Origin of the sequence: Alistipes putredinis DSM 17216 (assembly GCF_000154465.1) — a bacterium.
Taxonomy (GTDB): Bacteria; Bacteroidota; Bacteroidia; order Bacteroidales; family Rikenellaceae; genus Alistipes; species Alistipes putredinis.
In genome coordinates this window covers 583,384-641,054 of record NZ_DS499577.1, presented here as the reverse complement: position 1 = coordinate 641,054, position 57,671 = coordinate 583,384, and the positions used below count along the sequence as shown (strand labels likewise).

General features: G+C 57.7%; 46 protein-coding genes (2 of these 46 only partly in view). 28 read left to right on the top strand and 18 right to left on the bottom strand.

Annotated elements, in window-relative coordinates:
• The 8 genes from ALIPUT_RS03035 to pth form a co-directional block, all read left to right on the top strand.
• Nucleotides 1-1,087, top strand: partial view of a hypothetical protein gene (locus ALIPUT_RS03035; protein ID WP_004328202.1) — the final stretch only. Its footprint begins 1,289 nt before the window's first position; the window shows 1,087 of its 2,376 coding nt (coding positions 1,290-2,376); its start codon lies beyond the left edge, outside the window; its stop codon occupies nt 1,085-1,087.
• 187 nt (nt 1,088-1,274) lie between these two features.
• Complete coding sequence (locus ALIPUT_RS03030; protein ID WP_040293390.1) at nt 1,275-2,156, top strand: Clp protease ClpP; 882 nt, start codon at nt 1,275-1,277, stop codon at nt 2,154-2,156.
• Between the two features lie 118 nt (nt 2,157-2,274).
• Entirely contained in the window at nt 2,275-3,264 is a 990-nt protein-coding gene (locus ALIPUT_RS03025) for a hypothetical protein (RefSeq protein ID WP_004328199.1), read from the top strand.
• A 2-nt stretch (nt 3,265-3,266) separates the two neighbouring features.
• Nucleotides 3,267-3,770 carry a hypothetical protein gene (locus ALIPUT_RS03020; protein ID WP_004328198.1) on the top strand — a complete coding sequence of 168 codons (504 nt, stop codon included), beginning with the start codon at nt 3,267-3,269 and terminating at the stop codon, nt 3,768-3,770.
• 57 nt (nt 3,771-3,827) lie between these two features.
• The gene (locus tag ALIPUT_RS03015; protein ID WP_004328197.1) at nt 3,828-5,057 is read left to right on the top strand and encodes a phage portal protein; all 1,230 of its coding nucleotides are present in this window, start codon (nt 3,828-3,830) and stop codon (nt 5,055-5,057) included.
• A gap of 2 nt (nt 5,058-5,059) precedes the next feature.
• Entirely contained in the window at nt 5,060-5,533 is a 474-nt protein-coding gene (locus ALIPUT_RS03010; RefSeq protein ID WP_004328196.1) for a DUF6712 family protein, read from the top strand.
• A 207-nt stretch (nt 5,534-5,740) separates the two neighbouring features.
• A complete protein-coding gene (locus tag ALIPUT_RS03005; protein ID WP_004328195.1) occupies nt 5,741-6,316 on the top strand; it encodes a 50S ribosomal protein L25/general stress protein Ctc in 576 nt (191 codons plus the stop codon).
• An 18-nt stretch (nt 6,317-6,334) separates the two neighbouring features.
• Nucleotides 6,335-6,898 (top strand): aminoacyl-tRNA hydrolase, encoded by a 564-nt coding sequence (gene pth, locus ALIPUT_RS03000; protein ID WP_004328194.1) that lies wholly within the window; start codon nt 6,335-6,337, stop codon nt 6,896-6,898.
• 203 nt (nt 6,899-7,101) lie between these two features.
• On the opposite strand, the gene ALIPUT_RS02995 is transcribed toward pth, so the two are convergent.
• Together ALIPUT_RS02995 and ALIPUT_RS02990 are read right to left on the bottom strand one after the other, a co-directional pair.
• The gene (locus ALIPUT_RS02995) at nt 7,102-7,635 is read right to left on the bottom strand and encodes a nitroreductase family protein (protein WP_004328192.1); all 534 of its coding nucleotides are present in this window, start codon (nt 7,633-7,635) and stop codon (nt 7,102-7,104) included.
• Nucleotides 7,636-7,659: 24 nt separating this feature from the next.
• Nucleotides 7,660-8,658, bottom strand: coding sequence for an IS110 family RNA-guided transposase (locus tag ALIPUT_RS02990; protein ID WP_004328062.1), 999 nt, complete (start codon nt 8,656-8,658; stop codon nt 7,660-7,662).
• Between the two features lie 538 nt (nt 8,659-9,196).
• On the opposite strand from ALIPUT_RS02990, the gene ALIPUT_RS02985 reads away from it, so the two are divergent.
• The 3 genes from ALIPUT_RS02985 (at nt 9,197) to folE (ending at nt 11,371) form a co-directional block, all read left to right on the top strand.
• Entirely contained in the window at nt 9,197-10,039 is an 843-nt protein-coding gene (locus ALIPUT_RS02985) for an HAD family hydrolase (RefSeq protein ID WP_040293388.1), read from the top strand.
• 123 nt (nt 10,040-10,162) lie between these two features.
• Nucleotides 10,163-10,744, top strand: coding sequence for an RdgB/HAM1 family non-canonical purine NTP pyrophosphatase (gene rdgB / locus ALIPUT_RS02980; RefSeq protein ID WP_040293387.1), 582 nt, complete (start codon nt 10,163-10,165; stop codon nt 10,742-10,744).
• Nucleotides 10,745-10,762: 18 nt separating this feature from the next.
• On the top strand, nt 10,763-11,371 hold the full coding sequence (folE, locus tag ALIPUT_RS02975; protein WP_004328189.1) for a GTP cyclohydrolase I FolE: 609 nt from the start codon (nt 10,763-10,765) through the stop codon (nt 11,369-11,371).
• Between the two features lie 289 nt (nt 11,372-11,660).
• On the opposite strand, the gene ALIPUT_RS02970 is transcribed toward folE, so the two are convergent.
• On the bottom strand, nt 11,661-12,257 hold the full coding sequence (locus tag ALIPUT_RS02970; protein ID WP_004328188.1) for a ribonuclease HII: 597 nt from the start codon (nt 12,255-12,257) through the stop codon (nt 11,661-11,663).
• A 479-nt stretch (nt 12,258-12,736) separates the two neighbouring features.
• Between ALIPUT_RS02970 and ALIPUT_RS02965 the strand changes: the two genes are divergently transcribed.
• The 11 genes from ALIPUT_RS02965 to ALIPUT_RS02915 all read left to right on the top strand — a co-directional run bounded on the left by ALIPUT_RS02965 (nt 12,737) and on the right by ALIPUT_RS02915 (nt 25,781).
• The gene (locus ALIPUT_RS02965; RefSeq protein ID WP_004328185.1) at nt 12,737-13,711 is read left to right on the top strand and encodes a hypothetical protein; all 975 of its coding nucleotides are present in this window, start codon (nt 12,737-12,739) and stop codon (nt 13,709-13,711) included.
• Between the two features lie 163 nt (nt 13,712-13,874).
• The gene (locus ALIPUT_RS02960) at nt 13,875-14,801 is read left to right on the top strand and encodes an AraC family transcriptional regulator (RefSeq protein ID WP_004328184.1); all 927 of its coding nucleotides are present in this window, start codon (nt 13,875-13,877) and stop codon (nt 14,799-14,801) included.
• 253 nt (nt 14,802-15,054) lie between these two features.
• Complete coding sequence (locus ALIPUT_RS02955) at nt 15,055-16,209, top strand: glycosyltransferase family 2 protein (RefSeq protein ID WP_004328182.1); 1,155 nt, start codon at nt 15,055-15,057, stop codon at nt 16,207-16,209.
• On the top strand, nt 16,200-16,763 hold the full coding sequence (locus ALIPUT_RS02950) for an RNA polymerase sigma factor (RefSeq protein ID WP_004328181.1): 564 nt from the start codon (nt 16,200-16,202) through the stop codon (nt 16,761-16,763). The genes ALIPUT_RS02955 and ALIPUT_RS02950 overlap by 10 nt, the downstream gene beginning before the upstream one ends.
• Before the next feature lie 78 nt (nt 16,764-16,841).
• A complete protein-coding gene (gene rsmG / locus ALIPUT_RS02945) occupies nt 16,842-17,462 on the top strand; it encodes a 16S rRNA (guanine(527)-N(7))-methyltransferase RsmG (protein WP_040293386.1) in 621 nt (206 codons plus the stop codon).
• A gap of 273 nt (nt 17,463-17,735) precedes the next feature.
• Nucleotides 17,736-18,758: a UDP-glucose 4-epimerase GalE gene (gene galE / locus ALIPUT_RS02940; protein ID WP_004328179.1), complete on the top strand. Its 1,023-nt coding sequence runs from the start codon at nt 17,736-17,738 to the stop codon at nt 18,756-18,758.
• 231 nt (nt 18,759-18,989) lie between these two features.
• The gene (lipA, locus tag ALIPUT_RS02935) at nt 18,990-19,895 is read left to right on the top strand and encodes a lipoyl synthase (RefSeq protein WP_004328178.1); all 906 of its coding nucleotides are present in this window, start codon (nt 18,990-18,992) and stop codon (nt 19,893-19,895) included.
• 114 nt (nt 19,896-20,009) lie between these two features.
• Nucleotides 20,010-20,681 (top strand): lipoyl(octanoyl) transferase LipB, encoded by a 672-nt coding sequence (gene lipB / locus ALIPUT_RS02930; RefSeq protein WP_004328177.1) that lies wholly within the window; start codon nt 20,010-20,012, stop codon nt 20,679-20,681.
• An 8-nt stretch (nt 20,682-20,689) separates the two neighbouring features.
• Nucleotides 20,690-22,459: a single-stranded-DNA-specific exonuclease RecJ gene (gene recJ, locus ALIPUT_RS02925; RefSeq protein ID WP_004328176.1), complete on the top strand. Its 1,770-nt coding sequence runs from the start codon at nt 20,690-20,692 to the stop codon at nt 22,457-22,459.
• Between the two features lie 217 nt (nt 22,460-22,676).
• Nucleotides 22,677-24,719, top strand: coding sequence for a methionine--tRNA ligase (metG, locus tag ALIPUT_RS02920; RefSeq protein ID WP_004328175.1), 2,043 nt, complete (start codon nt 22,677-22,679; stop codon nt 24,717-24,719).
• A 48-nt stretch (nt 24,720-24,767) separates the two neighbouring features.
• A complete protein-coding gene (locus ALIPUT_RS02915; protein WP_004328174.1) occupies nt 24,768-25,781 on the top strand; it encodes a branched-chain amino acid aminotransferase in 1,014 nt (337 codons plus the stop codon).
• A 259-nt stretch (nt 25,782-26,040) separates the two neighbouring features.
• Here the strand turns inward: ALIPUT_RS02915 and mnmG are convergent, their stop codons facing one another.
• The 5 genes from mnmG to pheS form a co-directional block, all read right to left on the bottom strand.
• Nucleotides 26,041-27,933, bottom strand: a complete 1,893-nt coding sequence (gene mnmG, locus ALIPUT_RS02910; protein ID WP_004328173.1) for a tRNA uridine-5-carboxymethylaminomethyl(34) synthesis enzyme MnmG — start codon at nt 27,931-27,933, stop codon at nt 26,041-26,043.
• 1,096 nt (nt 27,934-29,029) lie between these two features.
• Entirely contained in the window at nt 29,030-29,476 is a 447-nt protein-coding gene (ybeY, locus tag ALIPUT_RS02900; RefSeq protein WP_004328169.1) for an rRNA maturation RNase YbeY, read from the bottom strand.
• A 6-nt stretch (nt 29,477-29,482) separates the two neighbouring features.
• A complete protein-coding gene (locus tag ALIPUT_RS02895) occupies nt 29,483-30,676 on the bottom strand; it encodes a murein hydrolase activator EnvC family protein (protein WP_004328168.1) in 1,194 nt (397 codons plus the stop codon).
• 2 nt (nt 30,677-30,678) lie between these two features.
• Nucleotides 30,679-32,442, bottom strand: a complete 1,764-nt coding sequence (locus tag ALIPUT_RS02890; protein WP_004328167.1) for a tetratricopeptide repeat protein — start codon at nt 32,440-32,442, stop codon at nt 30,679-30,681.
• A 198-nt stretch (nt 32,443-32,640) separates the two neighbouring features.
• Nucleotides 32,641-33,666: a phenylalanine--tRNA ligase subunit alpha gene (pheS, locus tag ALIPUT_RS02885; RefSeq protein WP_004328166.1), complete on the bottom strand. Its 1,026-nt coding sequence runs from the start codon at nt 33,664-33,666 to the stop codon at nt 32,641-32,643.
• A 73-nt stretch (nt 33,667-33,739) separates the two neighbouring features.
• Between pheS and ALIPUT_RS02880 the strand changes: the two genes are divergently transcribed.
• A complete protein-coding gene (locus ALIPUT_RS02880) occupies nt 33,740-36,037 on the top strand; it encodes a patatin-like phospholipase family protein (protein ID WP_004328165.1) in 2,298 nt (765 codons plus the stop codon).
• A 201-nt stretch (nt 36,038-36,238) separates the two neighbouring features.
• Here the strand turns inward: ALIPUT_RS02880 and ALIPUT_RS02875 are convergent, their stop codons facing one another.
• The 8 genes from ALIPUT_RS02875 to ALIPUT_RS02840 form a co-directional block, all read right to left on the bottom strand.
• A complete protein-coding gene (locus ALIPUT_RS02875) occupies nt 36,239-36,844 on the bottom strand; it encodes a hypothetical protein (protein WP_004328164.1) in 606 nt (201 codons plus the stop codon).
• 323 nt (nt 36,845-37,167) lie between these two features.
• Nucleotides 37,168-37,389, bottom strand: coding sequence for a hypothetical protein (locus ALIPUT_RS02870; RefSeq protein WP_004328163.1), 222 nt, complete (start codon nt 37,387-37,389; stop codon nt 37,168-37,170).
• A 207-nt stretch (nt 37,390-37,596) separates the two neighbouring features.
• Nucleotides 37,597-38,964 carry a sigma-54-dependent transcriptional regulator gene (locus ALIPUT_RS02865; protein WP_004328162.1) on the bottom strand — a complete coding sequence of 456 codons (1,368 nt, stop codon included), beginning with the start codon at nt 38,962-38,964 and terminating at the stop codon, nt 37,597-37,599.
• Between the two features lie 177 nt (nt 38,965-39,141).
• Nucleotides 39,142-41,613, bottom strand: coding sequence for an ATP-binding protein (locus ALIPUT_RS02860; RefSeq protein ID WP_004328160.1), 2,472 nt, complete (start codon nt 41,611-41,613; stop codon nt 39,142-39,144).
• Between the two features lie 104 nt (nt 41,614-41,717).
• Nucleotides 41,718-42,392, bottom strand: a complete 675-nt coding sequence (locus ALIPUT_RS02855) for a DNA alkylation repair protein (protein ID WP_040293383.1) — start codon at nt 42,390-42,392, stop codon at nt 41,718-41,720.
• A gap of 245 nt (nt 42,393-42,637) precedes the next feature.
• Nucleotides 42,638-44,851, bottom strand: coding sequence for a S46 family peptidase (locus tag ALIPUT_RS02850; RefSeq protein ID WP_004328156.1), 2,214 nt, complete (start codon nt 44,849-44,851; stop codon nt 42,638-42,640).
• Between the two features lie 279 nt (nt 44,852-45,130).
• Nucleotides 45,131-46,069 carry a quinolinate synthase NadA gene (nadA, locus tag ALIPUT_RS02845; protein ID WP_004328155.1) on the bottom strand — a complete coding sequence of 313 codons (939 nt, stop codon included), beginning with the start codon at nt 46,067-46,069 and terminating at the stop codon, nt 45,131-45,133.
• Nucleotides 46,070-46,469: 400 nt separating this feature from the next.
• Nucleotides 46,470-47,522, bottom strand: a complete 1,053-nt coding sequence (locus ALIPUT_RS02840; RefSeq protein ID WP_004328153.1) for an Mrp/NBP35 family ATP-binding protein — start codon at nt 47,520-47,522, stop codon at nt 46,470-46,472.
• A gap of 302 nt (nt 47,523-47,824) precedes the next feature.
• On the opposite strand from ALIPUT_RS02840, the gene sppA reads away from it, so the two are divergent.
• The 3 genes from sppA to ALIPUT_RS02825 are packed head-to-tail and all read left to right on the top strand — an operon-like array spanning nt 47,825 to nt 51,959.
• Nucleotides 47,825-49,609, top strand: a complete 1,785-nt coding sequence (gene sppA, locus ALIPUT_RS02835; RefSeq protein ID WP_004328152.1) for a signal peptide peptidase SppA — start codon at nt 47,825-47,827, stop codon at nt 49,607-49,609.
• Nucleotides 49,610-49,657: 48 nt separating this feature from the next.
• Nucleotides 49,658-50,593, top strand: coding sequence for an ABC transporter ATP-binding protein (locus tag ALIPUT_RS02830; RefSeq protein ID WP_004328151.1), 936 nt, complete (start codon nt 49,658-49,660; stop codon nt 50,591-50,593).
• Between the two features lie 34 nt (nt 50,594-50,627).
• Nucleotides 50,628-51,959, top strand: a complete 1,332-nt coding sequence (locus ALIPUT_RS02825) for an ABC transporter permease (protein ID WP_004328150.1) — start codon at nt 50,628-50,630, stop codon at nt 51,957-51,959.
• Between the two features lie 617 nt (nt 51,960-52,576).
• Here the strand turns inward: ALIPUT_RS02825 and ALIPUT_RS02820 are convergent.
• Both ALIPUT_RS02820 and ALIPUT_RS02815 read right to left on the bottom strand, forming a co-directional pair.
• Nucleotides 52,577-54,607 carry a M13 family metallopeptidase gene (locus tag ALIPUT_RS02820; RefSeq protein WP_004328147.1) on the bottom strand — a complete coding sequence of 677 codons (2,031 nt, stop codon included), beginning with the start codon at nt 54,605-54,607 and terminating at the stop codon, nt 52,577-52,579.
• A gap of 94 nt (nt 54,608-54,701) precedes the next feature.
• Nucleotides 54,702-55,961 (bottom strand): phosphoglycerate kinase, encoded by a 1,260-nt coding sequence (locus tag ALIPUT_RS02815; RefSeq protein WP_004328145.1) that lies wholly within the window; start codon nt 55,959-55,961, stop codon nt 54,702-54,704.
• Nucleotides 55,962-56,420: 459 nt separating this feature from the next.
• Between ALIPUT_RS02815 and kbl the strand changes: the two genes are divergently transcribed.
• Together kbl and ALIPUT_RS02800 are read left to right on the top strand one after the other, a co-directional pair.
• Nucleotides 56,421-57,608 (top strand): glycine C-acetyltransferase, encoded by a 1,188-nt coding sequence (gene kbl, locus ALIPUT_RS02805; RefSeq protein ID WP_004328142.1) that lies wholly within the window; start codon nt 56,421-56,423, stop codon nt 57,606-57,608.
• 29 nt (nt 57,609-57,637) lie between these two features.
• A protein-coding gene (locus ALIPUT_RS02800) for an Lrp/AsnC family transcriptional regulator (protein ID WP_004328141.1) crosses the window boundary here: on the top strand, nt 57,638-57,671 show its beginning. Its footprint extends 449 nt past the window's final position; the window shows 34 of its 483 coding nt (coding positions 1-34); the start codon lies at nt 57,638-57,640; its stop codon lies off the right edge, out of view.

Here is a 57,671-nt window from a genome sequence, read left to right as displayed (position 1 = left end):
CTACGACGGCTACATCGGAGAAACCGGACAGACCGAAGTGGAAATGACCGTCCGTACCAACCCGGTAACTGTCACGCCGACCTCGCCCAAAACCTTCTCGACCATCTATTTCTACGGTGCGGAACCGGGGATGAAATTCTCCCTGAGCCGCCAATGCACCCTGCGCCCCGACTTCACCGGCGCACCCGGTCTGAACACCCCGATCTCTTTCGAGGACGTCGCCCGGCACCGCGTCCGCAAATGGGTCGTACTCGACGCCCTGCGGCACCTGTTCAATCTGCGCTTTTACACCGACGAGGAAACCCGCACGGTTTACGTCGAACCGGCCGACGACTTCTACCGCCTCGGCCAGACCTTCGACTGGAGCTCCCGGATCGACCGCTCGCAGCCGATCCTGCTGGGCGATGCGGCACAGGATGCGGAACGTGTCCGCATCTACAAGTACCGGGAGGCGGACGGTGCGGTGACCCGGCTGAACGCGACCCTGGAAGAGCCCTTCGGCCAGTGGCGTCTGGTCAATGACTCGGCGGCGGCGATCGACCGGGAAAGAAACCTCGCCAACCCCTTCTTCTCGCCGACGGTCAGCGAAACGGAATGTTATGCGGATGCACCTTCGGCCCTCGTCCTGCGGGTCGGCGACCGCGACGCCCCGGACACCACCGACCGGAACAGTTTCACGCCCCGCATCGTCCGCTACTGCGGCATGCAGCCCCTGCCCGCCGGCGAGCGCTGGGGCTATCCTTCCACCGGAGACAGCTACCCCCTGGCCGCATTCCACCGTAACGATCCCGACAACGGGTTCACGCTCTGCTTCGAAGACCGGGACGGACAACAGGGACTGCACCGCTTCTACGACACCCAGGCCGAACAGGAGAAACTCTGCCAGCACCTCACGCTCCACCTGCGGCTCGAACCGTGCGACATCGAACGGCTCTTTCAGATACAGCGCCTCGCCCCCTGCATCGCCTCGACGTTCCTGTTCCGCATCGGCGGCGAAGAGATCCGCTGCACGCTCCGCCGCATCGAGGGTTACGACCCCTCGGCCGCCTCGACCCGCTGCACCTTCACCCGTCTGCCCAACGGATAGCCCTTCGACCGTCCTTCATCCGCGCGGACCGCAGCCGTACGACTCCCCGCACTCTCACGGGATGCACTCCTCGAAAATCCGCCCAACCCTCCTGCCGGAGCGGGGACGCCGCGAAACCGCAACGATCCCGCCCACAGCCAACCCCATTCCGAACGCCGGCGAGCGAGCCGGCAAAAAACAACTTTCCATGCAATCCGACATTCAAATCACCAACCGCAACGACACCTGCTTCGTGGACATCGAAGGGGTGATCGGCGTCCCCGAGGAGTGGCAGTTCGACCAACCCTCGTCGCGCGTAGCCACCTACGAAAAATTCCGGGACAGCCTCGACCGGCTGCGCGAAATCGACGCCCCGGAAATCGTCGTCAATATCCGCTCGACGGGCGGCGACGTAAACGACGCCCTGCTGATCTACGAGGCCCTCTCGTCGCTCGACGGACACATCGTCACCCGCTGCTACGGCTATACGGCTTCGGCGGCCACAGTCATCGCACAGGCCGCATCGGAGGGATGCCGCGAAATATCGGCCCACGCCCTCTACCTGATCCACAATTCGATCTGCACCGCCGAAGGCAATGCCGAAGAGCTTGCGACCCGCATCGACCTGCTCCGCAAAACCGACGCACGCCTGGCGGAGGTCTATGCCGCCCGTTCTGGCCGCACTCCGGAGGAGTTCACCCTCCTGATGGCCGAAAACAACGGCTCCGGCCGCTGGCTCTCTCCGCAGGAGGCACTCGCCGCCGGACTCGTCGATCGGATCATCGAACCCGCCGCTACGGAAAAAACGCCTGCGGCACAGGCGACGCCGGCCGGACAATGGCGCAAGCTGCTCGGCAAGCTGGGACTCGTCCGTCCGGCAGACGCCCTTCCCCCCGACCGCAACATCCTCCATTTCGGCGACCCGGAAAAAGGGTCCGGCCCCCGCACTTCGGAACTCGCCCTGCACGAAGGCCAGCAATTCGCGGCTCCGACCCGCACGCTCCCCCGCGAAGATCCGTCGATCGGAGAAACGACTCCCTCGGCCAACCAGCGAGCCTATGCCGAAGATGCAAAGCAACTGATCCGGTAAAACCCGCCCGCTGAGGATCCGGCGCCCCGCCTTCGGACACCCTCCGCAAAACTGCTACACCCGAACCGATTCCATTCGTTCGAACAACCCATTCAATCACCAAAAATCAAATTATCTTATGAGCGCACTCGAAAATGCCAAAACCTACACCGGCAAAAACCTCGAAACGATCTTTTTCCGCCCGATGCTGAGCGGTCCTTCGGCCATCGACCTGGGCGTCCGCGTCCTTTACAACATGCCCGTACCGACGACGGTGCAGATGTGGGAGCCCAAAACCGACATCCTGCAAAAATTCACCGCAGCAGGCTGGAGCGGCGGCGCCGGCTCGAAAAAACTCCAGAAAACCATCCCTCTCAACCGCGTGAAAGCCGAACTGGGCTACTCGGCCGCAGACTACTTCTCGCTGGTCTATGAGCTGATTACCAACCGTCCCGAGGTCAATATGGAGGATCTCACGGGCACCGAACTCGAAGAGGCCGAAACCACGCTCTTCAAACAGGCCATCGCCGAAAGCATCCGCTCGACGATGTGGGTGGGCGACACGTCGGCCGAAAGCGGCGCGAACACCTTCGACGGCTTTCTCAAAACCATCGCCACCTACTCGAACAACAACAAGGTCTATACCTACAATTACGAAACGGACGCCATGAACACACCGGCCAACTCGGTCGCCATGTTCGACGATCTCTGGAAAAATGCGGACGAACGCCTGAAAGACCTTAAAGCCGAGGGGCAACTGGCCTTCTTCGTTTCGTCGGACGTTTACAGCGCCTACGAGAAGCACCTCGACAGCATGAGCACGGACGGTGCCTACACCGACTATATCAACGGCCGTCAAAACCTGCTGTATCACGGCATTCCCGTCGTGGATCTGCGCATCTCGTCCTACCTGGCCAAACTGAGTTCTTCGTCGCCCGTACCCAAGTCGTTCTGCATCCTGACCGACCGCCGCAACCTGGTGCTGGCCGTCAATACGGCCGACTTCCCCGGCAACGAAATCCGCATGTGGTACAACCCCGACGAAATGGAGAACCGCCAGCGCGCCGTCTTCATGGCCGGCTGCGACGTGCTCGACGAAGGACTGGTCGCATTCGCATCGCGCATCTGACCATGTCCGGAACCACTCCCTACGCCCGGCCCCTAAAGCCTGCGGGAGGCATCGAAGCCGTCTGGCTGATCCCGGCCTCCGACATCGTATCGGCCACCTACGGCGACGGCTGCTGCACAGGGCTGACGCTGCGAGCGGGGGCATCGGCCGATCAATGGCTGATCCTGGAACAGTCCTCGTCGTTCCGGGAAGAGAACCTGAATCCGGACGGACCTCCGCGCTTCCGCCATACGCTCACGCTGGTCGCCGATCCCGAAGAAATCCGGGACCGCCTCGGCGAACGACAGCTCGCACGGCTCGCGACCGAAGGCACGGTCGCCCGCATCGAAACCGCATCGGGCGTCTTCCTGCTGGCGGGAAGGTCGGAAAAATTCGGAGCCGAGCAACCCCTGCGGCTCACGGAGATCCGGTACGAATCCCAAACGAAATTCGCCGCACGTCCCGTCCTCGTCCTGACGCTGGCCGGCGAGGATACGGCCCCGGCACCGCCCATCCGGGAACAATAACCGACAGAGGCTGTCCGGCAACCCGTCCGGCAGCCTCTGTTTTTCAAACCAATACCCATGAACACGAAACAGAAACTCAAGAAAACGGCGCTGATGAAGGCCGTCCGCCGCGACGACCCCTACCTCACGCTCGGCGCCGCACGGGTCGAAAGCGACAAATTCTGGCGCTGGGGCGACGACAACCTCTTCCCCACAGCCCTGGCCCTTATGTCGCGCCGCTCGACCACGCACCGCCGCATCATCAACGACAAGGCCGACTACATCTCCGGCAAAGGCTTCACGTTCGATCCGGAAGTCCCCCTGCTGGGCGCCTTCGTCGCGCAAGTCAATGGATCGGGCGAATCCCTGCGGCAGGTATGCAGCAAGCTGTCCTTCGACAAGTCGCTCTTCGGCAACGCCTTCCTGGAAGTCGTCACCGACGAAAAGCACTCGTTCCTGGCCCTCTACCATCAGGACGCCTCGCGCTGCCGCGTAGCCAAAGACTCACGGCACATCCTGCTCCACCACGACTGGTCCCGTTTCTCGGCTGCGGACGCCCGCACGCTGCCCCTCTACCCGCTTTTCGAACGGCAGGACGACGGCACGCTCCGCGCGATCGTCCACTACAAGGACTACGAACCGATGTTCGAGCACTACGGCGTACCGCCCTACATCGCCGGGTTCGGCGTGTCGGCCATCGCCTACAAGACCGACCGCTGGAATATCTCGCGGCTCGACAACTCGTTCCAACTCTCGGGCGTGATGATGCTCGACAGCACGATGGACGACGAGGCGCAGGCCGAACGGATCATGCGCACGGCCGAGGAGAAATTCGCCGGCAACCCCGGGCAGGTGATGTTCGTACTGCGCGAAGGGGCTGCAGAGGACCACTCGCGCTTCATCCCCATCGCCTCGCAGAACGAAGGCGACTGGCGGTCGCTGCACGAACAGGCCACTTCGGACATCGTGGTCGCCCATTCGTGGTTCCGGACCCTGAGCGGACTGGACTACGCCTCGGGCTTCAGCGCCGAACGCATCCTGCACGAATACGAAATCGCCCTCAACACGGTCATCCTGGGCGAACAGGCCGAGCTGCTGGAGCCGATCCGCGAAATCATCGGACGCATCCTCGGCGCCGACCCCTCGTCGCTCGAAATCGTCAATCGTCCGCCGACCCGCTCCAAACCCCTTTATATGAAAGTCTGGGAGGCCCGCAAAGCCGACGGCCTGGACTACGACCCCGAAGACGAACGCCAGCAACATTTCCTGGCCGAAATCACCAAGTATAACCTCCGAAGCATCGACTGACCATGACCACCCTCGTAACCCCGCGCGAGGTCATCGACCTCGCTTTCGCCGACGGCGGCTACCTGCCGCCCGAAGCGATCGGCACCGTCGATATCGCGGCGGCGGAAGCCCGCTATCTCCTCCCCGTGACCGGCCCGGCACTCTGGCAGAAACTCGCCGAAGGAGAGTACCCGACCCTGCGCGAAGAGTTCGCAGCGCCGGCTGCCGCCTGCGCCGTGCGCGTCGCCATGCAACCCGCGCTCGATCTGCACGGCGGAGCGGGCGGCACGACCGTCACCAAATCCTCCGCCTGCCAGCCGGCCGGACAACAGCAGCTCGCCGCATCGCACCGGGCCTTGCGGAACCGGCTCTCGGCGCTGTTGCACGCCCTCTCGGATCACCTCGACGCACACCCGTCCGATTACCCGGAATACGCTCCCGAAAAGAACGTCCTGCACCGGGTGCTGATCGCGGGCGGCCTCGTCCTGAAGCCATAGCGAACCCGACTCCGGCAGCGGCCCGCCGTTCTCCGCCGCCACGGACGGCGACGCCCGCAGAATCCGGAATCCCCGCAAAGCAGGGTGCCGTTTTTTGTTTTCCGGGAATAAATGCTTATCTTTGGCCCCGCAAGCGTTTAGGGGGTCCGCCCGTCGAGAGGCGGACTGAGTAGCGCCCAAGGTAACACATACAAAAAACAAATTACAATGAAAACAATCCAAGTAAAGGCCGTCAAGCGTGAAAACTACGGCAAGAAAGCAGCAAAGGCGGTACGCCGCGAAGGTCAGATTCCGGCCGTTCTCTACGGCGGCGGCGAAACGGTTTCGTTCTCGGTGGATCCCCGGGAGATCAAACCCCTGATCTACACGCCCAACTCCTACATCGTAGATCTGGAGATCGACGGCAAAACCGAAAAAGCCGTACTCCGCGACGTGCAGTTCCACCCCATCCGCGAGGAGATTCTCCACATGGACTTTTATCGCGTACAGCCGGGCAAACCCGTAGCCATTTCGATCCCCGTACGTCTGACCGGTAATGCGGAAGGCGTGAAGATCGGCGGTAAGCTCGTTCTCTCGGCCCGCAAGCTGACCGTGAGCGCACAGCTCGACAAGCTGCCCGACGAACTGGTTATCGACGTAACTCCGCTGGGCGTAGGCAAGACGATCTTCGTGGGCGACCTGAACTTCGACGGAGTGAAATTCCTCACCCCGGCAACGACGGCCGTATGCGCCGTGCGCGTAACCCGTGCTTCGCGCGGTGCCGACGCTGCGGCTGCGAAGTAATCTCAACGGATTACCCTTATGAAATACCTGATCGTTGGTCTGGGAAACATCGGCGCCGAATATGCCGATACCCGGCACAACATTGGATTCGACGTGTTGGATGCTTTAGCCGAAGCATCCAACACCTCTTTTACCACCGACCGCTACGGCGCCGTGGCCACGCTTCGCAGCAAAGGGCATACGCTGGTGCTGCTCAAGCCCTCGACCTACATGAACCTTTCGGGCAAGGCCGTCCGCTACTGGCTCGACGCGGAGAAGATTCCTCGTGAGAATCTGCTGGTCGTCGTCGATGACATCGCCCTGCCGTTCGGAACCTTCCGGATGCGCACGAAGGGGAGCGCCGGCGGGCATAACGGACTGAAGAACATCACCGAACTGCTCGGCACGGAGGAGTACAGCCGCATCCGCTTCGGCATCGGCGGCGACTTCCCGCGCGGACACCAGGTGGACTACGTACTGGGGCACTGGAACGACGAAGAGCGCAAGGCGATGCCCGAACGACTCAAATACTTCGGCGACGCGATTCTCTCGTTCGCCGCGATCGGCCCCGAACGGACGATGAATCTCTTCAACAAGAAATGACAAGGCGTACCGAAACAGAAAAACCGCAACGGAGAGGTTGCGGTTTTTTTATTCGACGAACCGGATTTTCGCCGCGAAAAAGATAAATTCAACCCAAGAAAGTCGAATCGCCGGGTTCCCGATACAAGCACCGGCAAACGACATAAAACGACCGAACGAGGTCCTTCCCGACACTCGCCCGCCCCGGACTCGATTCGACCCCGCTACTTTTCCGGCCAGTGGATATGCGTTCCCGCATCGAACGGGGGCAGGGCCGCAGGCTCGAAGTCGGAGTAACCCAGGGCGACGGCGCACAGGATGCCGTGCTCCGCCGGGACGGGAAGGAACTCCCGCAGATAATCTTCCGCCTGCGCTCCGTCGGGCTGATCCTTCAGGCAGGGACGTCCGTTCACATGCACCCAACAGGAGGCCAGCCCCGCATCGGTGGCCGCGAACAACAGGGCCGTCGCCGTGATCGCCGCGTTCTCACGCCAAAGGTCGGTCGCCGTACGATCGCCCTCGACCAGTACGACCGCAGGGGCATGCTCCAGAAATGCCGAACCGTAATCCCGCATCCGGGCGATGCGGGCGATCGTTTCGGGATCGGTGAGCACGCGCAGGTGCGTCGAATGCGAATTGCGCGACGACGGGGCCGCGAGAGCCTCCCGAAGAACGGTATCGAGCACCTCCCGCTCCACCGGGCGGGAAAGATATTTGCGGACGCTGCGCCGGCGCCGGAGTATTTCCTTAAATTCCATATTCTTATGGTTTTTGCAAGTTTTTTAAGAGTAAATAGGAGTATAAAATTCATTTCTTTTGATGACGGCGAACATGCGGGCCACGATTTTAGCACGTAACGCATTGATTACCGACATTTTGTTCTTTCCTTCTTCTACTTTCCGCATATAGTAGGCCTTTAGTTCACCCTCTTTACGATGAGTTACCGATACGGCTGCCATATGTAGCAGTTTCTTTATGTTCTTGTTGGCCCTATGCGAGACCTTGTTTTTGGAGTGCTGGCTGCTCCCGGATGTGTATGAGAACGGAGCGACACCTGCGTGACAGCAGAACTTTCTGGGATTGTCGAAGCGGGAGAACGCTTCTGTTTCGATAATCACATTCAGAGCTACCACTTTACCTACACCGTCTATCGACATTAAAAGTTCCATCTGGCGCGCAAGCACTTCCGTTGAGCCTATGATCTTCTCCATTTCAGCAGTGATCGCATCGATAGCCGCTTGTAGTTCCTGTATTAAGCCTTTCATCCGCTTTGTTTTCTTGCGATAAAGCGCCGCCGGCATAAAATCTTTCTGATCGTACATCTGGCCTTTGTATTTAGCCAGGTCGGTAACGTAAAGCGCACGCTCCCTCTCCAACTGTTTAAGCCTCTCTATCTCCTCGGAGGGACGGTCGTAATACTTAACCTTATCTCCGAACCGTGAAGCGTAAATGGCTATGCGCTTTGCATCCACCTTGTCGTTCTTGCCCCGCTGCATACCGGATGAATATTTGATCTGGGACGGGTTCTCCAACCAAAGTTTGCACTCGACCGACTTGCAAGCACATACCAGAGGGAAAGTATATTGCCCCGTATGTTCGGCACAGATTAAAAACTGTTCGTTATCCATTTCCAAATCGTTCTTCAACTCGCCGATCAGTCTGGCGACAGCCTGCTGGTGGTTGCTTACCTGTTCTTCGCGCAGAACCTTACCCTCGAATAGTACGCAGAAGTCCAGTTTCTTTTTGCTGACGTCAACCCCGATGAAATAAAAATTGTCCATTACTTTTGTTTTTGACCATCAAATTGAGAGAAAGGAACTTGAACCTATCCTAACTACCTTAACAATGAAAGGTTAAATTCTTATTCAGGTCTCGGTTCAAGAAAGACAAAGAGTCCTAATATGGAAATGAATCTTGAATTCTTATCGATACCTGGTTCACTCCCTGCCTCCCTTTCTTTTAGCTAACCTCTTCTCTACAAAATTACCAACTCTATCTCATCTCCTGTTTACTGCGCAAATCTAAGGTATTCGGTACGATTTAATTCCTTACGAAAACAAAAATAGGGATTTTTTCTTAACTTTGGATTTTCAACCGACATTTTCACCGGCAGGCGGGTTCCCGGATTTCGAAGCCACGCCGAACACGGAAAACGACCGGAAAATCCCGTGTTTCCGACAAACGGAAGCGAAACGGCTGCCCGGAGCGTCGGAAAAAACGAAAAAACAGCCCGACGGTGCCCGGCGACGAAGACGGGGCGGATTCACCCTCTCCGCCGAACCGGAACCGACAACGACACATTCAACCGCAATCGCAATTATGAAAGAACCGCTGACCATCGCCCTGATCTACGATTTCGACGGCACGCTCGCCCCCGGAAACATGCAGGAATACGACTTCATCCCCGCCGTCGGCAAGAGCAACAAGGAGTTCTGGCACGACGCCAACCAACTGGCCGAGGAGCAGGACGCCGACATGGTGCTGACCTACATGGCCCGCATGATCCAGGAGGCGCGGTCGAAAGGCCTGTCCCTGCGACGCGAAGCGTTCCAGGAGTCGGGCCGCCGCGTGACCCTCTACAAAGGAGTCCGGGAGTGGTTCGCACGCATCAACGCCTACGGCGCGGCGCGGGGCATCCGCATCCTGCACTACATCAACTCCTCGGGCCTGAAGGAGATCATCGAAGGGACGGAGATCGCCCATGAATTCCGGCGGATCTACGCCTGCTCGTTCCTGTACGACATCGACGGAGTCGCCTATTGGCCCGCCGTAGCGGTCAATTACACCAACAAGACCCAGTTCATCTTCAAGATCAACAAGGGCGTCGAATCGGTCTTCGACAGCAAGCTCGTGAACCAGTACATCGAGGAGGACAAGCGCCCGGTACCCTTCCGGCGCATGATCTACGTGGGCGACGGTACGACCGACATCCCCTGCATGCGGCTGGTGAAGAACTCCGGCGGACATTCGATCGCCGTCTATAACCCCGAGATCCGAAACGCCCGGCGCGAACTGAACGGCCTGATCCGCGACAATCGCGTAAGCCACGTCTGCCCGGCCGACTACTCCGAAGGTTCCGAAATGGATACGCTCGTCAAGACGATCATCGACAAGATCGAGGCGGATCACCGGCTGGAGCTGCTCGAAACTCCCCGCACGTAGCACAAAGGAATCCGTTGCGATTCGACGGAAAGCCATCACCCGGGTTCCGCAAAAACACACAGCACACGCAAGCAATCCGAAATGATCCGGAAATTCGACGAAACCGAACAATACGATACGTCTATGAAAATCATCTTTGCAACCAATAACGCCCACAAATTGAGTGAAGTGCAAGCCGTTCTCGGCCCGGATTTCGAACTCGTCACACCCCGTTCGGTCGGCATCACCGAGGAGATTCCCGAACAACAGGACACCATCGCGGGAAACGCTTCGCAGAAAGCCCGCTACGTTCATGACCGCACGGGCTGCGACTGCTTCGCCGACGACACGGGACTCGAAGTCGAAGCATTAGGCGGTGCACCGGGTGTGCACTCGGCCCGCTACGCCACCGACGGGCACGACTTCGCCGCCAACAACGAACTCCTGCTCCGCAACCTGGAGGGCGTCGGCAACCGCCGGGCCCGCTTCCGCACGGTCATCTCGCTGATCCTCGACGGCGAGGAGCACCTCTTCGAAGGGATCGTCGAGGGGCACATCGCCCAGTGCGCTTCGGGCTCCGAAGGCTTCGGCTACGACCCGCTCTTCATTCCCGAAGGGAGTGCCAAGACCTACGCAGAAATGGACCCGGCAGAGAAAAACGCTCTCTCGCACCGGGGCCGCGCCGTGCGTAAATTAGCGGAATTTTTGCATAACCGGGGGAAATAAGCTACCTTTGCCCCGCTTATGGAAATGAAACGATACCAAAAGGAGGAGAACTTCTCGCCCGAGAAGATCGCAAAACTCCGCGAACACTATAAGGCGATTCTCGAACTGCTGGGCGAAGACCCGGCACGCGAGGGTCTGCTCAAAACCCCCGAACGGGTGGCCAAGGCCATGTCGTTCCTCACGCAGGGTTACGAGGACGATCCGTTGGCGATCATCCGCTCGGCGACCTTCAAGGAGGAGTACCGGCAGATGGTACTGGTGAAGGACATCGAATTATACTCGCTCTGCGAGCACCACATGCTGCCCTTCTACGGCAAAGCGCACGTGGCGTACATCCCCAACGGATACATCACGGGCCTCTCGAAAATCGCCCGCGTGGTGGAGAGTTTCGCCCGCCGCCTGCAAGTGCAGGAGCGCCTGACGGTACAGATCCGCGACTGCATCCAGGAAGCCCTCAACCCGATGGGCGTCGCCGTCGTGATCGAAGCCAGCCATATGTGTATGCAGATGCGGGGCGTCGAAAAGCAGGGTTCGGCCACGACTACCTCGGCATTCACCGGAGTATTCCTCTCGCACCCGCCTACGCGCCAGGAGTTCATGACGCTGATCAGCAACAAATACCGGTAAAATAACGACGGCCGTCCGCTGGCGACGGCCTGCAATCCGATAGAAAAACGCCCGACGATCGGGCGTTTTTTATTTTTGCGTTTACTGCTTCATCAGACCTCTTTAGGAGCGCAGCGCCCCGAGTTCCTTCCTAAAGGAGAAGCCGAATTACAGATGCGGCGCAGGTCCGCGAACAAGCGCCCCCGGATTCGGCGCTGCAATCGTCGGATAAGAGTGTACATCGAAAGATATGATTGCCTTTATTTCAGCCCCGGAGGAGAGGGCATGGCAGAATTTCGCACAAGCGGCGTCAGAACAGCTCCAACTGGTCGATCCCGGCATTGAACGTCAGCCGGTGGTGAGGCGTAAGCCCGTAACGACGGATCGCCAGGCGATGTTCGCGGGTCGGATAACCTTTGTTGCGCTCCCAACCGTATTCGGGAAAATCCCCGGCGAGGCGCTCCATATATTCGTCGCGGTGGGTCTTGGCCAGCACCGACGCGGCGGCAATATCCGCATATTTGCCGTCCCCCTTGACGATGCAGCGATACGGAATGTCGAGCGTCGTGCGGAACCGGTTGCCATCGATCGCCAGAAATCCCGGACGGATCGGCAATTCCGCGACCGCCAGCGACATTCCTTCGAACGAAGCGTTCAGGATGTTGATCTGATCGATCCGCTCGGCAGAAACGGCCTTCACGACCCAGGCAAGGGCCTCGCGCTCGACGATCGCACGCAACAAATCGCGCTGACGCGCGGTCATCTGCTTCGAATCGTTCAGCAACGGGTGGCTGAAGTCCGGAGGCAGCATCACCGCAGCGGCAAAAACAGGCCCCGCGAGGCACCCGCGCCCCGCCTCGTCGCACCCGGCTTCGGGCAGCTCTTTCTGGTAGCAATTCTCCAACATCCGAAACAAAGTTATTATCGCACGATTTCGATGCCCCCTTCGAAAACCGACAAGCCAGCGCCGATCTCCGCAAAAACAAGGAAACCCGGGGTGTGCGCCGAAACGCTTCGGACCTCCCCGAAATACCGCACGCGTTTTCGCAAAATTAAAAATATCGGCGATCATATCCAATTTTACACCGCCGTTTCGATCGCCCCGGATCGTCGAAATCCATCCTGCACCCCTTCTCGGTTCAACACAGGACCGGAATCATAAATGCCGTCAGGGGCAGCAGACAACAGCCGTTCGAAGCAAAGTTCCGGCCCCCGGAACGGATCCGGAATAAAATCGTATATGGTTCCAAAATAATTACGGTTTCGTCCGCTTTTTTCCTACTTTTGTAGCGGCCGTTTCCGACAAGCGGACGCAACGACGAATTTTCGGCACCTTGACGGAGACAGAAACCGCAGTCCGCATTCGGACAAAACCATCGTCGAACCATGAAACCGGACATCATCCGCCAACCTCTACTGCTGGCCATCGCCTCCCTGCTGGTCGTCATCGCAGCAGCCATGACGACCGGGACCGTTATTTCTCCGGCTCCGGAAACGGTGATTTCCACCCCGCTGGGCGACCTGATCGGCCTATTCCAGGAGCGATTTCCCCGCTGTTCCCGCATCTTTTGCGGCAGCCTGCTCCTGCTGACCGGCATTCTCTGCGGAAGGCTGGCGGTCCGTTATGGACTCTACCCCGTCAGCAGTACGCTGACCATACCCCTTTACGGACTGGTCGCCTGCGGAATCCTTCTGGGTCGGGAGTATCTGACGGAATCCGTCACAGCGTTCATCCTGCTGTTATCGACCCAAAGTTTCTTCGCCTGTTTCCGCAACGGTTACGCGATCGGGGCCGTATTCCGGGCTTCGTTTTTCCTGGGACTGCTGCCGCTGCTCTACGCCCCGCTTCTCCCCCTGCCGCTGTTGATCCTGGCCGCAGCATTCTGTTTCCGCCGGACCCTGCGCGAAGTCTTCGTATCGCTTTGCGGTGTCATACTGCCTTTCCTCGCTGTCTGCTACGTCGCCTGGGGCCAGGGAGCCAATCCCGTGGACATCCCCGTCGGCTTATGGCACTCCTTCGTCAGCGACAGCGGATACCGGATTTTCGCCAATACTCCTCCGCTTGTCCCCGCAATTCTCGGGATCGTCCTTTTTATCGTACTCTGCGCCGTATTTTTCGGACTCATCAGTTTCCGTGCGATAAGTATCAAAGCACGGGGCATGCTGACCTATACCATCCTGCTCTTCACGGTGACGGGAAGCCTGATGGCGGTACCGAGCGTCACCCCGGGGCTGCTGGCCGTCGCAGCCGTACCTGCAGCACTGCTCATGCCCCTGACCTTCATTCGCATCCAACGCACCGTCGGAACGCTCCTGTACCTTGTTTTGTATTTCGTTTGCATTGCAAATATATTGCAATAAAATCCGCGTCAAATGTTGAAATAGTACATATTTTAACATTTTCGATCTAACTTTTTCCTATTTTAATTTGGAAAATACAACTTCAGATTGTACATTTGATTCATAATCTTCCATAAATGGAGCGGAAACGACTCCTTTTATCGAGCCTTAAAACCTTCCGATTATGAATGAACCCTACGACTCCCAAACCGCCAATCCGTCGATCGAAAAGTATGTGGTGGCCTCCAACAACGGCATCGAAACCCATAAGTTCACCCGCTGCGTGATCGGATATATCCTCCATGGAGAAAAGTACGTCTATTACGACGACAAATGCTACAAATTCTCCCAGGGCGACCTCTTCTTCCTCGGAATGGGCTGCCACTACACCAAGAACATTCCCGAAGAGGGGCACCCTTACGAACAAATTCTCGTCCGCTTCACCCCGGAAGAGCTGCAACGGATCCTGCTGCATCTCAACATCACATACAAACTGAATATCACCAACAACCACTTGTGCGAAAAGTGCCGCACCCTGAACCACGCCGCAATGCCGGCGTGGAGTTCGATCCGGCGCTTTTTCAACCACACCAACGATTATCTTACGGAAGACTCCTTCCTGCACGATCCTCCTGCCGAAAATATCAAAATCACCGAGTTGATCTACCTGATCGTTTCGCACGGCGACTGCTGCATCAAGAGCAAACTTTTAGGCAACGTCGATGCGGCCCGGGACAACCTCCAGCAAACCGTCTATGCCAGTATCTTTTCCGATATTTCGGTCGAAGAGATCGCAAAACGCTGCAACCGCTCCCTGACTTCCTTCAAAAAGGAATTTTTCCGCATCTACGGAACCTCGCCCCACCAATGGCTCATCCGGCAACGTCTGATCCATGCCCGGCTGCTCCTGATCTCGACCGACAAGGCGATCGCCGAAATCGGCACCGCATGCGCCTTTCCCAACACCTCGCACTTCATCAAACTCTTCCGCAAACAATACGGCATGACACCCGCGACCTACCGCAACCGGCATCGCGGACCCGAAGAGTTGCAGCCGACACCGCAAGCCGAAGCCGCCGTACGGGAAACAGCCGTTTCGGTAACGGCGTAACCTCATCCGACCCGACCCGCAAAGGCATGCTTCCGCCTCTGCAAACCGTCCTCTCCCGCACCTCGGGGACGGCGTGGTTCGCTTCGGGCCACCGCCGCGAATTTTCCGGCGGCAGGACACCGATTCGGATAAAATCCTTATCTTTGCGTGGAATCCGTTTTCCGTATCGACCGGCCGCATTTCGGCACGATTCGAACGAATTCGGCTCCGCGTCCGACCTTCACCGTCCCGGACGCGCCATAACGCATACGCCATGGAATTTTTCAATCGCATCATCACTCATTACGGCTGGGAAGGCACGGCCCTCGCGGGCGTCCTTCTGGTCATGTTCGGGATCCAGTTATATTACTACCTGTTCGTTTACGGGCGCATACCCAAATACAAGGACACCCGGCGTCCGGAGATCCTCTCCGAAACCCCTCCGGTATCGGTGGTGATTCCCCTCTTCTCGGAAGATTACGCCTTCGTGGAGGAGATCCTGCCGCTCATCGTCGCCCAGGAGTACCCCGACTTCGAAGTGGTGATCGTCTATGTAGGCCGGGACACCGACTTCTACGACGACCTGGTCCGCATCAAACAGTCGTTCCCACAGATTACGGCCACCAAGATCGAACTGAATCCCCGCTTCCCGATCTCGCCCAAAATGGCGCTCAACGTCGGGATCAAATCGGCCCATTACGAGCACCTTCTCTTCACCACACCGGACGTGTACCCCTCCTCGGACCGCTGGCTCTCGCTCATGGCGAACGGCTTCCGGCGCGGCGAAATCGTGCTCGGCTACTGCGGCATGGAGCGCGGGAAAGGGTTTGCGAGCTACCTGATCCGCACCTGGCGGATGATGCACTCGGTGGACTGGATCTCAAGCGCCGTATGCGGCAGACCCTACCGGGGCATGCGCCAGAACTACGGATTCACCAAGCGGCTCTATTTCGGCGCCAACGGCTTCAGCCACCTCAATATGAATATCGGCGAAGACGATTTGTTCATGTCGCGGATCATCGCCCCCGGCAATGTCAGCGTGGTCCTCTCTCCCCGCGCCACCCTGCGTGAAAAGAGCTGGGGAGGGCTCAAGTGGTGGATCGGCACCCAGCGTTTCTTCGGGGGAGCCATTCCTTTTTATCCCTTGTGGGTCAAGAACTTCATCCAGTGGGAACTGGGCAGCCGCATTCTCTTCTGGCTGGCGGCGATCGTCGCCCTGGCGGTGATGCCCTGGGAATTCAAGATCGCCGCAGGGGTACTGCTGCTCGCGCGTTTTGCGATCGTACTCGTCGAGGCGCGGCGCATCAGCCGCCGCCTGGGTGAAGAGAAAATCTGCGGACGTTACTTCCTGTACGACCTGCTGAGTCCGTTTTTCGCCCTGCTGCTGGGGCTGTTGCTGCTGCGCAAAGACGAGCGGGTATGGAGATAGCCGACTATATCATAGCCGACGACCGGGTGCTCGTGGAGCTGGTATTGCAGGGCGACAACATCGCCTTCGAATACCTTTTCGAGCGTTACAAGGAGGCTATACACCGGCTTTTCATACAGCGCACCAACAACCCCCTGGACGCCGACGACCTGCTGCAGGAAACCTTCATCAAAGTCTATATCAACATCCACCGCTACAACCCGGCCTACACCTTCGGACAGTGGGTTTACACCATCGCCCGGAACACCTTCGTCGATTTCATCCGGCGGCGCCAGGAGGACCTGCCCATCGACGACAAATTCACGGCACCGCCCTCCAACAACCCCACGCCCGAAGAGAACATCATCCGCAAACAGCAGCGCACGCAGATCGAACGCTACCTCCAGGCCATGCCGCCGCGCTACCGACAACTGATCGTCATGCGTTTCTTCGAAGAGTACTCCTACGAAGAGATCGCCATGAAGCTCGAACTCCCGCTGGGCACCGTCAAGACCCAGATCCACCGCGCCCGGGAGCAGATGTGCCGCCTGATCGCCGCAGATGAAAAATCCTGACGTTTCCGACCGGCGAACGCCGCAGAACGAACCACTCCGACCTGCCTAAAAAAAACTTCAACGCCCACAAACCTTATGATTGCCCTGATCGACAAATACTTCCCCGACCTGACCCGCCCGCAGCGCGGGCAATTCGAAGCGCTGTACGCACTGTACGCCGACTGGAACACCAAGATCAACGTGATCTCGCGCAAGGATTTCGACCAACTTTACCTGCGGCACGTGCTGCACTCGCTCTCCATCGCCAAGGTCTGCCCCTTCGCCCCGGGAGCGCGGGTGCTCGACGTGGGGTGCGGCGGCGGCTTCCCGTCCGTTCCGCTGGCGATCCTCTTCCCCGAGGCGCATTTCACGGCCGTGGACTCGATCGGCAAGAAAATCAAGGTCGTACAGGGCGTTGCGGAGGGACTCGGCCTCGCCAACCTCACCCCCCTCTGCGCCCGGGCCGAAACGCTTCCCGAACGGTACGACTATGTGGTTTCCCGCGCCGTGACGGAGATGCCGACCTTCGTCGGCTGGGTCTGGGATAAGATCGACCGGGGGCAAAAGGGCGCCCTGCCCAACGGCATCCTCTACCTCAAGGGCGGCGACCTCGCGGACGAGTTGAGCCGTACCGGTATGAAGTGGACGGAGTACCCGATCCCCGCATTCTTCGACGAAGCGTTCTTCGAAACCAAAAAGGTGGTGTACGCCGCCAAATAAACGGGGATTCACCCGACGACCGTTCCGACTGCCTGGCCATGCAGGAACTGTAAAAGGCCCCGCAGACGAAAGACAGGCCCGATTATGAAATCGTACCGTCCCGATTTTTCGGAATCGCAACTCAAGGCCTCTACCACCGGGAAGGGGCGAGAAGCCGGAACAAACGACCCGAATGCCGCGAAACGGCAGTAGCCGACAGCGGAAAACCATCCGGCAACAGGGAAGGCAGGAAGAACAATGCTAAAAATTCAGAAATTCAAACGACATAGCCTTATGAAAGAAACAGTACTGGTAACGGGCGGCGCCGGATACATCGGATCGCACACGGCCGTCGAGCTGATCCAGGCCGGATTCGATGTGGTGATCGCCGACAACCTCTCGAACTCCGACCTTCAGGCCGTGGAGGGCGTCCGCCGCATCACGAGCGCCGAAGTGCCCTTCGAGCAGATCGACTGCTGCGACCTGCAGGCGATGCGACGGCTGTTCGAACGCCACGAATTCCGTTCGGTCATCCACTTCGCCGCGTCGAAAGCGGTCGGGGAGTCGGTCGCCGAACCGCTCAAATACTACCGCAACAACCTGCTTTCGTTCCTGAACGTCGTGGAGCTGATGTGCGATTTCGGACGGCCCAACATCCTCTTTTCCTCCTCCTGCACCGTATATGGCGAACCCGACGCCCAGCCCGTCACCGAACAGACGCCCCGCAAGCCCGCCACGTCGCCTTACGGCAACACCAAACAGATCTCCGAAGACATCCTGCGCGACGCCGTCGCCGCCCATCCCGGTCTGCGGGGCATCGCCCTGCGCTACTTCAACCCGATCGGCTCGCATCCCTCGGCCCTGATCGGCGAGCTTCCGAGAGGCGTCCCCCAGAACCTGGTCCCCTATGTGACGCAGACCGCCGCCGGGATCCGCGAATGCCTGAGCATCTTCGGCAACGACTATCCGACGCCCGACGGCACCTGCATCCGCGACTACATCGACATCGTCGATCTGGCCCGCGCCCACGTAGCTGCCCTGCACCGCCTGATCGAAGAGCGCGGCGCCACCCCTTACGAGGTCTTCAACGTCGGCACCGGACGGGGCGTTTCGGTGCTGGAGCTGGTCCGCGGATTCGAACGGGCCAACGGACTGAAACTCAACTACCGCTTTGCGCCGCGCCGCGCCGGAGACATCACGGCGATCTGGGCCGATCCCACGCTGGCGAACACCCTCCTGGGCTGGCGTGCCGAGCGGCCGCTCGAAGAAACGCTCCGCACGGCCTGGCAATGGCAGCTGCACCTCGGACAGAGATAACCTTCCCGCCGACAGAACATATTGCGGAGAGCGCATCCGGAGCCGTTCCGGATGCGCTCTCCGCATACTCCTCCCTCCCGTTCCGACATCCGGCCCCGACTGGTCCTTCGCACCGGACCGACCGCCTCCCCTGCACCTGCAAAGGCTTTTTTCATCTTTTTCGCAACAGAAAGGAGAAGCGATTGATATTTTTTGTATTTTTGCATCAATTGGGAAAATAATGAACTTAAAATGCCGAAATTGCATGAAGAGAAGGTAAACGTCCTGAAAAAACCGGAATGGCTGAAAATCCGGCTTCACCGCACCGCAGAATACGCGGACGTGCAACGCATCGTCAGGGACCACTCCCTGCACACGATCTGCAGCAGCGGTCTATGCCCGAACAAAGCCGAATGCTGGAGCCGCAGGACAGCGACCTTCATGATATTGGGTGAAATCTGTACGCGCAACTGTCGATTCTGCGCCACCCTTTCGGGCCGGCCTCTGCCGCCCGATCCTTCAGAACCCGCCAAACTCGCCGAAAGCGTCCGTTTGATGGGATTGCGGCATGTGGTGGTAACCTCCGTTACACGCGATGACCTGCCCGACGGCGGCGCGGCCCACTGGGCCGAATGCGTCCGCGCGATCCGGGCGGAAAATCCCGACGTCACAATTGAGCTCCTTATTCCCGATCTGGATGCGAAACCCGACCTGCTGGACACGGTGATCGCCTCCGGGCCCGATATCATCGGGCACAACATCGAAACCACCGAACGACTGACCCCCCTGGTACGTTCGCGGGCCCGTTACCGTACGAGCCTCGACGTGCTGCGCTATTTAAGCGAAAAGGGCGCCGTCGCCAAGAGCGGCCTGATGGTCGGACTCGGTGAGAGCGATGAAGAAGTTTTACAGACCTTGCGCGACCTGCACGCCGCCGGCGTGGAGATCGTTACCCTCGGCCAGTACCTTCGTCCCACTCTGGAGCATCACCCCGTTGCGGCGTACATTACTCCCGAAAAATTCGACTGGTACCGGCAGCAGGCGCTCGACATGGGCTTCAGCTACTGCGCGAGCGGTCCGATGGTGCGTTCGTCGTACCTGGCGGACGAAGCGCTCGGCTCGGTGCGTCTGAAGCGACAGGTTTCCGCGAAAGCCTGAGTCTTCCCGCCGCGCGGGAAAAGGTCTGCGACAAAGAAAGTGTTGAACCGACGCTTTCCGGATTTACGGTATCCGTACGGAGCCGGACGGAGAGGTGTCGTAACGTAATTTACGATGTTTGTCGAATACCGGGACCTCGGACAAATGGACTACAAAGCCTGCTGGGAGTACCAGCAGAGGCTTTTCGACACCCTCCTGCGGGCCAAGGGAACCCCGGCGGAGGGCGCGGGCTATTTGCTCCTGGTGGAGCATCCGGCGGTCTATACCCTCGGCAAGAGCGGCCATGCGGAGAACCTGCTGGTCGGCGAAGAGTATCTGCGCAGCATCGGCGCCGAATTTTACCACATCGACCGGGGCGGCGACATCACCTTCCACGGGCCGGGACAGATCGTGGGCTACCCGATCCTCGACCTGGAGCGCATCGGACTTTCGCTGCGCGACTACATCGACGCGCTCGAGGGCGCAGTCATCCGGACGGTAGCCCGTTACGGCATCCGGGCCGGACGCATCGCCGGCGCCTCGGGCGTCTGGATCGAAGGAGCGCAGCCGGCGCGTAAGATCTGCGCGATCGGTGTGCGGGCGTCGCGTTACGTGACCATGCACGGCTTCGCACTCAATGTGGCAACCGATTTGCGTTATTTCACCCATATCAACCCCTGCGGGTTTACGGACCGGGGTGCCACGTCGATCGAAAAGGAGATCGGTCGCCCGGTTCCGATGGAGGAGGTCAAACGACGCCTCGTCGAAGATTTATGCGAGAATTTGAATGTTAAAATATATAAATAATAACAAATATGCCCATAGAAAAACGATGGGTAGTGAAGCCTCAGGGGAATCCGGAGGCGGTTGCCGCGATGGCTGCCGCGACGGGCATCTCCCCGGTCCTGGCCAATCTACTCGTACAGAGAGGCATAGACACGTTAGAGAAGGCTAAGAAATTTTTCAACCCCCAGCTTTCGGACCTGCACGACCCGTTCCTGATGAAGGATATGGACAAGGCGGTCGAACGGGTGGAGCGGGCCGTCCGCAACCGTGAGAAGATCATGGTGTACGGCGACTACGACGTCGATGGCACGACCGCCGTCGCGCTGGTTTATAAATTTCTGCGCCAGATAGGTCATAAGGACCTGTTGTTCTACATCCCGGATCGTTATACCGAAGGTTACGGTATCTCGACCAAGGGCATCGACCACGCCGCACGCAAGGGTGCGACGCTGATCATCGCCCTGGACTGTGGCATCAAAGCCATAGAGAAAGTGGACTATGCCAAACGCAAGGGCGTGGATTTCATCATCTGCGACCATCACCTCCCGGCCGAGGAAATTCCCCGCGCCGTAGCCGTTCTCGACCCCAAACGCGCCGACTGTTCCTATCCGTTCGACGAACTGTCGGGGTGCGGCGTGGGATTCAAGCTAGTGCAGGCCTACTGCCAGAAAAACGGAATTCCGTTCCAGCAAATCGAGCCGTTGCTCGACCTGCTGGCCGTCAGCATCGCCTCGGACATCGTTCCTCTGGTGGATGAAAACCGGATTTTAGCCCACTACGGGCTTCTGCGGCTCAACGCCTCCCCCTCGAAGGGGCTGCTCTCGATCATCAAGATCTGCGGCCTGGATCGACACAACATCACCATCGACGACATCGTCTTCAAAATCGGACCCCGCATCAACGCCGCAGGCCGTATGCGGATGGACGAAAACGACGAAAACGCCGCTCCTTCGGGCGGCTATGCGGCGGTCAATCTGCTGATCGAAGGCAACGAAAGCCTGGCCGAAGAGTTCGGCTCGGTGATCGACGGCTTCAACCAGGACCGCAAGTGCATCGACCGCAGCGTCACGCAGGAAGCCCACGACTTCATCGAGGCCCACGCGGAGCTGAAGGCCGCCAAGAGTACGGTGATCTACAACCCCCGCTGGATGAAGGGCATCGTGGGCATCGTGGCCTCCCGCCTGATCGAAACCTACTACCGCCCGACGGTGGTGCTCACGATGAGCAACGGGTTCGTCACGGGTTCGGCCCGCTCGGTGCCCGGCTTCGACCTCTATCAGGCAATCGAATCCTGTTCGGACCTGCTGGAGAACTTCGGCGGGCACATGTACGCAGCAGGACTCACGATGCGTCCCGAACGGGTCGAGGAGTTCACCCGCCGCTTCAATGCCTACGTCGAAGAGAACATCGACCCGATAACGCTGCAACCCCAGGTGGAGATCGACAGCGAACTCTTCTTCTCGAACATCACCCCGGCGTTCCGCCGCGACCTGAACCGTTTCCAGCCGTTCGGCCCCGGCAACCCCGCACCGGTATTCGTCACGCGGGGCGTGGTCAGCCACGGCGAAACGAAGCTCGTCGGCGCCGACTGCGAGCACCTGCGCATGGACCTGATGCAGCGCCAGAAACCCAACACGACGATTCAGACGATCGCCTTCCAGCAGCCGACCCACTACGAGTGGATCCGCGCGGGACATCCGATCGACGTCTGCTATCAGATCGTAGAGAACCACTACCGGGGCTCGGTTTCGGTACAGCTCCGCATCAAGGACATCAAACCCCTGCGGAGCAAGCAATAATACGGCCGGCAACATCCGTAAAAACCGGAGCTTTCAGGCTCCGGTTTTTTACGGATCCCGCCCGACGACACCGGCGGCGGCATTCCGTCCGAACCACTCCTTCCCGCTCCCGAAACGAAAAAATCCGATACAACAAAGTCGGGTTTTAGTTTCTAATTATTAGAAAAATCACTACATTTGACACAAAATAGTAATTGTTAGACCTTTTCTACCCAATATGAGTAAACCCTTCAAGCGTTATCTCGTCACCTCGGCACTGCCCTACGCCAACGGCCCGGTACACATCGGCCACCTGGCGGGCGTCTATATCCCGTCGGACATCTACACGCGCTACCTGCGCCTGAAAGGATACGACGTGATCTCGGTCTGCGGCAGCGACGAGCACGGCGTGCCCATCACCATCAAGGCCCGCAAAGAGGGCGTCACGCCCCAGCAGATCGTCGATCGCTATCACCAGTTGATTAAATCGTCGTTCGAAGGGCTCGGCATGTCGTTCGACATCTACTCGCGCACCTCGTCGAAGACCCACGCCGCGACAGCGTCGGAGTTCTTCCGCAAGCTCTACGACGAAGGCAAATTCATCGAGCGGACCTCGGAGCAATACTACGACGAGGAAACCCAGACGTTCCTCGCCGACCGCTATATCGTGGGCACCTGCCCCCGCTGCGGCAACGACCGCGCCTACGGCGACCAATGCGAAAAATGCGGATCGACCCTTTCGCCGGACGAACTGATCAACCCGCACAGCGCCGTATCGGGTTCCGTACCCGTGAAACGCGCCACCAAGCACTGGTATCTGCCGTTGGACCAATACGAGGGTTTCCTGCGCGAATGGATCCTCGAAGGGCACAAAGAGTGGAAAACCAACGTCTATGGGCAATGCAAGAGCTGGCTCGACGGCGGTCTGCAACCGCGTGCGGTGAGCCGTGACCTGGACTGGGGCATTCCCGTACCGGTCGAAGGGGCCGAAGGCAAGGTGCTCTACGTCTGGTTCGACGCGCCGATCGGCTACATCTCGGCGACCAAGGACCTGACGCCCGACTGGGAGAAATACTGGAAGGACGAAGAGACCAAAATGGTGCACTTCATCGGCAAGGACAACATCGTCTTCCACTGCATCGTCTTCCCGGCCATGCTCAAGGCGCACGGCGGCTACATCCTGCCTGAAAACGTCCCTGCCAACGAATTTCTGAACCTCGAGGGCGAAAAGATCTCGACCTCGCGCAACTGGGCCGTCTGGCTGCACGAATACCTGGCCGACTTCCCCGGCAAGGAGGACGTGCTGCGCTACGTGCTCTGCGCGAACGCCCCCGAAACCAAGGACAACGACTTCACCTGGAAGGACTTCCAAGCCCGTAACAACAACGAGCTGGTAGCCGTGCTGGGCAACTTCGTAAACCGGGCTTTAGTCCTGACACACAAATACTTCGACGGTGCAGTGCCCGCCTGCGGCGCACTGACGGACTACGACCGCGAAACGCTTCGGGAACTCTCCGGCGCGAAGGAAGCCCTCGAAAACAACATCGAAAACTACCGGTTCCGCGAAGCCTTGAAGGAGGCGATGAACATCGCACGTCTGGGCAATAAATACCTGGCCGACACCGAACCGTGGAAACTCATCAAAACCGATCCCGAACGGGTCAAGACGATCCTGAACATCGCTTTGCAGATCACCGCAAACCTCTCGATCGCCATCGAACCGTTCATGCCCTTCTCGGCGAAGAAGATCGTCGGGATGTTGCAGGCAGGACCCTTCGGCTGGGAGAAACTGGGCAGCACCGACCTGCTCGCTGCCGGACATCGGATCGGCGAAGCCGTGCTTCTCTTCGAAAAGATCGAGGACGACGTAATCCAACGCCAGCTCGACAAGTTGGCGGCGACCAAAGCGGCGAATGCTTCGGCCGAAGCAGCACAACACGTTGAAGATCAAAAGGAAACGACGACTTTCGACGATTTTCAAAAGATGGATATCCGTGTTTCGACGATCCTCGCCGCTGAAAAAGTCGCCAAGACGAAAAAGCTGTTGAAACTGACCGTCGATACGGGCATCGACAAGCGCGAAATCGTTTCGGGCATTGCCGAATACTACACACCCGAAGAACTCGTCGGGAAACAGGTACTCGTACTGGTGAATCTGGAACCGCGCGAACTGAAGGGCATCCTCTCCCGTGGCATGATTCTGATGGCCCAGGACGCTTCGGGCAAATTAAGGCTGTTACAACCTGACGATCAGACAAATCCGGGTGCGACAGTCGGATAATAAAGATATTTCTTGAACAAAAGATACAACCTTTAATATTAAAAAACAATGGAGAACATCGATTGGGGCTCTCTCGGCTTCAACTACATGAAGACCGATTTCAATGCCCGCTATACTTGCACGGACGGCAAGTGGAGCGAAATGGAAATTACAAGCGACGAGTACATCAACATGCACATGTCGGCATCCTGCCTTCACTACGGCACGGCTCTTTTCGAGGGCTTGAAAGCCTTCCGGGGCGCTGACGGCAAAGTACGTCTGTTCCGCGTCGAAGAGAATGCAAAACGCTTGCAGTCGTCGGCAAAACGCCTCTGCCTGCCCGTACCGACGATCGATATGATCGTCAAAGCCTGCGTAGAAGTGGTTAAGCGCAACGAGCGTTTCATCCCGCCCTACGGCACCGGCGCATCGTTCTACCTGCGTCCCGTTATGTTCGGAACGACGGCAGGACTGGGTGTAAAACCCTCCAAGGATGCTTTGCTGGTGGTTTACGGCTCGCCCGTAGGCGCTTACTTCAAAGGCGGCATCAAGCCGATGAAGGTCGCAATCGACCGCGAACAGGACCGTGCTGCTCCACGTGGAACAGGCGACGTGAAGGTGGGCGGTAACTATGCAGCCAGCCTTATGTCGGGCGAGCACGGACACGAGCTCGGCTATGCGAGCATCATGTACCTCGACGCAACCGAACACAAATACATCGAAGAGTGCGGTGCAGCCAACTTCTTCGGCATCAAGAACAACACGTATATCACGCCGAAGTCGAACTCCGTACTTCCGTCGATCACTAACAAGAGCCTCCGTCAATTGGCTCAAGACCTGGGTCTGAAGGTCGAGGAGCGTCATATTCCGGTGGACGAACTCCCGACTTTCGAGGAGTGCGGCGCTTGCGGTACGGCAGCTGTCATCTCGCCGATCGGCAGCATTTACGACATGGACACGAAGCAAACCTACACCTACGGCGACGAAGTAGGCAAGGTTTCTCTGCAACTCTATACGCTTTTGCAGGACATCCAGTACGGCCGCACCGAAGACAAACACAACTGGTGCACGATCGTCATGTAATCGACGCCTGCAAAACTCAAGAAAAAAGGATGTTCCACGTGGAACATCCTTTTTTCTTACTGCATATTTTCTTTGCCACCACTTACAAACAGCCGTAAAAAAATCGGGAATAGCCGCAGCTACTCCCGATATAAAAGATAGAAAAATACAATCGCACAATTTATCGACCGATCTTAATCCGCATTGATAAACGACAAATACATCCAAAAACGATTGTCAAATTTGGGAACATAGCGGTTAAACTGCATTACCCGATACTTTACCGACCGAATTTCACCAGCAACACATTCACATCCGCCGGAGAAACTCCGGGAATACGGGAAGCCTGCCCTATCGTCGCAGGTCGGATTCGGGTGAGTTTCTGCCGGGCTTCGATCGTCAGGGCATTCATCGAATGGAAATCGAAATCGGCCGGGATACGGATATTCTCCAGGCGATGCAATTTGTCGGCAATGAATTTCTCCCGTTCGATATACCCCTTGTACTTGATTTGGATCTCGGCTTCCTCGACGACCTCGGCATCCATCTCCTGCTCGCGCAGAAAATCGCCGAGCTTCGGTAAAACACCCGAGAGCAGATCGAAGGTCACATTGTTACGCATCAACAAGTCGTGCAGTTTCCGACCTTGCGAAATCGCGTCGCAACCGAGCGATTTCAAACAGTCGTTAATTTCGTCCGGTTTGACACTCAGTCCGCGAGCGAATGCTACGAGCGATTCTACGAGTCGATTTTTTTTGCAGAAACTATCGTACCTTTTTTGCGAAATCAGCCCGATTTTATATCCGATCGGAGTCAATCGAATGTCGGCATTATCCTGCCGCAAGAGAATCCGATACTCGGCACGCGAAGTGAACATACGATAAGGCTCATCCACCCCTTTGGTCACCAGGTCGTCGATCAATACCCCGATGTAGGCTTCGTCGCGTGCCAATACCAGCGGTTCCTCCCCCATCCTGCGGCGATGCGCATTGATACCGGCCATCACCCCCTGCGCCCCGGCCTCTTCATAGCCGGTCGTCCCGTTGATCTGGCCGGCGAAATAGAGTCCGTCCACCAGCTTGGTTTCGAGCGAATGGTGCAGTTGCGTCGGCAGGAAATAGTCGTACTCGATCGCATAACCCGGACGGAAAATATGCAGATCTTCGAACCCCTCGATGGCGTGCAATGCCTCCCACTGAATGTCCCAGGGCAACGACGAGGAGAACCCGTTCAGATAATATTCGTTGGTCGAACGACCCTCCGGCTCGAGAAAAAGCTGGTGCTGGTCCTTATCGGCGAATGTGTTGAGCTTGTCCTCGATACTCGGGCAATAACGGGGACCGATCCCCCGGATCGTACCGTTGAAAAGCGGCGAATCGCCGAAACCCTTCCGCAGAATGTCATGCACCTTCTTCGAAGTATAGACCAAAAAGCACGGAAGCTGATTCTGCACCGGATGCGTATCGGCGGAAAAGGAAAATTTCGAGGGATTTTCATCCCCGTATTGCGGTTCCAGAATTTCGAAATTGATCGTCCGCGCATCGAGTCGTGCAGGGGTCCCGGTCTTCATCCGGCCGGCTTCGAAACCCATCGCCACGAGCGATTCGGTCACTCCGTGCGAAGCCGAATCCCCCGCACGGCCGCCCTCGGCGTGTGAACGACCGCAATACATCACCCCCGCCAGAAACGTCCCGGCAGTCAGGATCACACAGTCGGCCGAGAACTCCACCCCCATCTGTGTCCGAATCCCGCGCACTTGCGGCCGACCCTCCTCCGCAGGCCGCTGCCCGAAGAGCAGTTCGACCGCAGTGTCCTGCCAAAGATAGAGGTTGGGGGTATTCTCCAGCGTACGCCGCCATTCGGCCGAGAAACGCGACTTATCGCACTGGGCCCGGGGACTCCACATCGCCGCCCCTTTCGAGCGGTTGAGCATGCGGAACTGGACAGCCGTAAGGTCGGTAATCCGCCCCATCTGCCCCCCTAAAGCATCTATCTCTCTGACTATCTGCCCTTTAGCAACACCGCCTACGGCCGGATTACAAGACATATCGGCCAACTTGGTCATGTCCATCGTCACGAGCAGCGTGCGGGAGCCGAGCCGCGCTGCCGCCGAAGCCGCCTCGCAGCCGGCATGACCGCCGCCGACCACGATGATATCGTAATGTAAAACCATATCTCCTTTTCCATGAATTGCGGAAAACACCGCCGCCCGTCAATCCGACGACCGACCGCCGCACGGCAAAGATACGAACAAAGTCGCTTATCCGAAAAAACCGAAACCGCACGCAACGGCAACTTTCGCCCAGCTATCCGCCGTCCGACGGCGAAAGTCGGATCGAAAACGGCAACCTCGCGGCAAAACGTCGCCGCAGCGCCGAAAAGATCGGCAAGCACGGGCTGTCCCGCCAAAAACGGATTCTCCCCGCTTCCGGCACACTCCGGCGACCCGCACCGAACCTTGCCGGCATTTTCCCGCAAAAATAAACTTCTCTCCGGCAAAGAGCCGACAATCCATGCCGCCCATTCCGGAAAAATACAAACGATTAAAGGGTTGCGGACACAACCAACGGCCGGATCCGTCCCCGCACGGCGGAAACGCCTCCTCCGAAAGCCGAATCTTCGCAGTCCACCTTTCCCGGCTACCGATTCGCCGCGCAGCGGACCCGATCGACAGCCCCCACAACTGCTGCCGCAGCCACCGCAGCCGGCACTTCCCGCAAGCGAATTCGTCCGCTTCAGTCCCAACGAAGGAAAACGCGATCATAACGTCCTTTTTGGAGGCGCAGCGACCCGAATCTCCCTCCGAAGAAAGGATTTAAGAGAGAGTCGGCATTACAGACACGGACTCCGGCCGCGAACGAACGACCGTCGAATGACGGACATTGAAATATACGATTGCCGGGGAAAATCCATCTTTTTTCGGGAACCGGTTCCAAACAAAAGACGAATCCGCCCATAAACCGCCGTTTCAGCGTCTTTAACGGTCCATTCCGCCGTCGGGAACAGAACCGACCGTTATGGTATATTCGAACGATTTTAAGGAGCATTTCAGGCGTTAAAAATACATCCTTTCGTGAAAGAGTTCGCAACCCTGCGGCCGGATCCCTCTGCAAACCGTCTTTTCAGCACCTTGAACCGCCCATTCCGCCGTCGGGAAGAATCGACCCTTATGGTATATTCGAACGATTTTACGGGATATTTCAGGCATTAAAAATAACCCTACCGGGAAAGGGACCCGCAACTCCGCGACCGGATTCCCTCGCAAAGCCCTATTTCAGCCCTTTGGACAGCTCATCCCACTGTCGGAGGTAGTGATCCTCCTTACGGTGCATTTGAGCGTTCGCACGGGGTGTCTTATCCTTCTGTCCGCACAGATGGAGCAAACCGTGCACCACCACGCGGCGCATTTCGGTCAGCTTCGCGGCGCCGTATTCGCGTGCATTGTCCGCAACGGTTTCCACATCGATGAAAATATCGCCCGACACGATCCGGGCGCCCTTGCGGTCGCTGTAATCGAACGTGATGACGTCGGTATAGTAGTCGTGCCCGAGGAACTGCCGGTTCATATCCAGCAGGCGGGCCGCCGAGCAAAAAATATAGGTCACATCCCCCAGTTCATACCCCTCTTCCCGGGCTACGCGGTCCAGCCACGCGGCCGTGAGCCGTTTCTGCGGCAGGCGATAGGTACAGTCATCGGTATAATAGCGTACGGCCATAGACGGTTATTTTTTGAAGCAATCCGAAGCACGCATCTGTACTTTGGGCGACGGTCCGTAAATACCGAACACCATCTTGTACTCGGGCTGCATGGTCATCACATCGACCCCCGACCCGATCGTTCCGATCTGCTGGTTGCGGGCCACCTTGTCGTCCTTGCCCACCGTCACGGAATTGAGGTTGGCATACGAAGAGATGTATTCGCCGTGGGCTATATAGACGTCGTATTTATTGGTGATCCGGTTGCGCTTCACCTCGACGACCTTGCCTTCGTAGATCGAAATCACCTGCGCCCCCTTCGGCCCCGCGATCTCGGCCATATTGCCCTTGTAGCGCTTCACCCCGCCGCCGACCACCGGCAGCCGCAGATTCGAAGTCTTCGCCGTAAAGGTGTTGCCCTCCTTGTTGCCCCGGGTCAGCTTGCGCAACTCGTCGATCGCCACGTCGAGCCGCTGCTCGCGGGCGATTTTCTGTTGCAGGGCCGCTTTTTCCTTCTTGGAGAGCTGCTTGATGTTGGCACGCGCCGCCTGCGAATCTTTCTGCAGGCGGGTCCGCTGCGTGGTCAGGCTGCGCTTCACCGAATCCAGCGCCCGCTGCTGCCCGGTCAGCCGGGTCCGCTCGACGGACACCTGCTCCGAAAGCGTCACGATCTGCTCCATCTGCCGTTCCCGCATGGCCGCCACCTCCCGCAGGTTGGTGATGCGGCGGGCCACCTGATTGAAGTCGCTCGAAGAGAAGAGGTAGGTCAGATAATTGTTGTGTTTGTAGTTGCGGTATGCCTCGCGCACCATCTCGGCATAGCGCCGTTTATGGGCGTCGAGCGATGCCGACAGCCCCCGGGCCACGCTGTCCGTACGAGCTACCTCGACCTCGAGCTTGCGGGCATCCCGCTCCGTCACGTCGAGCAGCTGGTTGCGCGAATCGATCTGACGGGCCAAACGGCGCACCGTCTCCTCGGCCGAAGCACGTCCCTTCTTGAGCTTCGAAATCTCCTGCTCCTCCCGGGCGATCTGCTTTTCGAGGTCGGCGATCAACCGTTTCTGCGCCGCGATCTGCTGGTCGGTATTCTGGGCCGCAAGCGACCCCACACCGAGCAGAAGGAACAGAAACAAAACGACCTTCGGCAAACGGATGCACAGCGTGCGGACCGACTTCGCCCGCCGCAGGAAACGATACGAATGGTTCAAGGCTTGTCGCATAGTCAGGGCTTGGATTTGAGTTGCCGGATACGCTCTTCGATCGCCTGGGGATCATCATATCCCTTCTCCAGCGCCTTGCGCCAGTAGGTTTCGGCCATGAACTTCTCCCCGAGAGCCGCCAGGATGTCCCCGTAATGCAGGTAGAGTTCCGGATTCTCGCTGCGGTCGAAAGAGATCGCCTGCTGCATCGTTCGACGAGCCTCCTGCAGCCGTCCCAGACGGAACAGCACCCAGGCATAGGTATCCAGCAGCGTGGCGTTGTTGCCGTCCAGCTCCACCGCACGGGCTGCCATGGCAAAGGCCCGGTCGAGCCGGCGGGGATCCCGGGACGATTCACTGATAAAATAGGCGTAGTTATTGAGCACCATCGGGTTATCGTAGTAATAATGCAGCGAACGGTCGTAAGCCTCGAAACACCGGCGGCGGTATTTGTCCCGTTCCGAATCCTTCCGTCCGGCCTCTTCCAGCTGATGATAGGCGTCGCCGATATATCCCCACACGACTCCGCGCAGGGAGTCCGTATCGGCGTATTTGAGGGCTTTCTTATAGCTGCCGATCGATTGCGACAACTTTCCGGCATACCCCTGGGCGTGTCCCTTGCGGGCATACAGCTCGGTATTTCCGGGGAAAACCTCGAGCGCCCGGTCGATATACAGATAAACCGAATCGAGCCGCTTGCGGTAAGTTTCGATGTCGATCACCGCACGGTAATAGTCCAACTGGGGAGGCTGGTCAGCCAGATGCAGCTTGTAGAGGGTCAGCGCCTGCTCCAGCTCTCCGGCATTGATCAGATGCTGCGCATACAGTTCGACGACATCCTTATCGTCGGGATAGCGGATCGCAAGCGTCGAGATCAGGTCGTTGAGCTGAAAGAAGTTGTCCCGGTAAAAACGGACGTCGAGCGTCAGCTGCCGGAAAATGCGGACCTTTTCCGACAAGGGGAGTTCGTCAATTTCGAAAAGCCTTTTCGACACGGCCAGATAAGCATGCGAATCGTTGCGCTTGTTGTAGAATTCGGCGAGCGAAGCCAGCGCCGGGACATTCATGGAGTCGATCTCCAACGCCCGGTTATACTCGGCTATGGCCAACGAATCCTGTTTGGCAGCACCGTACAGGTCGGCCAGAATCACGTGGTTCTCCGCTTCGTAAGGAATCGCCTCGGCCATCTCCCTGGCTTCGGCCAGCGCACGGTCCAACTGCCCCGTGCGAATCAGCAACTGGCGTTTCATCGCCCCCAACAAAGGCATTTTACCGAAACGCATCTCGGCCGAATCGAGCATATCGATCGCCGAATAGGGCATCCCGGCCTGCTGGTACAGGATCGCCAGAATACGAATGTTGTCGGGATTGGTCGGGTCGAGCGCCGAAAGCCGCACGAACAGCGGACGCGCCTTGTCGAGTTCTCCCTCGGCAAGCAGCTTTTGCCCGTAAAGCTGCCCGTACCACTTGTTGAGCGAGTCCAGCCGGTAAGCACGCCGTGCCCACGCCGTACCCTGCGGATCGCCGTCGGGAGTCACCGAAGAGAGGCGGAACCAGGCCGGAGCATACGCGGAATCGAGCTCCAGGGCCTGCAGGAACAGTGCCCGAGCCGCCAGGGTGTCCTCTCCGATCAGGAGTTTTTTCACACCTTCGGTATAGTATTCGGTCGGTCGCAGCGAGTCGGGCCACGAGGCCTCCGCCGCAGGTGCGGGCAACGCCTCTCCCTGCGGGACGAACCCCGTGGAGAAAGCCGTGCAGAGCACCAGAATCGCAAGCATCCGCTTCATTGAAATCGTTGAGTTTGTATCTTCGTTCTTCGCCGGAAGAGTGCAATGGACAGACGCAACCCCTCCCTTCGTCTGTCGGGAAAACGTCGGACAACCGCTTTTCGTATTCCCGCGAACGATACGGCACTTCATCCCCGGAACATCCCGGCATCCGGCGGGCGATTGCCGCTCCCCGACCCGGGGAGCGTACCGCAGCGCCTAAAGCACCGTATCGAACTGATGCAGGAACCGCACGTCGTTCTCGAAATAGAGCCGCAGGTCCTTCACGCCGTATTTGAGCATGGCGATACGCTCGACCCCCATGCCGAACGCGAACCCGGAATATTTCTTCGAATCGATTCCATTGGCCTCAAGCACATTGGGATCGACCATGCCGCAGCCCATGATCTCCAGCCAACCCGTGCCCTTGCAGACGTTGCAGCCCTTGCCGCCGCAGAGGTTGCACGACACATCGACCTCGGCCGACGGTTCGGTGAAGGGAAAGTACGAAGGGCGCATGCGGATCGTGGCGTTCTCGCCGAAAACCTCCTTGGCGAAGTAGAGGATCGACTGTTTCAGATCGGCGAACGACACGCCCTCGTCGATATAGAGTCCCTCGATCTGGTGGAAGATGCAGTGTGCGCGGTAAGAAATCGCTTCGTTGCGGAAAACGCGGCCCGGGCAGATCACCCGGATCGGCGGCTTCTGCCGCTCCATCGTCCGCACCTGAATCGACGAGGTGTGGGTCCGCAGTAGCACGTCGGGGTTCTTGGCGATAAAGAACGTATCCTGCATGTCGCGGGCCGGATGCTCGGGCGGAAAGTTGAGCGCCGAGAAGACATGCCAGTCGTCCTCGATCTCGGGACCCTCGGCCACCGTATAGCCCAGCCGCGAGAATACCTCGACGATCTGGTTGGTCACCAGCGAAATGGGATGACGCGAACCCAGCTCCTCCGCAGAACCGGGACGGCTCATGTCGGGAATCCGCTGCGAGGAGTCCCCGGCGGCGTCCGCAAGTTGCCCCCGCAGGGCGTTGATCCGCTCCTGCGTCCGGTTCTTAAGGTTGTTGAGCTTCTGGCCGAACTCCCGTTTCAGCTCAGGCGCCACGCTCTTGAACTCCTCCATAAGGGCCGTCAGCTCGCCTTTTTTCCCCAGCATCCGGATTCGGAAATCCTCGATCTCGGCCGCAGCTTTGGGTTTGAATGCCTCCACCCGTTCGAGCAGCTCGTTGATTTTATCGTTCATAACCTAAAGTTTACGCTTTATTTTGTACTTTTACGCACGGTTTAATAGGCAAAGTTAATAAAAATATCAGGATATGAAGCGGAAAATCCTCTCTTTTCTCGCGGCGGGAATGCTTTTCACCCTTCCGGCAGCGGCCCAGAGCGTCGGGGTGGTCATGAGCGGCGGCGGAGCCAAAGGACTTTACCATATCGGCGTATTGCAGGCACTCGAAGAGAGCGGCATTCCGATCGACTACGTGTCGGGAACCTCGATGGGTTCGATCATCGCGGGCATGTACGCCGCAGGATATTCCCCCGAAGAGATGCGCCGGATCGTCGCTTCGGGTGTGGTCAAACAGTGGGTTTCGGGGCGCATCGACCCCAGCTACCTGCCCTACTACCGCCGCAATACCGGCACCCCGATCTTCCTCTCGATCCGCCTCAACATGAAGGACCACCCGGACGACCCCAACGCGAGCCGTTTCCGCCTGCCTTCGTACCTGATCTCCTCGAATCAGATCGACCTGGCCCTCGCCGACCTGTTCGGCCCGGCCACGACAGCTTCCCGGCGGGACTTCGACAGCCTGATGGTGCCGTTCCTCTGCGTGGCGAGCGATATGAACACCCGCCGTCCGGTGGTGCTGCGCAAGGGCGACATGGGCGAAGCGATCCGTTCGTCGATGTCCATTCCGCTGGCGTTCAAACCCATGAAAATCGACACGATGCTACTCTACGACGGCGGCATCTACGACAACTTCCCCTGGGAACCCCTCGACAAGGAGTTCCATCCCGATTTCCTGATCGGCAGCAAATGCACGTCGGGAAACAACGACATCACGGAGAACAGTTCGCTCGTCGATCAAGCCTTCTCGCTGGCCATGAACAAGACCAACTACGACATGCCCGAAGGACGCAGCCTGATGATCAACCGGGCCGTCAATGTCAGCATGCTCGATTTCAACAGCGCCGACTCGATCATCGAAGCGGGCTACCGCGACGCACTGGCCCGGATTCCGGCCCTGCGGGAGAAAATCCACCGCACCGTCACGCCCGAAGAGATCCGCACCAAGCGGGCGGCTTTCCGCGAAAAGTGTCCCCCGATCATCTTCGACGACTACGAGTTCGAAGGACTCACCCATGCACAAACGGCCTATGTACGCGACGTCATGCGGCTGGACGACACCTACGACGGACGGCAGCGGCAGATGAGTTTCCCCGAATTCCGCGACGACTTCTTCTCCGTCATAGGCAACGACGAATTTTCGGTCGAATACCCCGAATTCCGGTACGACCCGCTGCGGGAACGGTATTCGGTCAAGCTGAAGATGTCCGCACGCGAAAACCTCCGGTTCCTGATCGGCGGCAACATCTCCTCGACGGCTTTCAACCAGGCATTCATCGGTTTCGACTACCACACGATCCGCCGCGTGTCGCAATGGGCTTTCGCCGGTATTTACATCGGCCCTACCTATGCGACCGGTTCGCTGGGCGGGCGCACGGACTTCTACCTTTGGAAACCCTTCTCGCTCGACTATTCCTACAATTTCGAAGTCCTGAACCTGCGGCACGGCAACTTCGGCAACCTCACGCCGATCGATAACACCGAATCGGTCAAGAACAACCAGGGATTCCTCTCCATCGGACTCACCATGCCTCTGACACACAACAGCCTGGCATCGCTGCGGTTCAACGGAGGACAACAAGCCTACCGCTACGACGCCCCCTTTCCCGACACGGATCCCGACACCGACCTGACGCGCTTCTCCTTCTTCAGCACCAAACTGGATATCGCCCGCAACACGCTCGACAAGATTCTCTACCCGCGCCGGGGGTCCGAAATATCCCTCTCGGGCATCTACATCACGGGGCGCGAACGGTACAAACCCGCCGAATTCGGACGTAAGCGAAGTTTCAATGCCCACCGCGAATGGTTCGGCGCCAAATTCCAGTGGAACCGCTATTTCGACCTGCCCGGCTGCAAATGGTTCTCGTTCGGATTCAACATCGACGCCGTCTGGACCACGCACCCCCGGTTCCAGACCGAAACGGCTACATTGATGTCGCTGCCGGCCTATCAGCCCGTCGTACACTCCCAGATGGCTTTCATGCCCGACTACCGGGCGAAAAACTTCCTGGCCGGCGGTCTGATGCCCACTTTCGATCTGCTGCCCAATTTCTTCCTGCGCACGGGATTTTATGCCATGTACCGCGACAACCGGGGGCTGCCCGGCGAAAAGATGCAATACATCACCGAAGCCTCGTTCGTCTATCACACGCCCATCGGACCGGTCAGCCTGTCGCTCACCAAATACGACCTGAAGAGCTGGCACAATATGTACCTCACTTTCAACTTCGGCTACGCGATCTTCGCTCCCAGCGGGCATTTCTATTGATTATTTCCCAGTCGCCCTATTCCCGAAAGGCCGTACGCAAAGCATCCGGTAAAAACTCAAACGGGTCAAACCGGAAACAGAAAATCCGCCTTGCCGCATGATGCAAGTCGAATCATAAAATAAAGAGGGCTGCGCAATGCAGTCCTCTTTTTTATAATGCAGGCTAAATCAGTCGTAACCGATCGCCGCGAATTTTCAGTCCTATTTTCCCGACATCATTTTGGCACGTTCATAATCTTCGTTGGTCAGAATATACGTCCAACGCGCCCGGCGGGGCGTAAACTCTTCGTAAATCCACTGCCCCGGATCACAAATCTGCCGGGTCTTGAAACGCTGCGTAAAATCCGAATACTTCTCCTCTATTCCCGATGGAAATCTAACAGGCCCATATTTGTCATCGACATCGTAATAGACCTCCATCTCCGTAATAAGAGGAGAAAAGGTGGTGATAAGACCCGGTACATCCATAGACCAATTAGATGTTACGAATCTGTTTGTATATTTTTTTCCGGGATCTACAAGCCCATTCATATGGTCTATAAATTCATCGTTTTTTGTCGGGCAAAACGTAAGAGTGAAGTAAATTTTGTGGTCACTGGCATTGCACAAACAAAAATAGGTGTAAAAAGTATCTGGATCGGAATTTTCCTGAGAAATCTGCGTATCGAAATCGACATTCGCTTCAATATATTCAGCCGTCGGATCTCCCTCGAATTCCGGAGCGGGATAATAATTATCGTCCTTATCGCATCCGGTCGTTGCAACCAATGCGACAAACAACAAAAAATAATGAATTATTATTTTCATAGCAAAAATAATTTATAGTTTATAATCAGGCCATTGGTGACTATCTTCGACATTGTAAATATAACCAAAACATCCACGACATCCAAATAAATCGAACGCGAACCATCCGATACCGGGACAAACTTTTACACAACAACTTCCGGAGAAGATCCATATCCGGCGAAATAATCGTCGGATTTCCCCAACTGATACCGAAACCTGCCGCATCGTTCCCATCCCGACAATTCGAATTCCGTCCCGGTACAAAATGGCGGGGGCGCACCGCTGTCGGTACGCCCCCTGGCAAGCAACAATTGTTTAACTAATAATAACCCTCCAAATTACTACTTATTATTTGCCTGCTCCGGTTGTGTTTTCTGACTCTCTGCAGCGGCAGGAATCTCGGATTCCGGCGTTACGGCTTCGATCTCGACAGCCTCGACCTGCTCGGTCGCTACCGGTTCCGTCGCGGCCGTATCCTGGGCGGCCTTCTGGGTTTTCTGACCGCAGGAAGCCATGCTTCCGGCCATTACGATTACAGCTGCTGCAATGAATAACTTTTTCATTTTGCGATTGTTTTTTAACTAAAAAATAATTTTTTTCCTTCGGTTCCCCAACCTCTGTATTCATTACATCGTCAAGGTGTATGCCAATCCGCCGGCATAAATCATTATGCTGTTAATCAAAGATATAAGAAATTGATAATTTTATATGCGGCTGTGGAACGGTGTGGAAATTCCCAAAATGATGTGGAATATTTCCACACCCGACGACTATTCGATGCCGTACAGATGCAGTTTGTTGTAGAGCGTCTTGCGATCGATCCCCAGCAGCCGGGCCGCCTGGGATTTGTTGCCGCCGGCCGCCGCCAGCGCCCGCCGGATCCGCTCTTCCTCTCCCGCCGGATCGCGCAAAGCGATCGGCGCCGGAACAGCCTCCGACAATTCGGCGGGCAGCTCGGCCGGAGTGACGTACTCGCCCGTCGTCAGCAGAACCGCCCGGGTCACGGCGTTCTTCAGTTGCCGCAGATTTCCGGGCCAGTCGCAGGCCACGAGCAGTTTTTCAGCCTCCGGATCGAAACCCACCACGTGTTTGTCGAGCTCGCGGTTGGCCTGGTCCAGAAAAAAGTCGGCATAGAGCATAATATCCTCCCTGCGCTCCGCGAGATCGGGCATATGGAGCACGAATTCGTCGATGCGGTGGTAGAGGTCGGCACGAAACGATCCGCGCGCGATAGCCGCCTCCAGATCCTCGTTCGTGGCACAGATCAGACGCACGTCCACCGGAATTTCGCGCAACCCTCCGACGGGTTTTATTCTGCGCTCCTGAAGGGCTCGCAGCAACTGGATCTGAACTTCGTAGCTCAAGTTGCCCACCTCGTCCAGGAAAAGCGTACCGCCCTGCGCCGATTCGAAAGCGCCCTTCTTATCGGACAGCGCTCCCGTGAAGGAGCCTTTGATATGGCCGAAAAACTCCGAAGCGGCCAGTTCACGCGACAGAGCGCCGCAATCGACCGCCACGAAGGGTTTGCCCGCCCGTTTGCTGCGCAGATGGATCAACCGGGCCACGTGCTCCTTGCCCGTGCCGCTCGCCCCTTCGAGCAGCACCGACATATTGGTAGGAGCCACCAGACGGACGTATTCGTACAGTTTACGCGAAGCGTCGCTGTGCCCTTCGATGTAATTCAATTCGCCTTCGTCCAAGGCCCTGTCCCCCTTCCGGCGCGGTTTCGCGGGCGCCGGAGCCATCGCTGCGGATGCGGGCATAGCCGTTTCGGGGTGCGGGGCATCCAGCGCCTCGCGGATCTTGCGGAGCAGCTCGTCCGGCTGAACGGGTTTGGAAACATAGTCCCTCGCGCCGAGCTTCATACTCACCACGGCATTGCGGATTTCGGCATAACCGGTCATCACGATCACGGGTATCGTCACGCCCCGTTCGGCGATCCACTGCAACAGATCGGTCCCGTTCCCGTCGGGCAGACGCATGTCCGAAAGCACCAGATCGTAGCTCCCCTCTGCGAGAAGCCGGCGCCCGGCGGCGATGTCGGCAGCCGTATCGACTCCAAAGCCCTTCTTGCCGAGCCACGTGCGCAGCATCAGCGAAAAGGTTACGTCGTCATCTATGATCAATATCTTTTCCATACCGAAATTTCATTCAAAAAAACCGAAGCCGCCCGCAGAGGCTTCCCGCAACGCTCCTCTTCGGCGAGGCTCCTTCTCCGGCATCGTCCGACACCGAAGCGTCCGATCCTCTGCAACTTCCCGTCCGGGCATGATGCGAACGGACGGCCTTCTGTCGGAATACGCCCCCGGCGGAGATCAACGGTCGCAAAGATACTCTTTTTTTGCCGCCCGGACAATTTCGCCGACCCTTTCCGCTACACCGAGCGCTGCGCTGCGCAAAGCCCCGTCCGCAGAACCTTCCGAACGCTCCAGACGGCGCAATGCCGCAGCGAGCTCCTCCTCGCCCAGCAACGTGTAGATCGGCACCATTTTGTGAGCGATCGCACGCAAAGCGACCGCATCTCCGGCGAGCGCGGCCCGGCGCAAGGTTTCGGCATGGGCCTCGTTCTCGGCGACAAAGGTCCGGATGATCTCCCGCGCGGCTTCGGCGTCGTCGCGGGCGAAAGCCGTCAGAGCTTCGAACCCGCGAACCGCATCCTCTTCCGGAAGACACTCCTCCGGGGCAACCCCCGCCTCCGGCACGACACGGCGTAACACGGCCACCAGTTCCGCCCGCGCGAAAGGTTTCCGCAGCACGGCTGCAAATCCCCGTTCGACATAGGCCGACTCATCGTCCGAACGGGCTGAAACGGCTACCACCGGCAGCTCCGCACGAACGGCCCGAATCCGTCGCAACACCTCGAACCCATCCACTCCGGGCATCTGTATATCGGTAAAAACCAGATCGAAAGCAGACTCCTGCACCAATTTTTCAGCGTATTCGGGAAAAGGACAGCTCTCCGTTTCGATTCCCAACTCCCGGCAGAGAACTGCGGTCATCTCAAGTTGCAGGGGGTCGTCATCCACCAGCAGGCAGCGGAGGGGTCGTCCGCCCTCCATACACACTCTGCCCGAACACATCCCCGCTGCGGCTTCCTTTTCGGAAGCGTCGTCCTCCGCCTCCCCGACCGGAACGGCGACCAGGAATCGGCTTCCGGCGCCCGGTTCGCTCTCCAGCTCGATCGTACCGCCGAGCAGCTTCACGAGACGATCGACGATCGAGAGGCCCAGCCCTACGCCGCTCACGCCGCCCGCCGACGGCAGGCGCACAAACTCCTGAAAGATGCGCTCCCGCTCCTCGGGGCCGATTCCCCGACCCGTATCGCTGACACGGAACAGCAGCCGCCCCTCTTCCAACCAGGCGTCAAACGCGACGAACCCCCGGTCGGTGAACTTGATCGCATTGGAAAGCAGGTTCTCGGCGATCTGCCGCACACGCGAGGGATCGCCCGCGACCTGTCCCGAAAGTTCGGCGGCGAGCGTACACCGCAATTCGATTCCTTTGGCCGCAGCCACCGGCTCGAACCCGGTGCAGACAGCCGTAAACAGATCGGCCGGAGAGAAGGCGATGCGATTGACGGCGACTTTGTTGGAGTCGAGTTTGTAGAAATCCAGCAGGTCGGTCACCAACTCCAACAGGTGATCGGCCGAGCTCTTCATATGATCCAGATAAAGCGCACCCCGCTTGCCCAGGTCCAGACGCGTAAGCAGATCGATATAGCCCATGATCGAACCCAGCGGGGCCTTGATGTCGTGCGTAATGGTGAGCATCAGCTTCTCACGGGCCTCCAGCAAGGCTTCGTTGTGGCGATTGGCCGCTTCGAGCTGGCGTTTGTAACGGTTGCTGCGGTTCACGTCCCGCCAGAGGATTCCGACGAAGAGCAGCATCACCAGCAGCGATCCGGCAGCCACCGAGCCCAGAATGACGAGCGAGCTGCGCCGCACCTGTTCACGAGCCTGCATCCGCTCCCAGAGATAGGCCGTCTCCTCCTCCTCGAAGTCGATAATCAGGCGGTAAATCCGCTGATTGATCTGCTGGTTGTTGCGTTGCAGCCGCAACCCCTCCCGCCACGCCTTGTCGTAAAGGGCCAGCCGCTCGCTGGTCACCCGCTGCTCCAGATCCTGCAGCACTACGGCGATGGTATCCCCCAGACTCATCTGCCGAGGCGGAGCGTCGATCCGCACCCGGGTCTTCACCACCACCTGCGAATCGTTCTTGGGCGGGCTGAACAGGTCGCCGAACCGGCGGAAGAAATTGCGCTTCTTTTTCGGAGCCACGCGCACCGTATCGCGGACCAGGATCGTATCGGGTTCGATAGTCGGTTGCGACAGGGAGTCCAGCATGGGAATCATCCGCTGGATATTTTCGCTCAACAACGTCGCCGTGCCCGCCGAACGCAGGTTGCGGTCCAGAGCCTTGATCCCCTGCTCCTTGCCGGCGATCAGCCGCACGATCGTGTCCAGACGCATCTGCTGCGACTCGTCGTCCGCACGCATACGGAGCGAATCGATGCACTCCCGTACCAGCCGGAGTTCGCGTTTGTAACGATTCTCGTAGCTGGCATAACCGGCCACCAGCATCTGACCGTATGTTTCGGCCTCATAGAGATGGTAGAGAGTCTGATTGACCAGTCTGCGCCGCCGCCGAAGCTCCTGCTGGCTGTGGTCCGGTTCGAGGAGCGCTCCGGTCTGACGCCAGACGTAGATCATGGCCGTCAGGCCGATCAGGGCGATCAGCACGTAACCCACGACGATTTTGGTGCGTACGAATTTAGACTCTTTCATCATAGCGGATCGACTTATCCTTCGCCCAAAGATAGCATCTGTTTCGGTGATTTTCGCTGCGGAAAGCCTTTTTCTTTCCAAAGCCTTTCCGCAAGGGGGTCTGCACCCTATTTGATCCGGGCGATGATCCTCTCCAGCGTCAGCTCACGCACCGCATCGCGTCCGATCCGGCGGGCTGCCGCCCCCTCCTTCGCCGCCAGTCTACGGGCCAGCGCCAGCGCATCGGGGTAAAGCCCCCGGCTACGTTTGCCGATCTGCCGCAGGGCCCAATTCACGGCTTTTCCGATCCGGACGCGGGAATCCTCCGCACCCCGTTCGATCAGCGGCAGAAAGGCCCTGAAATCGTCGTCCGAAGCCCGTTTATCCCCGACGGCGAGCGTAGCCAGCAGAGCGAACCCCGCCCGTCGGGTAAACTCCTCGTCCGAAGCGGCGTATTCGCGCACCTTGCCGTAAGCGTACGACGTATAGCGGAACAGGTTGATACAACACTGGTCGCACAGGTCCCACGACCGAAATTCGGCGACCCAGGCATCCATCTCCTCCGGACGGAACAGCGCCGGATCGGCGATCATCGACGCCAGGATCCGCCCTTCGTGCACCGGCCTGCGGTAGAGTTCCAGCGCCAGCGCATGATCCCGGCCGATCTCCCGCGCCAGACGCCGCAGATCGACCACCCGCACCCCGACCGCCAGCCGGGCGTCGATTCCGAACCGCACCATTCCCTCCCGGAACTCCGGATTGGCATGGGCCGCAAGCCACTCCAAGACCTCTTCGCAGGTCATATCCTTTCCTTTTTTCGTCTTCATCTCTATCTCACTTATCCGCACGAATGAAATTCTAAAAATAGTCATTTATTTTATTTCTGCAAACCGATCCGAAAAGAAGGACGGTTTTCATACCCCGCAATGCGTAAATTTCATCCGACCGTTTTTCAACATCGAAAAGGGGAGAACGCTGCGAGCGTTCTCCCCTTTTCGATTCGCGGACATGCGCCTGCAAAGCAAACGCACATTCGCCGTATTTCCAGTTACTTACGCTTCTTGTCCGCTTTCTTGGCGTTTTTCTTCGAAGCCTTCGTCTCCTTTTTCTTCACATCCTTCTGATCGCATGCCTTGGTGCAGTCGCTCTTCACGAGGGTCATCTCGTCGAGCAGCCAGTCCGCACCCGCGAACTTGTCGATCACGAAGAGCACATAGCGAACGTCCACGCCGATAGTACGCTGTACATCCGGCTCGAAGGCGATATCGCCCGACATAGCCTCCCAGTTACCGTCGAAAGCCAGACCGATCAGCTCGCCGCGGCTGTTCATCATCGGCGAACCCGAGTTACCGCCCGTGATGTCGCAGTTGGCCAGGAACGCTACGGGAAGTTCGCCCTTGCAGTTGGCATAGGGACCGAAATCCTTCGCCTCGTAAAGCTCCTTGAGCTTGGCGGGAACGACGAATTCGGGATTCGAAGAATCCTCCTTCTCCATCACGCCCTTGAGCGTCGTGTAGTAATCATATACCACGCCGTCGGCAGGTTCATAAGGCAACACCTGACCGTAAGTCAGACGAATGGTGAAGTTCGCATCCGAATACCAGGCCTTGTCGGGCTGCATGCGCATCAGACCGGCTACGTAAAGACGATGTCCGTCCGCATATTTCTGCAGGTTGGGTACGGCCTTCTCGCGCAGCTCCTTCATCTTGTTCAGAACCGACGTAGCCAACACTACCGCCGGATCGTTCTTGATCTGCTCGGACGTAGCGGCCGATGCCTTGGCCTCGTCCGTGAAGACCGAATTGTCGTACAGGTAATCCACATAAGCGTCGATGTCGCCGCCGAACTGCGCGTCGATCACCTCCGCGAAAACGGTCGGCAGATCCTTCACGTTCTCCTTGACCATCGAAAGCATCTTCCGGGCTACCTTGCGGTCCGTCGGCAGGTTGTAATCCTTGTAGAAGTTGGCGTAATACTCCTTCGCCTGCGCTTTCGCTTCGTCGCTTACCTCCTCGGCCGTCAGCATCCGGTTAGCCACCAGAGCCGGGGTCATGATTTCGACCGAACGGACCATCGCCTCGCTCAAATACTGGAGCGGACCGGTGTAGGCCATGTTGTCGTTCACCGCCTCGCGGATCATGCCGAGCGCATCGACGAATCCCTCTTCAGGCAGCGTATTCTGCTCGGCCCAAGCCTGGAATTCGGCTTCCTGCGCCTCCTTCAAGGCTTTCACGTCCAGTTTTTTCAGACCGCGCAGCATGCCGATCGTATTCTTCCAATAGTTCGACGAATTGGCATATTTCGAAGCGTACTGGATACGCACCTTGTCGCTGGCGGCCATGTCCTCCTTCAGGATGTCCTGACGGGCGCCGCGAATGTCGATGCGCTGCGGACCCGAAACCTGGAACATCTCGTCGATCTCGTACGAAGTCATGTAACGCTCGGTCGAACCGGGGAAGCCCATGATCATCGTGAAATCGTCGGCCTTGTAACCGTCGAGCGACACCTTGAGGAACTCTTCGGCCTTGTAGGGTACGTTCTCTTCCGAATATTCCGCCGGACGGTTGTCCTTGCCGGCATAGATGCGGAAGATCGAGAAGTCGCCCGTATGACGCGGCCACATCCAGTTGTCGGTTTCGCCGCCGAACTTGCCGATCGACGTCGGGGGAGTACCGACCAGACGGATGTCCCGATAAACCTCCATCACGAACGCGAAGTACTGGTTGCCACCGAAGAACGGCTGGATGTTGATCGTCATGCCGGGATTCTCGGCCCGCAATTTCTCGTACAGCGCCTCGATGTTCTTATCCTCCATTTCCGAACGCTCCTCGCCCTTGGCGATCGAGGGGATGTTGCCCAGCACCTCGGGCGTTACGTCGATGATTCGACGGATGAAAGTGACCGTCAGCCCCGGAGCCGGCAGCTCCTCCTCGTTGGACATGGCCCAGAAACCGTCCTTCAGGTAGTCGTGCTCCACCGAAGAGAGGGCCTGAATCGAACCGTAACCGCAATGGTGGTTGGTGAAAACGAGTCCTTCGGGCGATACGACCTCGCCCGTACAACCGTTACCGAAAATGACGATCGCATCCTTGAGCGATCCGTGATTCACCGAATAGATATCTTCGGCCGTGAGCTGGCAGCCCTTGGCTTTCATATCCCCGATGTTCATCTTCTGAAGATAGGGCAGAAGCCACATACCCTCGTCTGCAGCGGCAGTCAGCGATACGACTGCCGCAGCCAGGCATAAAATCAGTTTTTTCATCTCTCCTTAAAATGTTTGTTTACTTGGTTTATAAAAAATATATAGTTGAATTTCTCTGTTCGCACTTCATACGACCGGCTCCGCATCCGCCCAACCGGATCGGAATGCCGCACTCTCTCCGTTCCTTCCCCTGTTCTCTTTTTTCGTCCTTCGCCGCAACCGGCCGGGCAGGTTCTCCCTCGTTTCTCCTCTTTGGCCGCCGACCGGAAATCCGCCGTTCCGCCTCCGTAACCGCACAGGCCGTGCGACCGGAGGATCGCCCTCCGGCGAGCGAAAAACCTACTTGATGGCGATCATGTTGAGGATCGAACGCTCGGCACGGCGGCGTACCTCCTCGTCGAGCGATATTTCGGGCCGCTCGTCGCGCAGCGTGGTGAAGATATTCTCCAGCGTAATCATCTTCATATACCTACAATTGTTGCATCCGCACGCCTCGTCGTCGGGAGGGGCCGGGATAAACGTCTTCTCCGGATAGCGGCGCTTCATCTCGGTCAGAATCCCCGCTTCGGTCACCACGATGAACTCCCTGGCGGAACTTTTGCCGCAATAGTCCAGAATAGCCGCCGTCGAACCGACGAAATCGGCCACCTGCACGATATAGGCCCTGCATTCGGGATGCACCACCACCTGCGCTGCGGGATGCTGCCGCTTCAGTTCCAGGATTTTTTCCAACGAAAACTCCTCGTGCACATGGCAGGCGCCGTCCCAGATCACCATATTCTCGCGTCCAGTCAGCTTTTGGATATAGGAACCCAGGTTCCGGTCGGGAGCGAAGATGATCGGCTGGTCGGCCGGAATCGACTCTACGACCTTCAGGGCATTGGACGAGGTGCAGCACACATCCGTCAAGGCTTTCACCCCGACCGAAGTATTGACGTACGAAACCACCTTGTAGCCGGGATATTTCGCCTTGAAAGCCGCGAAAGCGGCCGCATCGCACGATTCTGCCAGCGAACATCCCGCTTCGAGATTCGGAAGCAGCACCTTCTTTTCAGGCGAGAGCACCTTGGCCGTCTCTGCCATGAAATGCACGCCGGCGAAGAGGATGATCCGGGCGTCGGTCTTCTGCGCCTCGATGGAGAGCGCCAGCGAATCGCCCAGGAAATCGGCTACTTCCTGCACTTCGGGCAGCGTATAGTAGTGCGCCAGGATAACGGCGTTCTTCTCGCGTTTGAGCCGCTCGATTTCCGTTTTGAGTTTCGATGAGTTATCGACCATCGTTTTTTATTTTTTATACTTTTATTTTATTAAAAAAATAATTAAAAGTAAATATAATGCCTGTTGATAGTGTTGATAATTATACCGTATTTCGGGTTATCCACAGCATAGCTTTTCGAAGTTCCGTATTCTGTTCTGCCGATAAGGTCCGGGAGGTTGTCGAAACCCGTTTTTTGGAAAGTTACCGACAAATGTTCAAAACAGGTTTCGACATTTCGACATGTTCGGATTATCAACATTCGCTTCTCTTTTTCCGTGCATATCCCGAATCATACTTTGCGAAAACTTTTTTTTGCCGTTTTCTTGTTTTGTCTATACCGGGCGAAAGATGGATTTTGCAAACGGTTCCGGGTTTTTCTTTTCAAAAGTTATTGCGGGTTTATCAACATCGTTCGTGGGGTTATTTGACCACCTTATCAACAATCCGGTCGGCTATCTCCCGGTAGTAGGGTTCGACGCGGGCGTCGATCGACACCGACGGCGTTCCCGTATCGGCGCCTTCCATAATGGACTGTATGATAGGTATTTCTCCCAACAGGTCTATGCCGTTTTCCTCGGCGAAGCGGCGGGCGCCTCCCTTTCCGAAGAGGTAGTAACGGTTTTCGGGCAGCTCTTCCGGCGTGAACCAGGCCATGTTTTCGACGATGCCGGCCAGGGGGATGTTCACCTGCGGATTGCGGAACATCTCCACGCCGCGCCGTACATCGGCCACGGCGATCTGCTGGGGGGTGGAAACGATCACGGCCGTGTCGATTTTCAACTCCGAAATGATCGAGAGGTGAATATCTCCCGTGCCGGGAGGAAGATCCACGAGCAGGAAATCGAGCGCTCCCCAGCGTGTCTGGTGGATCATCTGCCGCAAGGCGTTCACCGCCATTGCACCGCGCCACAGCAGGGCGTCCGAAGGTTTCACGAAGAAGCCGATCGACATGATTTTCATATCCATCGTTTCGGCCGGCAGGATGATATCCTGCCCGTCCACCTGTTCGGCTTCGGGCAGGTAACCTTCCAGACCGAACATCTTGGGCTGCGAAGGGCCGTAGATGTCGGCGTCGAGGATGCCGACCCGGAAACCCCGGTTGCGCAGGGCGACGGCAAGGTTGGCCGTGACGGTCGATTTTCCGACACCGCCCTTGCCCGAAGCGATCGCTACGATGTGGGCTATGTCGCCCGTCATGGTCGGTTTGTCCGCAGCTTGCGGTTTCTTGGGAGCGGCCTCCTTAATAATAACGGTGATGGATCCTTTCAGGGCGGGAAAATTCTCTTCCAGCAGTGCTTGAACCTGCCGTTTGATCTTCAGGGCGAAGGGATCGCGCACTTTGGCGAAATTCAGGGTGACGGTTATCTTGTCGCCGGGAGTCGAAACCTGTTCGACGAATCCGCTCTCGACAAGACCGTGCTGGGTCTCCGGATGGAGGATACGGTTGAGTAATTCCTTGACTCTCTCTTCCATATTTTCAGTTAAGTTGGTAGCAACGATCGTGCAAACCGGGCGGCAAAGAGCCTGCTCCTGCTCGTCCGGATGCGGCTTATCTGGACAAAGATAACTATTATTTCCGATATAATAAGTCTTTATGGAAAATTATGTTATCGATAAACGATAAATATTATTTGTTTTTCATAAAATTAACGGTTATATTTGCCGCATATTAACTCCGATTCGGAGGGGGGCCGGGATTCGGCGATGCGGAAAAGTTTCGCCCCGTTCGCGCCTCATGCGCCGTTTCGCAGCGAATGAATATTAAATAAATCGGTATGAAATTTTTGAAAATGTTTTTCGCCGGTCTGCTCGCTTTTGTCGTGGGCAGTGCGGTGATGCTCTTTCTTTCCGTGGTGATTTTGTTCGGAATCGTAGGTTCCATGACCTCTTCGGAACCGGTGACGGTCGGAGAGCACGCGATTTTGAAACTGGATTTTTCGGAAGACCTGATCGAGTCGCCGAGCAGCGATCCTTTCGCCGGCATCGATTTCGCCACGATGACGGCCAGACACCAGGTTACTCTTTACAATGCGTTGCGGGCCATCGAAACGGCCAAGAACGATCCCCGCATCCAGGGTATTTATCTGCGTCCGAACGGAGGCGGAGTCGCCACTTACGCCATTCTGGAGGAGCTGCGCGAGGCGCTTCAGGATTTCCGGCAGGGCGGCAAGTTCATCATCGCCTATAACGAAACCTACGGCCAGGGGGGATACTATCTGGCATCGGTCGCCGACAAGATCTACCTGGAGCCTCACGGAGGGATGCAGTGGACAGGTGTTTCTTCGACGCTGATGTTTTACAAGGGTCTTTTCGACAAGCTCGATATTCAGGCCGAAATTTTCCGTCCGACGGCCTGCAGGTACAAGAGTGCCGTGGAGCCTTATTTCCTTTCGAAGATGTCGAATGCCAACCGCGAGCAGATGCAGTTGTTGGTGGATTCCTATTGGAATGTGATGGCGGAGGCCGTCGCCGAGTCGCGCGGTATCGAGCTTTCGACCTTGAACCGACTGGCCGACGGGCTCGAAGTGTCGCTGGCACAGGAGGCGCTCGATCATGGGATGGTGGACGGATTGCTGTTCGAGGATCAGATGGACGATGTGTTCCGGGAGTACGGCGCCGTCGCCAAGAACGACGGACAGTTCGAGTTCGTGACGTTGGGACAGTACGTGTCGCAACTGAATGCGGACCTTAAGAATATCTCTTCGTCGCAGATAGCGATCGTCTATGCCGACGGTGCGATCGTCGATGGCGAAGGCTACGGTGCCGATATTTACGGCAATACGCTGGCTGCGAAGTTGGCGAAGGTACGTCGCAACGACGATGTCAAGGCCGTGGTGCTGCGTGTCAATTCGCCGGGCGGCAGCGCGCTGGCTTCGGATGTGATCTGGCGCGAGGTGGAGCTGCTTCGGGAGAAGAAGCCGGTGATCGTATCGATGGGCAGCTATGCGGCCAGCGGCGGTTACTATATTTCGTGCGGTGCCGATGCCATCGTGGCGGACAAGACGACCCTTACGGGGTCGATCGGGGTGTTCGGAATGTTCCTGCGCCTGGAGGATGCCCTGAAGAATAAGCTGGGCATTACGTTCGATGCCGTGAGAACCAATACGTCGGCCGATATGGGCGTGATGCGTCCCCTGACGGGAACCGAACGGGCGGCGATCATGCGCTCGGTGGACGAGGTGTACGAAACTTTCACCTCCTACGTGGCCGAAGGCCGTAATCTGCCGCTGGAAAAGGTGCTCGACATTGCCGGCGGACGGGTTTGGAGCGGCACGGATGCCCTCGCTCTCGGGTTGGTGGATACCAACGGCGGTCTGAAGACGGCCATCGCTATTGCGGCTGACAAGGCCGAATTGGGCGATAAGTTCCGCATCGTCGAGATGACCGAGGCTCCGACCGGCTTCGGGGCGTTCTTCTCCGGATTCATGGCCAAAGTCAAGGCCGACATCGTGGCCGGAGAACTGGGACCCTGGGCCGGCGAGTGGCGCAAGATCCGTGAGGCGGTGGGACAGCAGGGCGTAGTGATGTATTGTCCTTATGCGGTACAGCCGGAGATGTAGGAAATCGCGGACGGAATGCCCGGACTCACTTTAAGTTTTCGATCGATTATGGAGATATTGAAAGTAGAACACGTTACCAAGCGCTTCGCCAGACATACGGCTCTGGACGATGTGTCGCTCACGATTCCCAAGGGGTCGGTTTACGGCCTGCTCGGACCCAACGGTGCGGGCAAGACCACGCTGATCCGCATCATCAACCGCATTACGGCGCCCGACGAGGGGAAAGTCATCTTCGACGGCTGCGAAATCCAGCCGCAGGATGTCTATCGCATCGGCTATCTGCCCGAGGAGCGCGGTCTGTATAAAAAGATGAAAGTGGGCGAACAGGCCGTCTTCTTCGCCCGCCTGAAGGGGCTTTCGCGCCACGAAGCGGTGGTGCGGCTCAAGAAGTGGTTCGTCAAATTCGGCATCGAATCGTGGTGGGACCGCAAGGTGGACGAACTTTCGAAGGGTATGGCCCAGAAAGTCCAGTTCATCGTCACGGTGCTGCACGAACCTGAGCTGCTGATCTTCGACGAGCCTTTTTCGGGTTTCGATCCGATCAACGCCAACCTTTTGAAGGAGGAGATTCTCGGCTTGCGCGACAAGGGTTCGACGGTCATCTTTTCGACCCACAACATGTCGTCCGTCGAGGAGATCTGCGACCATATCACGCTTATCAACAAGTCGCGCAACATTCTTACGGGCCGTGTGGACGAGATCCGGCGCAGGCACGGCAACAACATTTTTCAGGTAGCCTACCGGGGCGACGCGGAGGCGCTGCGCGGTGTGCTCGAAGGTCGCTGCGAGGTGCTCGAACAGCCCGAGCCGGAGTTCGGGGCGGCCTATTCGTCGCTCAAGCTGCATGTGGAGCGGGATGCCGACGTGCGGGAGGTGATCGCCCGGATCAACGATGCGGTGGAGCTGCGCTCCTTCACGGAGATCATCCCGTCGATGAACGACATCTTCATACGGGCCGTCGGGGGAACCCTCAACGCGGAGTAATCGGAAGAAAACGAACAAGCAAAAGTAGAAAGCCATGGCAAATTCGAAGATAGGAATTATCATTACCCGGGAATTCAACGAACGGGTGCGCAAGAAGTCGTTCATCGTGACCACGATTCTTATGCCGGTGCTGATGATCGGCCTGATGGTGGCCCCGGCGCTCATCATGCGCTATTCCCAGGGGGAAACCCGGCATATTTCCGTGATCGACGAGAGCGGTGTGATCGCTCCCCGGCTCGAGAGCAGCGAGGAGGTGGTCTATGAGCCGACCGACCTGACGCTCGACGAGGCTCGCAGAGAGCATACCGACCGTTTCGGCATACTCTGGATCGGCGGGGACATAATGACCAATCCCGGCAACGTGAAACTCTATACCAACGGCTCCTCGGCGATGTTGGTCGAGGAGAGCGTGTCGGGGCAGATCGCCGACATCATCGAGAAGGAGAAACTCAAGGACTATAACATCGAAAATCTGTCGCAGATTCTCTACGAGGTGAAGACTACGGTCTATATGCAGGTCTTCCGCAACGACCAGATGCAGGACGACGGCAGCGACAAGCAGGCCAATTCGTCGGCCGTATCGACCGTCGTGGGGCTGGTGCTCGGTATGATCCTCTACATGTTCCTGATGATTTACGGTGCGATGGTCATGCAGTCGGTCATCGAGGAGAAGAACAACCGGGTGCTCGAAGTGGTCGTCTCTTCGATCAGCCCCTTCCGGCTGATGCTGGGCAAGATCCTGGGTATCGCTTCCGTCGCGGTGGTGCAGGTGCTCATCTGGGGCGTGCTGGTGTGCGGCGTGGGTGCGCTCGTCATGCCGCACCTGATCTCTGCCGAGATGATGGGAAGTGTCGAGGCGATGCGTGCCGGGACGCTCGATCCGACGGCGGCGGGCGTCGATATGGAGATGGTGCAGACGCTCGCCACGGCGACCGATTTCGGATATGTCTTCCAGATTTTCGCTTACCTGCTGCTCTACGTGATCGGTGGTTACCTGCTCTATTCGGCGATGTTCGCTGCCGTCGGTTCGGCTGTCGATAATGTGCAGGACGCACAGCAGTTGCAGACCCCGATCATGCTGCCGATCATCCTGAGTATCTTCGTGATGATGGTGGTGATGAAGGACCCCAATTCGCCGCTGGTCTTCTGGTGTTCGATGATTCCTTTTACCTCGCCCGTGGTGATGATGGCCCGCATCCCGTGCGGTATTCCGACCTGGGAGATCGTCGTGTCGCTCGCGGTGCTCTACGCTACGTTTATGGCTATGGTATGGCTCGCGGCGAAGATTTACCGCGTGGGTATCTTCATGTACGGCAAGAAACCTACCTTCAAGGAGCTTTACAAGTGGATCCGCTACAAATATTAGCGGGCACGCTGCGGGGCCGGCCGGGTTTTACTTTTCCGGGCACCCTTTTTGCAGGCGGTGAATACATAAAAGTTTTTTCATAAATAGATTTTTTGATCGCGGGTCCCGGTTGTCGTAAGACGTCCGGGACCTTTTCGTGATCTCTGTCCGGAAATATCGTCGGATCGCGGGTATGTTTCCGATGGTACGAGTAATCCGGCATTACTCCGGTTGGACACGAATGAGAGGTTTTGCGTCCTGATACGTCGTTTCGGCAGAAGAGAGGATGTGTCCCGACTTTTGTTCGGAAAGGGCTTCGATGGCGCGAAAATGCTCGTTATTCGCTTTCCTGCGTTTTTGCGACGAAGGTCCGGTGTTTGGATGAACCGGCGTTGCAGCCGAAAAAATCGTGATTTCGGCTGTGCGATCTTATCGCGTTGTTTCTCCGATAAGAAGGCGGTGTGTCATAATTGCCCATTGCTGCGTTATCTTCGGGATTCGGACTCGATCGTTTACACCGAGTAAACTCCTGTCTTCCTCACCTTCGAAGCTTTGCATAGGGCTAATTCTTATGCATATAAAAAGGAGTGTGCCGAAATTCCTATTTCGGCACACTCCTTTATGGAAACGATGCGGAATTACCAGATAATCACGCGCTCCTCGACCGGCATATACATCTTGCCGTCGGTGATGTTGAAGGCGTCGAAGAAATCCTGGAGGTTGCGCAGCGTAGCGTCCACGCGCCATTGACCGAGCGAGTGTACGTCGAGTTTGGTCAGACGGGCGATCTCCTCGTCGCGGATGTTCTGTGCCCAGACGGTCGCGTAGCTCAAGTAGAAACGCTGGGCCGGCGTAAGTCCGTCGATCGGCTCGGGTTCGGTGCCGTTCAGTGTGTTCATGAGTGCCGTGTAAGCCACGCGCAGACCGCCCTGATCGGCGATATTCTCGCCCAGGCAGAGCGAACCGTTGGCGAAGACGGCCGGCTGGTCGCCGCGTGCGGGCAGCACCTCGATCGCGTCGAACTGCTTGACCAGAATGTCGGTCTTCTGTTTGAAGGCTTCGGCATCGGCATCGGTCCACCAGTTGTTCATGTTGCCGTCTTTGTCGAACTGACGGCCTTGATCGTCGAATCCGTGCGTCATTTCGTGGCCGATCACTACGCCGATAGCGCCGTAGTTCACCGCGTCGTCGGCTGCCGGGTTGAAGAACGGCGGCTGGAGGATTGCTGCCGGGAAGCAAATTTCATTGGTGGTCGGGTTGTAATAGGCATTGACCGTCTGGGGAGTCATGAGCCACTCCTCGGGATCTACCGCCTTGCCGACTTTGGCGAGTTGATCGCGGGTCGCCCACTCGCTGGCACGCTGGATATTCTCCCAGTAGGAGAGGGTCGGGTCGATTTCGAGCGTGGAGTAGTCCTTCCATTTATCGGGGTAGCCGATCTTCACGTGGAAAGCGGCGAGTTTCTCGCGGGCACGCATCTTGGTCGAGTCGCTCATCCAGTCGAGCTGATCGATGTGCTGGCCGAGGGCCGTGCGGAGGTTCTCCACCAGGGTCATCATGCGGGCCTTGTCTTCGGCGGGGAAGAACTTCTCGACGTACATTTCGCCTACGGCCTCGCCCAGGGCGCTGTTGGGAATGGCCATGGCACGCTTCCAGCGGGGGCGGGGCTCCTGTTTGCCTGACATCGTGCGGCCGTAGAAGTCGAACGATGCGGCGTAGAAGTTATCGTCCAGGTAGGGCGCTGCGGCGTTGAGGTATTGCGATGCCAGGTAGTAGCGCAGGTCCTCGATCGGAGTAGTTTCGATTAGCTTGTCCAACGCCTCCATGTATTCGGGCTGGCAGACGATCACACGCTCCGGATTGATCTTGGCAAAGTCGAAGAGATACTTCCAGTCGATAGCGTCGTAGTTCTTTTTCAGATCGGCGGTCGCCATCGGGTTGTACATGCGCTGCAAGTCGCGCAGTTCGACGTTCGAACGCATGTTCTTGGCCAGTTCGGTTTCGATGCGCATCACGGCGTCGGTCGCTTTGCTTACCTGGGACTCTTCGAGTCCGGCCAGCGTGAAGAGCCGGTTCAGATAAGTTTTGTAGGCTTCGCGGATCGACTCGTTCTCGGCGTCGAGGTAGTAGTCGCGGTCGCCCATGCCGATGCCCGACTGTCCGATGTAGAGGGCATTGACTTTGCTGTCCTTCAGATCGGCCTCGGGACCGAAGCTGAACAGGGGCGAGCTCGAAGTCATCTGCATCACGGACAGGATCGGAGTGAGTTGTTTCTTGTCGTCCAGAGACAGGATCGTTTCCAATTCGGCCCGGATGGGAGCGGCGCCCTCCTGGTTCAGGCGTACCGAGTCGAGGCCCAGCTTGTAGAGGTCGGCGATCTTCTGATTGACCGTGCCCTTCGCAGGGTTCTCCTTGGTCATCTGGGTGAAGAGCTCGTTGATGCGGATTTCGTTGTTGTCGTTCAACACGTTGAACATGTTGTAGCTCGAATGTTCGGGCTTGAGCGGATTTTTAGCCTGCCAGCCGCCCGTAGCGTACTGGTAGAAACTCTCGTTGGGGGCGACCGAAGTGTCCATGTTGGACGGATCGAGCGCCGGCGTCGAGTTGGTCGGTTTGTTTTGGCAGCCCATCATACAAAGAACGGTTGCAGCGAAAAGAATTTTTTTCATTGGTTGTTTACTCTAAAATATTTTAAGGTTTCTGTCTGTTTTCGATTCAGTACGAAGAACGGTTCGACGGGACCGCGCTCCGTTCGTGCCCGGCTTATTTGCGGATGGCCGCCACTCCCGGCAGCTCCTTGCCTTCGATGTATTCGAGCAGTGCACCGCCGCCCGTCGAAACGTAGCTCACCTTGTCGGCCAGGCTGAACTTGTTGATGCAGGCCACCGAATCGCCGCCGCCGATGAGCGAGAAGGCTCCTTTCGAAGTGGCTTCGGCGATCGCTTCGGCCACGGCTTTCGAGCCGGTAGCGAACTTGTCCATCTCGAAAACACCTACGGGGCCGTTCCACAGGATCGTTTTGCAGCCCAGGATGTGTTCGCGGAAAGTCTTTTTGCCCTCCTCGCCGATGTCGAGACCCATCCAGCCGTCGGGGATGTCGTTCACCGGAGCCTGGCGCGTATCGGCGTCCTCGGCGAATTTGTCGGCGATCAGCGCATCGGGCGAGAATACCAGCTTCACGCCGCGCTCCTCGGCTTTCTTCACGATTTCGAGTGCCGTGGGGAACATCTCCGGCTCGCAGAGCGAGTTACCGACTTTGCCGCCCTGCGCCGCTGCGAAGGTGTAGGACATACCGCCGCCGATGACGATCGAATCGACCTTTTCCATCAGGTTTTCGAGGATCGAGATCTTGGTCGAAACTTTCGACCCGCCGATGATCGCCGCGAACGGGCGCCGGGGATTCAGCATCAGACGATCGACCGCCTGCAATTCGTTCTCCATCACGTAGCCGAACATCTTGTCGTGGGGGAATTTATCGGCGATCAGGGCTGTCGAGGCGTGTGCGCGGTGCGCGGTGCCGAAAGCGTCGTTGATGTAGCAGTCGGCATACGAAGCCAGCCGCTCGACGAACTCTTTCTGCGAGGCTTTGACCGCTTTTTTTGCAGCGGCTTTCTCCTCTTCCGAAGCATCTTCGGCAAGTCCGCGGGGCTTGCCCTCCTCCTCGGCGTAGAAACGCAGGTTTTCGAGCAGCATCACCTCGCCGGGTTTGAGGTTCCGGGCTGTTTCGGCCGCTTTTTCTCCCATGCAGTCGCCGGCGAAAATCACGGGTTTGCCCAGCAGCTTTTCGATCGCGGGGACGATCTGTCCGAGCGAATATTTCATATCGTTGTTCTTCTTGGGCCGTCCCAGATGCGACATCAGGATTACCGAGCCGCCCGCGTCGAGTACCTTGCGGATCGTGGGGATCGCCGCCCGGATGCGGGTGTCGTCCGTTACCTGGCCCTTGTCGTCGAGGGGGACGTTGAAGTCCACGCGGATAATCGCCCGCTTGCCTTTGAAATCGTAAGAATCGATTTTGAACATAATTCGAAATATTTAATGGTTGAACGTGCTGGTTCCACAACCGGCTATAACGTGACAAATTTAGCAAAATAGTTTGTAAATGCGTCGTGTCCGCCGGGGAATTTGAGATTGTGGGGGCGGGAAACGATCCTGTGGATCGCTTTCCGATGCCGGAATTTGTCCTTTTGCTTCGTGCCGGCGCTATGTTTTCGGTGGAACATAGCGGGTTGTCCGTTTATTCCGTTTTCGTTCGCGGACGACTTCGGCGACCGGTCGTAAGCTTGCGGAATCCGGGCCGGATTTTGTCGGATACCGCCTTGCGGGGCCCGGGATTTGCAGGGGTTGCCGTCGGGGAGGGTCCGGGGTCCGGCGGCGATCGGATAAAAAATTCGACGACAGGTATCATTTTTATAAAAAACAACTATCTTTGCTGATAGTTTGATAGTAAAACACCCCTCGAACGTCACAAAATCTAACAATATGTACGGTAAAATTAAAGAACATTTGGAGCATGAGCTGGCCGAAATCAAAGCGGCAGGGCTCTACAAGAACGAACGCATCATCGAATCCCCGCAGCGTGCCGAGATCACGGTCGGCGGACGTCAGGTGCTGAATTTCTGTGCGAACAACTACCTCGGCCTTTCGGACAATCCGCGTCTGATCGAAGCGGCGAAGAAGGCGATGGATGCACGCGGCTACGGCATGTCGTCCGTGCGTTTCATCTGCGGTTGCCAGGATATGCACAAGCAGCTCGAGAAGGCGATCGCCGACTATTTCGGTACCGAAGACACGATTCTCTATGCCGCTTGCTTCGACGCCAACGGCGGCGTGTTCGAACCTCTGTTTACCGAGCAGGATGCGATCATCTCCGATTCGCTCAACCATGCGTCGATCATCGACGGCGTGCGTCTGTGCAAGGCCGTTCGCTACCGTTACGCCAACGCTGACATGGCCGAGCTGGAGGATTGCCTCAAGAAAGCCCAGGCACAGCGTTTCCGCATCATCGTAACCGACGGCGTCTTCTCGATGGACGGCAACGCCGCTCCGCTGGACGAGATCTGCAAGCTGGCCGAGAAATACGATGCGCTGGTGATGGTCGATGAGTGCCACTCGGCAGGCGTGCTGGGCAAGACCGGTCGCGGTATCACCGAACTCTACAACCTGCGCGGACAGGTCGATATCCTGACCGGTACGCTGGGCAAAGCCTTCGGCGGCGCGGTAGGCGGTTTCACCACCGGCCGCAAGGAGATTATCGACATGCTGCGCCAGCGTTCGCGCCCGTACCTCTTCTCGAACTCGCTGCCCCCTGCCGTAGTGGGTGCTTCGATCGAGATGTTCAAGATGCTCGGCGAGAGCGATGCGCTGCACGACAAGCTCGTGAAGAACGTCGAGCATTTCCGCAAGGGTATGATGGCCGCCGGCTTCGACATCAAGCCTACGCAGTCGGCTATCTGCGCCGTGATGCTCTACGATGCCAAACTGTCGCAGGATTTCGCCGCCCGTCTGCAGGACGAGGGTATCTTCGTGACCGGCTTCTACTATCCCGTGGTGCCGAAGGGACAGGCCCGTATCCGCGTGCAGGTTTCGGCCGGCCACACCACCGAGCAGCTCGACCGTTGCATCGCAGCGTTCGTGAAGATCGGTAAGGAGATGAACGTAATCAAATAAGTTTACAACCGACTAAAACGAGTTTTTCCATGCCTAAAGCAACTTTGGACGCTATCGACGGGA

What these genes read in the sequence shown, in the direction of transcription:
- ALIPUT_RS02960 (WP_004328184.1), top strand. Translation starts at nt 13,875, where the DNA reads ATGAATGAACCCTACGACTCCCAAACCGCCAATCCGTCGATCGAAAAG.
- ALIPUT_RS02990 (WP_004328062.1), bottom strand. Translation starts at nt 8,658, where the DNA reads ATGGACAATTTTTATTTCATCGGGGTTGACGTCAGCAAAAAGAAACTG.
- pth (WP_004328194.1), top strand. Translation starts at nt 6,335, where the DNA reads ATGAAATACCTGATCGTTGGTCTGGGAAACATCGGCGCCGAATATGCC.
- ALIPUT_RS02915 (WP_004328174.1), top strand. Translation starts at nt 24,768, where the DNA reads ATGGAGAACATCGATTGGGGCTCTCTCGGCTTCAACTACATGAAGACC.
- ALIPUT_RS02825 (WP_004328150.1), top strand. Translation starts at nt 50,628, where the DNA reads ATGGCAAATTCGAAGATAGGAATTATCATTACCCGGGAATTCAACGAA.
- ALIPUT_RS02815 (WP_004328145.1), bottom strand. Translation starts at nt 55,961, where the DNA reads ATGTTCAAAATCGATTCTTACGATTTCAAAGGCAAGCGGGCGATTATC.
- ALIPUT_RS02995 (WP_004328192.1), bottom strand. Translation starts at nt 7,635, where the DNA reads ATGGAATTTAAGGAAATACTCCGGCGCCGGCGCAGCGTCCGCAAATAT.
- lipB (WP_004328177.1), top strand. Translation starts at nt 20,010, where the DNA reads ATGTTTGTCGAATACCGGGACCTCGGACAAATGGACTACAAAGCCTGC.
- ybeY (WP_004328169.1), bottom strand. Translation starts at nt 29,476, where the DNA reads ATGGCCGTACGCTATTATACCGATGACTGTACCTATCGCCTGCCGCAG.
- ALIPUT_RS03020 (WP_004328198.1), top strand. Translation starts at nt 3,267, where the DNA reads ATGTCCGGAACCACTCCCTACGCCCGGCCCCTAAAGCCTGCGGGAGGC.
- ALIPUT_RS02870 (WP_004328163.1), bottom strand. Translation starts at nt 37,389, where the DNA reads ATGAAAAAGTTATTCATTGCAGCAGCTGTAATCGTAATGGCCGGAAGC.
- folE (WP_004328189.1), top strand. Translation starts at nt 10,763, where the DNA reads ATGGAAATGAAACGATACCAAAAGGAGGAGAACTTCTCGCCCGAGAAG.
- ALIPUT_RS02855 (WP_040293383.1), bottom strand. Translation starts at nt 42,392, where the DNA reads ATGACCTGCGAAGAGGTCTTGGAGTGGCTTGCGGCCCATGCCAATCCG.
- ALIPUT_RS02950 (WP_004328181.1), top strand. Translation starts at nt 16,200, where the DNA reads ATGGAGATAGCCGACTATATCATAGCCGACGACCGGGTGCTCGTGGAG.
- mnmG (WP_004328173.1), bottom strand. Translation starts at nt 27,933, where the DNA reads ATGGTTTTACATTACGATATCATCGTGGTCGGCGGCGGTCATGCCGGC.
- recJ (WP_004328176.1), top strand. Translation starts at nt 20,690, where the DNA reads ATGCCCATAGAAAAACGATGGGTAGTGAAGCCTCAGGGGAATCCGGAG.
- sppA (WP_004328152.1), top strand. Translation starts at nt 47,825, where the DNA reads ATGAAATTTTTGAAAATGTTTTTCGCCGGTCTGCTCGCTTTTGTCGTG.
- rdgB (WP_040293387.1), top strand. Translation starts at nt 10,163, where the DNA reads ATGAAAATCATCTTTGCAACCAATAACGCCCACAAATTGAGTGAAGTG.
- pheS (WP_004328166.1), bottom strand. Translation starts at nt 33,666, where the DNA reads ATGAACGATAAAATCAACGAGCTGCTCGAACGGGTGGAGGCATTCAAA.
- ALIPUT_RS02850 (WP_004328156.1), bottom strand. Translation starts at nt 44,851, where the DNA reads ATGAAAAAACTGATTTTATGCCTGGCTGCGGCAGTCGTATCGCTGACT.
- galE (WP_004328179.1), top strand. Translation starts at nt 17,736, where the DNA reads ATGAAAGAAACAGTACTGGTAACGGGCGGCGCCGGATACATCGGATCG.
- ALIPUT_RS02840 (WP_004328153.1), bottom strand. Translation starts at nt 47,522, where the DNA reads ATGGAAGAGAGAGTCAAGGAATTACTCAACCGTATCCTCCATCCGGAG.
- kbl (WP_004328142.1), top strand. Translation starts at nt 56,421, where the DNA reads ATGTACGGTAAAATTAAAGAACATTTGGAGCATGAGCTGGCCGAAATC.
- ALIPUT_RS02955 (WP_004328182.1), top strand. Translation starts at nt 15,055, where the DNA reads ATGGAATTTTTCAATCGCATCATCACTCATTACGGCTGGGAAGGCACG.
- nadA (WP_004328155.1), bottom strand. Translation starts at nt 46,069, where the DNA reads ATGGTCGATAACTCATCGAAACTCAAAACGGAAATCGAGCGGCTCAAA.
- ALIPUT_RS03030 (WP_040293390.1), top strand. Translation starts at nt 1,275, where the DNA reads ATGCAATCCGACATTCAAATCACCAACCGCAACGACACCTGCTTCGTG.
- ALIPUT_RS02820 (WP_004328147.1), bottom strand. Translation starts at nt 54,607, where the DNA reads ATGAAAAAAATTCTTTTCGCTGCAACCGTTCTTTGTATGATGGGCTGC.
- ALIPUT_RS02880 (WP_004328165.1), top strand. Translation starts at nt 33,740, where the DNA reads ATGAAGCGGAAAATCCTCTCTTTTCTCGCGGCGGGAATGCTTTTCACC.
- ALIPUT_RS02965 (WP_004328185.1), top strand. Translation starts at nt 12,737, where the DNA reads ATGAAACCGGACATCATCCGCCAACCTCTACTGCTGGCCATCGCCTCC.
- ALIPUT_RS03025 (WP_004328199.1), top strand. Translation starts at nt 2,275, where the DNA reads ATGAGCGCACTCGAAAATGCCAAAACCTACACCGGCAAAAACCTCGAA.
- ALIPUT_RS03015 (WP_004328197.1), top strand. Translation starts at nt 3,828, where the DNA reads ATGAACACGAAACAGAAACTCAAGAAAACGGCGCTGATGAAGGCCGTC.
- ALIPUT_RS02875 (WP_004328164.1), bottom strand. Translation starts at nt 36,844, where the DNA reads ATGAAAATAATAATTCATTATTTTTTGTTGTTTGTCGCATTGGTTGCA.
- ALIPUT_RS02865 (WP_004328162.1), bottom strand. Translation starts at nt 38,964, where the DNA reads ATGGAAAAGATATTGATCATAGATGACGACGTAACCTTTTCGCTGATG.
- ALIPUT_RS02970 (WP_004328188.1), bottom strand. Translation starts at nt 12,257, where the DNA reads ATGTTGGAGAATTGCTACCAGAAAGAGCTGCCCGAAGCCGGGTGCGAC.
- ALIPUT_RS02830 (WP_004328151.1), top strand. Translation starts at nt 49,658, where the DNA reads ATGGAGATATTGAAAGTAGAACACGTTACCAAGCGCTTCGCCAGACAT.
- ALIPUT_RS03005 (WP_004328195.1), top strand. Translation starts at nt 5,741, where the DNA reads ATGAAAACAATCCAAGTAAAGGCCGTCAAGCGTGAAAACTACGGCAAG.
- ALIPUT_RS03010 (WP_004328196.1), top strand. Translation starts at nt 5,060, where the DNA reads ATGACCACCCTCGTAACCCCGCGCGAGGTCATCGACCTCGCTTTCGCC.
- ALIPUT_RS02985 (WP_040293388.1), top strand. Translation starts at nt 9,197, where the DNA reads ATGAAAGAACCGCTGACCATCGCCCTGATCTACGATTTCGACGGCACG.
- ALIPUT_RS02890 (WP_004328167.1), bottom strand. Translation starts at nt 32,442, where the DNA reads ATGAAGCGGATGCTTGCGATTCTGGTGCTCTGCACGGCTTTCTCCACG.
- ALIPUT_RS02895 (WP_004328168.1), bottom strand. Translation starts at nt 30,676, where the DNA reads ATGCGACAAGCCTTGAACCATTCGTATCGTTTCCTGCGGCGGGCGAAG.
- metG (WP_004328175.1), top strand. Translation starts at nt 22,677, where the DNA reads ATGAGTAAACCCTTCAAGCGTTATCTCGTCACCTCGGCACTGCCCTAC.
- lipA (WP_004328178.1), top strand. Translation starts at nt 18,990, where the DNA reads ATGCCGAAATTGCATGAAGAGAAGGTAAACGTCCTGAAAAAACCGGAA.
- ALIPUT_RS02860 (WP_004328160.1), bottom strand. Translation starts at nt 41,613, where the DNA reads ATGATGAAAGAGTCTAAATTCGTACGCACCAAAATCGTCGTGGGTTAC.